Genomic DNA, 42564 nt, shown 5'->3' with positions numbered 1-42564 from the left:
ATCTCGAACACGACCGTTAAGCCCTCCAGCGTCGATGGTACTTGAACCGCAGGGTTCTGGGAGAGTAGAACGTTGCCAAGCACAGATGAGAAACCTTACAAGGAGAAATCCATGTAAGGTTTTTTTGTTTATTTTCGGCGCTATCATAGGCACTCACTAAGCTTAACTGTAAAATGTACAGTAAATTTACCACACTATTCCCATTTTGACCGATTACCTGCATTTCCTACAGTTAAATTAAGCGAAAACACAGGAATCGTCGGCTTTCCTTGAAATTAGCTGCACTTTTTACATCTAAACTACTTAAGCAGACGATTGGGAGCATAATTACCTGCACTTATTGCAGTTAACTATGGGAAAGAGCCCTGCCAAAAAGTGCCGCCTACTCTGCTATATCTAGCAACAGCCGGATAAGCGCTGCCTTTACGCTCAAGCTCCCGTAGTAAACGGTAAGGCAGCAGTCCATCGCACCTACAGCCCCCGGTCCCCGGCCCCCACAAGGAACGGCCCCTGACGTTAAACAGGGGTATTTTTATAAATACTCGAGAAACCTCAGAGATTTTTTACTTTTATCCCAAATTCTTTCTCCTAATTGATCAAATTAAGGATCTAGCCTCCAGCTAGGTCCTTTTTTAATACTTCCTTACAATTTCTTAACCTGGGGATTACATAGCATTGACCCTATGAACTTGGCATCAAGTTAGAATTGATTTATAGAACAAAATAAAAACAAGAAAACACACGTAATTAACAACGATTTCCACATCGCTTTTTCAAGGAGGATAATTCTATGAAAGTAGAACTGCATTGCCATACAAGACTTTCGGATGGTTCTTTCACATTTGATGAAATAGTAGATCTGGCCGTTCAAGAAGGTATCGGTCATTTGGCTATCACGAATCATGATACAACCCGTGAACTTCAGCAAATGGTCCATACCGGGCAGGAGAGAGGCGTAGAAATCATTCCTGGCATAGAAATCTCAGGCTATGATTTTACAAGACAGAGAAGGGTTCATATTCTCGGTTACTTCATTGAGCAAGGAAATACTGCGATTGAGGCGTTATGCAGCCCGCTGCTAGAGAGGCGCCACCAAGGTTGCCTTATTGCGATAGATAGACTGATAGAGGCTGGATATACGATAACTTTGGATGATGTGATGAAGCATGCGGAAGGCGGAACTGGTATCTATAAGCAGCATATTATGCATGCCTTGATAGAGCAGGGTTATACAACAACGATATATGGCGATTTATATAAAAAGCTGTTTTCACGCGGTCAAAGCGGAGAGCAGCCGGGTATTGCCTACATCCCGACAGAATATGTAGATGCGTGCGAGGCCGTTAGGGTTATTTTACAGGCAGGCGGAGTACCCGTGTTGGCACATCCGGGGCAATACAGAAGCTTCGAATTGGTTCCAGATCTGGTGGAAGCAGGTCTCCAAGGCATCGAGGTGTGGCATCCGCTGCACAATCAAGAGGATGAGCGTAGAGCTCATGAGTTCGCTCAGGAGTTCAACCTGGTGATGACCGGCGGCTCTGATTTTCATGGATTTTATGGCGAAAAAGAAGTGCAATTGGGAAGTAAATCCCCTGGCATGCATGTAGTAAATGAACTGCGTGAACGAAAAGAAGCACTGTCGGGCCAATAGTCGTCCAACCAACAAACAATCCGAAGGAGATGATTTGATATGAAGCCCATCCATCAAACCCATGCTAACCTCCCATTATCGTCCGAGCCAAGAATTCATGCAAGCAGTCATATTACGAACAGTTTTGCCGGAGAGTGGACCTCCATCGGACCAACGAATCATATTATCGAATCCCGCATCGGTGACTATACCTACACCATGGACGATGTGACGATCAATTATACCGAGGTAGGTAAATTTACGTCCATTGCCTCGCACGTTTGTATCAATCCCGTGGATCACCCCATGGATCGGGTGACGCAGCATCACATGACTTACCGGGGAGCCTCTTACGAACTCAGTGAGACGAATGACGAGGAGATTTTTAACTGGCGCAGAGGCAATCGTGTCACGATCGGACATGATGTTTGGATCGGACATGGAGCAACGGTTATGAAAGGCGTTCATATCGGTACAGGCGCTGTTGTCGGTTCAGGGGCTATCGTTACCAAGGATGTAGCACCGTATACGGTCGTAGTTGGCGTGCCTGCGAGACCGATCAAGCAAAGATTTCCTCAGGAAATCATTGATGCATTGTTTCACATTGCTTGGTGGGATTGGCCGCGTGAGCTCATAGAGGAAAGATTCCTTGAATTGAACGATGTCACGAGTTTCATCAAGAAATACGCGTAACGGCAGAGGGAGGCGGCAAGCATGTTTGAAGAAATGGATATTATGGACCATCTCATCCAGATGATTCAATCAGGGAAGTATGAGCCTGACGATAAATTGCCATCCGAGAATGAGATCGCAGACTGGTTCAAGGTTCCTCGTATCACAGCTCGTAAAGCTTATGAGCGGCTTCAGGAGCTCGGTTACATTTACTCCAAACAGGGAAAAGGAAGCTTCGTGCAGGACAGAAACCTGCGAATCCCCCTGGTGCTTTCCGCCAACAAAAGCTTCAGCCAGAAAATGATCGAGCTCGGGTATCCATATGAGTCGAAAAATATTTTTTGCGAGCCGATTGAATTCAATCACAAAATATACGAAATGCTTGGCGTAGAGGAAGCTGATCGTGTTTTTAAAATAGGCCGTCTTCGCATCATCGATGGTAGGCCAATCGCGCTGCATATCTCCTATGTTGCTGAATCTGTATTTCCTGAAATAGAAAACACGGGCAAAGATATTACTTCGATGTTTACTTATTACAAAAATCATGGTTACAAAAAATTTCAATCTACGGAGTCAACACTTCGATTAACGCATCCTTCCAAATATGAAAGGGAGCTTCTAGCTTGTTCCAGCTTGATTCCATTGCTGGTTCTAGAATGCGAGTGCAAGGACAGCGAATCAGGCCGAACTTTGGAATACAGCAAAACAATGTATCGTGGAGATTTATTCACCTATGTCATTTAGAAATGTTTTTACACAAACTTAACAGCTGCCAACATGGCAACAAGATATTGTGGGTGATGTGAGGTAGGTTTGCATATTGTGGGTGATTTGAGGTTGATCTGCATATTGTGGATCTTGTGAAGTTGGTTTGCATAAGGAGGAAGGAGGCTTAAACATGAATCGGAAGCAAAGAACGGAAATGCTGATTAACGGTTCACCCCAGCTCGCTGCTGCTTTGGCTAATGAGATTGAAAGCCGTTATCCTGTTGCTTTAATCGAAGAGCCGAACCATGGACTTGTTATGGTGAAGGTGAGGGAGACTGCACAAAAGAGCTTGTTTTACTTAGGCGAGGTGTTGGTAACCGAATGTAAGGTACGGGTCGAAGGCGCAGTTGGGATCGGAATGTTGAAAGGCGACGAACCGAAGAAAGCCTATGAACTGGCTGTCATCGATGCAGCGTATGGAGCCGGCTTGAAGGAGACAGAAGCTTGGACAGCTCTGCTACAGTCGGAAGGTGAACAATTAGCGGCAAGACGAGAAGCGCAGCACAAGAGTGTTTTGAGAACGAAAGTTGATTTTGAAACGATGGATATAGATTGAAAGGAGTTTAACCGATGATGCTGGATATGGTGCACGACATCCAAACCGCGTATAGAAAGCTAATTGACTCGATGTCAAAGCCGGGGACAATTTCTGACCTTTCGGAAGAAGCAGGGAAGCTGGAACAGTTAGAAGGCTACTTACCTGCGACGTATATAGCGGCTCGCATGCTGCTTGATACGGAAGTCACTTTCAAAGTGGTGTCTAAGCGGGAAAAGGAGATGGCACTTGCGCTTAGTCAATCTACTTATGCTAAAGAGGTTGATATTAAGGAAGCAGACTTCATCTTCATCCTAAATGACGCAGAGCCTTCGGATTTACTTGGTGCGTTGGAAACGGCCAAGATCGGAGAGCTCCAGGACCCGCACAACTCAGCGACTATTATTATCGAAACGAAAGGCTTGTCTGGCGGAACAAAGCTGCTTTTGAGCGGCCCCGGTATTCAGACGACTGTTAAAGCTGATATACAGGCAAATAACGAGTGGGTCGCCATTCGAGCTGAACGAAATGCCGAGTTTCCACTTGGGGTGGATCTGATTTTTACGGATTCCTCCCACCGTATGCTGGCATTGCCTAGGACAACTCAGGTCATGAAGGAGGAAGTCTAAACGATGGGTTATGTAGCGGTAAAAGGCGGAACACGCGCAATTGAACAATCTTTGCAACGAATCCAGTATGAACGGTTGCGGCAAGGCAAGGTGCTGGATGTACCTGCGATTGAAGCCGGAATGAGAGGGCTCGTCGATCAGATCATGTCAGAAAGCAGCATGTACAGCGAACAGCTTGCGGCACTGGCGATTAAGCAAGCGGAAGGTAACCCGGAGGAAGCGGTTTTCCTGCTCCGTGCTTATCGTTCCACACTGCCCCGGAAGCATTATTCTAGAACGGTGGACTCCGAGGAGATGCGGGTGGAAAGAAGAATTTCCGCTTCGTTCAAGGATATTCCCGGCGGACAAGTTCTAGGTGCTTCCATGGATTACTCCCATAGGCTTTTGGATTTCGATCTGGTCGATGAGACAGAAGAAACCGTAGCCCAATGGATGGAAGAATATCGTAAAGCGGAAGAAATGACGGCTCAAGAGATGACCGATACAAGCGACGGCCGATTTCCTAAAGTGTTGGATTACTTGAGAAAAGAAGGGCTTATTGCCGAGTGTCCCATCGATCCAACCGAACCGGATGATGTTACCCGGACAAGTCTTACGTTTCCAGCAACACGGAGTGAGAAGCTGCAAATTTTGACAAGAGGACAAACAGGAGCTGTCACTTCACTGGCCTATGCGGTCATCCGTGGTTATGGCATGGTTCATCCTACGGTTGGTGAGCTGCGCGTCGGTGAGCTTCCTGTGTATATCGATAGCCCGCTCACGAAATCCGGTGAAGAGGATGATTCCTATTTTATCGGTGACATCAAGGTAACTGAAGTAGAAATGCTTGTGCCAGTGACGGTCGAGAAGGAGAATGGCCGGAAAGAACTGCAGCTTGAATTCGGATACGGTCTTTGTTACGGACAAAATGAAACGAAAGCCATTGCCATGAGCATTCTGGACAAAAGCCTTGAAAAAGGCGATAAGTCAATTCCAACGCAAAACGAGGAGTTTGTCCTTTTCCATATCGATTCGGTAGAATCAACAGGTTTCATTTCTCATTTGAAAATGCCGCACTATGTTACGTTCCAAGCGAAGCTTAACGATGTTCGTAAGACGAGAAAAACCCCATTGGGCAAAGGCCAGGAGGTGTAAGGCAGATGCGAATCCAATATAACTTTGCATTTTTGGATGAAGGGTCCAAGAGAGAGATCCGTCGAGCTACGCTCAAAGCGATAGCGATTCCGGGTTATCAGGTCCCATTCGCTTCCCGAGAACTGCCAATCGGACGTGGTTGGGGAACTGGGGGCTTACAGCTAACGTTGTCCTTAATCGGGAAAAAAGACGTGCTGAAAGTGATCGACCAAGGTTCGGATGAGTCGGTAAATGCCGTTAGCATTAAGAAGCTGATCGACAAAACAACGGGTATTCCTACGGTAGATGCAACTAAGGATGCTACGTTAATCCAATCCAGGCACCGCATTCCGGAAGTTCCGCTGGATGCAGGGCAAATCCTCGTCTTGCAGGTTCCGATGCCGGAGCCGCTGCGGATGTATGAATCCAGTGAACTGGAGACCAAACGTCTGCATGGGGAAAAAGATTACAGCGGGGCATGGTTGATGTTATTCGAGCAAATCATGAAGTACGGCAGTGTATCCACGGGTGCGGATCATCCGGTTATGGTGCATGACCGCTATGTCATGGCGCCAAGTCCGATTCCGAAGTTTGATAATCCAAAGATGAACTACTCCGAAGCCCTAATTTTGCTAGGTGCAGGTCGCGAGAAAAAAATCTATGCCGTTCCCCCCTATACGCAAGTGGTTTCCTTGGCGTTTGACGATGTTCCTTTTGAACCGGAGTCATTCCCAGGTCAGTGCTGCCGACTATGCGGAGCGCAGGATGTATTCATGGATGAACTTTATGACGCCGAGACAGATGAAACATTTTACCAATGTAATGATACAAGTTATTGCTTAGATCGAATGAATCCATAATTGCTCTAAAGAGGAAGAGGTGACATGAGGATGGGAGAAATTGCAGCCCCTATTTTGAGTGTTAATCATTTAAATAAACAATTCGGCTCAGGCTGTGAAGCGTGCAGCAACCCGGAGCACAGGCAGTTGGAGAGAAATTACTGCCGATCTTGCGGCACCGTCTATTCGTGCCAGGACATTACTTTCGATCTGTATCCCGGCGAGGTTCTTGGTATTGTAGGCGAGAGCGGCAGCGGCAAATCGACATTGATGAGATGTCTCTACTTCGATCAGGAAGTGTCCGGAGGAGAGGCTTACCTTCAGCCTTATAAAGAAGGCGGGAGCAACCTTTTTCAGGAATCATCCCAACAGAAGAAGCACATCCGCAATCATCTAATGGGCAAGGTGTATCAAAATCCCGTTCTAGGCCTGAGGATGAACTTTTCTTCGATCGGTAATATTGCAGAAAAGATGATCGCTGCTGGAAACCGTTCTGTCAGCGCCATGGAATCCCGTGGAAGCGAGCTGCTGGAGCAGGTTCATATTCCGGTATATCGGATGAAAGAAGCACCCAAGAATTTCTCTGGAGGTATGCAGCAGCGCGTTCAAATTGCCAAAGCGCTGTCTAATAATCCACCGATTTTATTGCTGGACGAAGTGACAACCGGGCTTGATTTATCCGTACAAGCCAATGTCTTGGATTTAATTAAGCACCTGCAAAGAGAGCTGAAGATCAGCATGCTATTAGTATCACATGATCTTGGAGTGATCCGAATGCTGGCAGACCGGACGATGGTGATGCTAGACGGCCGTGTCGTTGAGCAAGGCTTGACGGACCAAATCCTTGAAGATCCACAGCATGCGTATACACAACAGTTGGTTCATTCCCTGTTATAACGAATCCCCGAGAGGAGGTCTTTATGTTGTATCTACTAACGAACGGCATCATTATCACGGAAGAAGCGCTTTTGGAGGGTTATGATCTATTGGTCCAAGATGGGCGAATCGCCAGAATTGCCCCCAGAGGTGAGATTGCGGCAGTGGATGGCATGGAAGTCATCGATGCAGCTGGAGGTTACGTGACTCCGGGGATGATCGACATCCACTCTGATTATATTGAGCATATGACGGCACCTAGGCCGACTTCACTTATCGATTTTAAAATTGGTTTGCGCGAAACAGAAAAAGAGCTTATTTCACACGGCATTACGACGATGTATCACTCTTTGTCCATTTTTAAATCAGTTGATTACAAGTACCGTCCAATCCGGGAGCCTGAAAATGTACGGAAGCTCATCGATTTGATCGATAGCACGCACAACAGCAAGCATTTGATTCGCCATCGTTTTCATGCGAGATTCGAGATCGATAATCTGGATCAAATCGATAACTTGAAGAGCTACATTGCAGAAGAGAAGGTCCACTTGGTTTCTTTTATGGATCATACGCCTGGACAAGGACAATATAGAGATCTGGAAGTGTATAAAAAGACAGTTCTTGGCTACGATACATTGTCAGATGAGAGCATCGCTGTGTTGATTGCCAACCACCAGACCAAAGAGAAAATGACGGTAGACGCGATTCGGGAAATCGCCGAAATGGCTAGAGCGCACAACATCGCCATCGCCTCGCATGATGATGATTCGGTAGAGAAGCTGGATTTGGTGAAAAGCTTTGGCACCGCCATTAGCGAATTTCCAATCACGCTAGACATCGCCCGCAAAGCCAAAGAGAAAGGCTTGCATACCGTAGCCGGTGCTCCCAATGTCATTCTGGGGGGCTCGCATAGCGGCAACTTGTCTGCAGCTGAAGCTATTGAAGATGGCTGCATCGATATTTTGTGCAGCGATTATTATCCGGCAGCCATGCTTCACGCTGTATTCCAACTCGCGGGACCGAACCAGCAAAATCTGGTTGAAATGTTCAAGCTAGTTACGCTTCATCCGGCACAAGCCGTTAACATTGACGCGGAACATGGCTCCATCCGGGAAGGAAAGAAGGCAGACCTGCTGATCATTGAGCGATTGGAGCCAGATGATTTTCCAGTTGTGACCACCGTCTTTGTTGACGGAAAATTGATTCAGAAAACGAACTACAGGATCTAACAGGAGGTGATGGCATGGAAAATTTGCTGTCGATAGAACGGTTGTCCAAGTCTTTTACCTTGCATAATTTAAACAAACAAATCTCTGCAATTGAAGATGTTAGCTTGTTTCTGAAAGAAGGCGAATTCGTAGGGATTACCGGGAAGAGCGGAAGTGGAAAATCCACCGTTCTGAAATGCATTTACCGTACCTACCTGCCTCACGATGGACATATTTGGTACAACTCGGAGAGGTTCGGCCGCATTGATCTGGCAGCCGTTCCTGAACGGACCATCATCGAGCTGCGCAAACACGAAATTGGGTATGTATCACAATTTCTTAGCGTCATGCCTCGCACCACAGCTCGAGAACTGGTCCATAATGCTATTGTGGAAATGGGCGATGATGCGCAGTATGCGGAGGCAGAGACGATCAAGATGCTGGAGCATTTCGAGCTCGATCGCAGCTTGTGGGACAGCTATCCTGCTACTTTTTCGGGAGGCGAGAAGCTGCGGTTAAATATCGCAAGAGCGATGGTTAAGCGTCCGAGATTGCTGCTGCTGGATGAGCCGACGGCAAGTCTAGATCACGGTTCAAAACTGAAAGTGAAACAATTGATCGAGCAGTTGATGAAACAAGGAACTACGATGCTTGGCATTTTTCATGACCTGGAATTCATGGATAATCTGTGCGACCGGGAGTATCAAATCAGAGATGGCAAATTTCACACAGCTGAAAAGAAGGACAAATTTACAATCTCTTAAATTAGACAGAATATTCAGAAAACAATTGGGCTGTATGCTAGAAAAAATAGGAATAATAGGAGGATTTTTTCAAATGAAAAAAATATTAACACTCATCATTTCTTTATCTCTAGTAGCAGTGGCAGCAGGTTGCGGTACAAAAGCAGCAGGCGACACGAAAGGTGCAGCAGCTCCAGTTAAGACCAAAGACACCATCACAATTGCTTGGTATCCGAATGAATCCGGTGCCGAGTTGAAAGATGCCCGTGAAGAATTAGGAAAAGCTATCGCCGCTGCAACTGGTAAAAAAGTTGAACACAAAACAACAACGGATTACATTATCGCGATTGAAGCTATTGCTAGCGGTGGTGCGGATCTGGCTTATATGGGACCACAAGGTTATGTTGAAGCAAATGCAAAGAATAACAAGGTACAGCCTTTGGTAGTTTCGAGTGGTGAGTCAGGTACACTGGAAGACGCTGTTTACTATAGTTGGTTAGGCGTACGTAAAGGCGAAGAAGCTGCTTATAAAAACGGTAACGCTTTTGCTATCGATAAAATTGCAGGCAAAAAGTTCTCATTCGTATCCAACTCTTCTACATCCGGATTTAAAGTACCATCGGCCAATATCGTGAACTATTTCAGCAAACAAGACCAGTTTAAAAAGTTAACCGTAGATGATCTGCTTCAAGGTGGCAAGGACAAGTTCTTCAGTGAAGTTCTTTTCGGAGGCACTCACCAAGGAGCGGCTGTCAATTTATTGACAGGTAAAGCTGACGTAGCTGCATTCTGTGATACTTGTGTGGCAAACTATGTTGAAGTAAGCTCAGGCACTGCTAACACGCCAGGAGCGGTATATAAAGTGAAACAAGGTGCAGCTGAACCGTTTAACACACAGGTTGGTAAAGAGTTTAGTCTCATTTCCGTTACGCCTGTATTGAACTCCCCAATTGCGATTAACACAGGTACAATCAGCGCAGAAGATACGAAAAAATTGAAGGATGCTTTAACATCTGATGCCGTAACGAAAAACCCGAAGATCTTCTTGCCTAAAGACTCAAAAGATGCCGGCGTGTTCAAACAAAAGTCAGGCAAAGAGAAATTCTTGCCTGTAGATGATGCCTTTTTCGGTCCAGTCAGAATGCTGTCCAGCAATTAATGTCATCACGAATCAACTAATGGATTAAGGGAGCAACCATGACAACGTTATTGGAATTCAAGCAGGTCTCTAAACAGTACGGTGCGGATACAAGAGCGTTATCAGATGTTAATTTCACTGTAAAAGAAGGGGAGTTCCTGTCGATCATAGGACCTTCCGGAGCAGGCAAATCAACTCTCCTTCGCTGTATTAATCGGATGATCGACGCAAGCAGCGGAGAAATCATATTTGATGGCGCGAACATTATGGACTTTAAGAAGAACGAATTGAAACGGCTGAGAACACAAATGGGTATGGTGTTTCAGCATTACAATTTGGTGAACAGGTTGACGGTAGTCGAGAATGTCCTACATGGACGTCTTGGCTACAAGTCAACATTAGAAGGAGTTCTAGGGCTTTATACCAAAGAGGAGAAAAAGCAGGCTTTTGACATTCTGAGCATTCTTGGGTTAGAAGATCAGGTGTACAAGCGTTGTGACCAGCTAAGCGGTGGACAAAAGCAAAGAGTTGGCATTGCGCGCGCTCTTGTGCAGAATCCGAAGATGCTGCTGTGCGACGAGCCGATTGCTTCCTTGGACCCGAACGCCTCTAAAGTAATTATGGATTATTTACGCACGATCTCTACCAATATGGGCATCACGGTCATCGTTAACCTGCATCAGGTGGATGCAGCGCTTAAATATTCGGACCGGATTCTTGGGGTAAACAAGGGAGCCATCGTCTACGATGGTTCACCAAAAGAGATCAAGCGCGATCAGCTTTCCCTGATTTACGGCTCAGAGCTCGAAGAGCATGCAGAGGAGCTGGAGGGCAAATATGCGGGATAATTTCTTTGCTAAAAAGCGCATGAACACACTGGTCTTCTGCGCTTTCATGTTGTTAGTAACGATAATCGCTATGATTGTTACGGACTATAACGTCATCAAAGGCTTCACTTCTATTCCGAAAGCAGCCGAATGGGCAGCCAGCAATTTCTATCCCAATGAAAAAGCGATGAAACGGCTTCCCGCGATTATCAGCAGCCTATCTGAGACCATTCTTGTGTCTATAGCTTCAACCGCCGTTGCAGCCGTATTTGCCATGATGTTCGCGATTGCGGGTTCACAAACGACGGGGGTTGGCGGAGTTCTCAGCTTTGTAAGTCGATCAATCGCCACGCTATTTCGTAATATTGATGTGGCAGCATGGTCTATGATTTTGTTAATTTCTTTCGGGCAAAATGTACTTACCGGCTATTTCGCCCTCTTTTTCGGTTCATTCGGATTTTTGACAAGAGCGTTTATGGAGTCCATCGACGAAGTAAGCAATAGCTCTGTCGAGGCCTTAAGGTCAACAGGCGCAGGTTATTTTCCGATCGTTTTTCAATCTGTAATCCCTGCCAGTATTCCTCAATTACTCAGCTGGGTTCTATTCATGGTAGAAACCAACATTCGTCAGGCAACATTAATCGGCATCTTGACGGGTACCGGCATTGGTTTTCTTTTCAGCCTGTACTACAAAGGGCTTAATTACAGTTCTGCCTCCTTGGTTGTTATCGTCATCATCCTTGCGATTTTTGTCATCGAATCGGTTTCCACTTATGTTAGGAGGGTGATTTTGTAAAATGGGACTTCAGGAATCGTTGAAAGCTGTCTCTAGCAAAGACACCAACTGGGATCACACCAAGAGTGCGTACCCCAAGAAACCCTTTAACAAGCAATCCTTTGTGATCCGTCTGACACTGGCTGCGTTGGCTTTATTGACGCTGTTTGCATTTGCTACTTTTGACTATAAGGACATTAACCTTGTAGAAGCCGTCTTCTCGACAGCCCTTACGGTTAAAACCATGTTTTTTCAGCCGATGTTTCAACATATCACCTTCTTCGAGGCCATTAAACAGTTGACCATTACACTAGGTCTTGCGTTCTTGACGACGTTGTTCGGCTCAATTATCGCCCTGTTCCTGGGCTTATTGGCAGCCCGCAACCTATCTAATCCTAAACTTTCTATCGTTATTAAAGCCGGAGTTGCTTTTATTCGGGCAGTTCCAACCGTATTATGGGTTTTAATTTTTGCTGTTGCAGCGGGACTTGGAAGCGTCGCGGCCGTCATCGGAATGACTTTCCATTCCATTAGCTATCTCGTCAAAGCGTACTCGGAATCCTTCGAGGAACTGGACAAAGGGGTCATTGAAGCCTTGAAGGCGAGTGGCGCCAACTGGTGGCAAATCGTGTTTCAGGCTGTGCTGCCATCGTCGGTCTCCTACTTGATCTCATGGACGTTCATGCGATTCGAGATCAACTTCGCTGTCGCATTGGCTATGGGGGCAGCAGCTGGAGCAGGGGGCATCGGGTTCGATATGTTCATGGCCAGTTCCTTTTATTATGATGTGAAGGAAATCGGAGCTATTACATATCTCATCCTTGCGTTTGCTATCTTGCTTGAATTGCTTGCATCTAAAATTAAAAAGAAATTAAGGGTTCATGGGTAAACATGGACGTTTAATAAAAAGCGCATTCACTCCATAGGGTGAACGCGCTTTTTATTGTAGGGGTAGCATGGCGTTATATCAGATACTGTTACGATATCTAGTGGCCGGAAATAACAGGAAAATCTACCGTTAATCTGCAATGCGAAGGCTCGGGGAATGGAATAGCGGGAGAAGCTCCTGCTAAATCTTCGATTTGCGGATGGAAACTGCTAAATCTGGTCGGATTAGCTGGAGAAATTCCAGTTACTGGGCTGAAGGTGGAACAATTGCAGAATATAGCAGGAGAAATCGGCGTTAATCATAAGGAATGGATCCACACGAAATCCTGCAAGCTCTCCTCCAAACCTCAAGTTTCCTCGCACAGGGTCCTCACTTGAGTTCGCACACCATCTTATAACTCCCAGCTTCCGCACGGAAACCGATCAGATCACGGTTAATTCGCAGCATGGGTGCATTCATTGAATCGTTGTGTGTCCTTAAATAAGGGACACCGCATGCTTTGGCGGTTTGTATACCGAGCATCTTTAAGGCGAGTGCTATGCGGCGGCCACGGTATTCGGGAAGCACACCAGTATACTCATGATACATAGCCCGTGTTTGTTCGTTCTGTTGGAGCGTGACAACGCCAACGTAACGATCGCCATCCTTGGCGATATGAATCCACTCCGGACGCACACCGGGTTGCGTGAGGGTCCATTTTTTCCATTCATTAAACCATGGAAAGCTGCCGGAGTAGCCGGGAATATCCGGATGAGTGATTTTATACAGCTCATAAAGCTTGTTCTCACCAGCTTCCACAGGCTCTTCCGCTAATGTAATGAAGCGAATCCCCGTTTGCTCGGCTTTGTTTATCGCGTCATACAATGAACCGCCATCGAACGCTGCCAAGTCCAGCACGGATTCGAACGTGTGCCGCTCCTTGATGTAGCCACGGCGCTGCGCAAAAGCAAGCGATCTCTCATCCGTTTCCCTCATGTAGTCGATTAATCGTGTAGCCTTGACCTTAGCAGCCCATTGATGAAGCGCATCGAATAAGGCTCTTCCGATCCCAACCCCGCGATTCTCTGGGTGAACAACAAGCGTATGACTTAAGGCTCCGGGCTCCGTCCATGGTGCTCGCCAGCAAATCGCGTAACCGACCACTCGCCCGTGTTCATCTTCCGCCACCCATTTGGGACGGTCCCATCCCATCAGCTCACCATCGTCATTGTAATGCAGCTTGCCCGGAGGAATGCTATCCTCGTCTGATTGCAGTCGTTCAGCCGTTGTCGGCTCTGACCAGATCAGATTCAACAGCGGTGAGACCGCTGCATAATCATCAGGCTGCCGCATCGTGCGAATTGTAAACGTTGACACGATAATTACCTCCACCTCAAATTAAATTAACGGATACAGTCATTATCCCATCCGCGGAGGAAAACTTCTTGGTAAAGTCTGGATATAAATAAAGATTCGGCCGTGAGCCCTTTTTCCGTCATTCATTTGACAATTCATCTAAAAAGGTGTAGAAATGAGTTAACTGAATGTTCTGAGTAAATTCATTGACGAGATCGAGTAAGCTAATCCCTTGTTCCCCAGAGAGTTGGTCCTGTGCTGAAAGCCAACGTTCAAGACTTAGCCGAAAATCCTCTCCGAGAAGGAAAGCTGAAGCCACTGGAGTAAGCTGACCCGGGATCCTGCCGTTACATGGGGCGCGTATGATGGTACGTAGACGGAGGTACCGAGGGTCTAGTTATGGATCAATCGGAACAAGGGTGGTATAGCGAGATACAATCTCGTCCCTTAGGGGACGGGATTTTTTTGTATTTATTCTAATAAGGGAAAGGATGTCCTGTATGAGAAAAGTGGATGTCAAAGAAAAAGCAAGGACCCGCGAGCTGCGCATCCTGAATCAATGGCAACAAAACGGAACATTCCGCGCTTCTATCGATCATCGGAGTGACAAACCGAACTTTGTCTTCTATGAGGGGCCGCCTACAGCCAATGGAAAGCCGCATATCGGTCACGTGCTCGGACGTGTAATTAAGGATTTTATCGGCCGGTACAAAACAATGTCAGGTTACCGCGTTGTGCGAAAAGCCGGCTGGGATACACATGGTCTTCCCGTCGAGCTTGGCGTGGAGAAGCAGTTGGGTATTTCGGGGAAACAAGAAATTGAAAATTATGGAGTAGCCGAATTCGTTCAACAGTGCAAAGACAGCGTGTTCGAATATGAGAAACAATGGCGGGAACTGACAGAAGCAATCGCATACTGGACAGACATGGATAATCCCTATGTTACATTAACGAATGATTATATCGAGAGTGTTTGGCACATTTTATCCGAAATTCATAAAAAAGAACTCCTCTACAAAGGCCATCGGGTCAGCCCTTATTGTCCTGATTGCCAGACGACGCTTAGCTCGCATGAGGTGGCTCAAGGTTATGAAGATGTCAAAGATTTGAGCGCGACAGCGGAGTTTCGCAGCACGAAAGGGCAGGAAATATTCCTTGCCTGGACGACCACCCCATGGACACTTCCAGCGAACGTTGCGCTTGCGGTCAACAAGGATATTGACTACGTGAAAGCCAAACAGAACGGTAAAATCTATGTCATTGCCAAAAACCTTGCTGAAAAAGTATTAAAAGAGGACTATGAAATCCTGTCTACGCACAAAGGGGAGGAATTCGTAGGAACCTCCTATGAGCCGCCTTTTGGCTATATCTCTGTGAATCGCGGGCATATGGTTGTCGATGCGGATTACGTAAGTGATGCGAGTGGTACCGGTATCGTTCATATCGCGCCTGCACACGGGGAGGATGACTACCGCACATGCCGCCAGCATAACCTGGATTTCGTAAATGTCGTGAATCTTGCTGGACGGTATACCGATGAGGTAGTTGATTTTGCCGGGCGTTTTGTTAAAGATTGCGATGTGGATATTGTCAAAAGCTTGTCAGAACGCGGTCTTTTGTTTGCTAAGGAACGTTATGAGCACAGCTATCCATTTTGCTGGCGTTGTAAATCTCCGCTCCTCTACTATGCGATGGAAAGCTGGTTTATCAAAACCACGGCTGTGAAAGACCAGCTCCTTGCGAACAACAGCCAAGTGAACTGGTACCCTTCCCATATCCGGGAGGGCCGTTTCGGGAAATTCCTTGAGGAGCTTGTCGATTGGAATATCAGCCGAAACCGCTATTGGGGCACTCCGCTGAACCTCTGGCTATGTCAGGATTGCGGGGCAGAGTATGCGCCAGGCAGCAGGAAAGACCTGTATGAGAAATCCATCACACCCATCGATGACAGTCTGGACCTGCATAAACCCTATGTGGATGCTGTAAAACTGCGCTGCTCTTGCGGAGGAACCATGGTAAGGACGCCGGAAGTGATCGATGTGTGGTTCGATAGCGGCTCGATGCCGTTCGCCCAGTATCATCATCCATTCGGTGACGAGAAGCTGTTCGAAGATCAGTATCCGGCCGATATGATCTGCGAAGGCATTGACCAAACACGGGGCTGGTTTTTCAGCTTGATGGCCGTATCTACCTTGTATAACGGAAAATTGCCTTACAAAGCGGTTATTTCAACCGGTCATGTTTTGGATGAAAATGGTCTGAAGATGTCCAAGAGTAAAGGGAATGTTATCGACCCTTGGGAAATCATTGAGGAATTCGGTGCGGATGCCTTCCGCTGGGCTCTGCTTGCTGATAGTGCGCCGTGGAACAGTAAGCGGTTTTCGAAGCAGATTGTGACCGAAGCGAAGTCTAAAGTCGTAGATACGATCAATAATACGCACGCTTTTTACTCGTTGTATGCCATGATTGATCAATATAAGGCCGAAGACTATCCGAAGCAAGCTTCCAAGAACGAATTAGATCGATGGGTGCTTTCTAGATTGAACTCGACCCTTCAGAACGTCTTGAAGGGGCTGGAGGATTATGATTTCCTGAACCCAGCCAAGCATATGGAAGCCTTTGTTGATGAGCTAAGCAATTGGTACATTCGCCGTTCTCGCGACCGTTTCTGGGGCAGTCAAATGACGGAGGACAAAGTCTCTGCGTACCAAATACTGCGCGAAGTCCTGGTCACCTTAGCACAGATGGTAGCACCTTATATCCCGCTCATTGCGGAGGATATTTTCGGCAATCTTGGCGGTGAAGGAAGCGTTCATTTGGCCGATTACCCGAAAGTGAATGAAGCCGCAATCGATGCGACACTTGAAAATGATATGGCCACCGCACGGCAAATCGTTGAGCTCGCGCGCAACATTCGTAACGAGGTCGGAATCAAAACACGCCAGCCACTGTCTGAGATCATTGTTTCGCTGGACCGTGAGTTTAATTTGAGCCGGTTTGAAGACATCATCAAAGATGAAATTAACGTGAAACATATTCGCTTAGAGCAGAGCGAAAGCACCTTCGTCGACTATCAGTTGAAATTGAACTTGAAAGTTGCTGGCAAGAAGTATGGCAAATTCGTTGGTCCTGTACAAAATGCTTTGAAACAGCTTTCTGCGTCTGAAGCTAAACAGGTCGTTGACAGCGGCTATTTGGATGTCACCTTTGAGGGGGAAGCCATTCATCTTACGCTGGATGAGCTGCTTGTGGAAAAGCAGGGGAAAGCAGGATTTGCCTCCGCGGCGGGGTACCAAATCAACGTCGCGTTGAACACAGCCATAACGGAGGAGTTGGAACAGGAAGGTCTTGTTCGCGAGGTGATCCGCGGGATTCAAGATTATCGCAAGAAACTTGATTTGCCGATTGAGAAACGTGTAATCCTGACGCTGCACGTTGATGCTCCCTTGAAAGCGGCGATTGAGCGTTTTGATCATGTTCTGCGCGAGAATGTGCTTGTCTCGGAGATCAGATATGCTGCTCAGGCTGCGAATATGGAGGATGTTTCGTTCGGCGGTTATCAATGCTTGTTGCTCATTGAGTAATTGAGTTTGTGGGGGCCGCTACTTGGGTAGCGCCCCTTTTTTTGTTGGGAGAGGCTGGAATTCTTCCTGTAGCGGAACTATAGGTCGCTATTTTGTCAAAATCAGTGATTTTGATGAGTAAGCGGAACTACAGGCCGCTATTTGGACTGAAATGGCTATATTTGAGCTGAGGAGGATCGAATAGGGGATTGTAGTTCCCTCGCGATGGTCATGATGCTGATTTACTGGGAAATAGAGGAATGTAGTTCCCTCTAGTGAGGGAGGAAATGGTAAAGAGGCCCAAACTTCACAGTTTCGGCCCCTTCATTTATGTAAGATTATTTAGCGAGTAATTTCAAAAATTCACGCATGAAGCCTGGCAAATCAGGCCACGCGTGACCTGAAACTAATTTCCCGTCCACATGAAGCGTGTCTGCGGCATACTTAGCTCCAAGCTGCTCGACATCCAAACGGCATGCGGAGTAGGCTGTCATGGTGCGGCCTTCAAAGTAATGGTTGTCTTTTAAAGCGGAAAATACTTGCGCAGCATGGCAGATAGCACCGAGCGGCTTGTCAGCTTCAAGAAAATGGCGAAGAATGCGCGGAACATGTTCATTTGATCGAATGTACTCCGGAGCTCGGCCCCCAGGAATGATAAGTCCATCATACTGGCTTGGATCTACATCAGCAAAAGCGATGTGCGACGGCAGCAGATGCCCCGGCTTTTCTGTGTAGGTCTCCCAGCCTTCGATAAAATCATGGACGACGGTACGAAGCACTTTTTTCGTCGGTGAAGCAATAACAGCCTCATATCCTTCCTCTAATACACGGAAATAAGGATAATATACCTCTAAAACTTCTGCAGCATCACCGGTAAGAATTAAGATTTTCTTTGACATCGTATCACTCCTTGGGAATTAATGGTAGTTCATTACCAATTATGAAGAAAGCTAGTAACGTTGTAAACGGGTTGAATTTGACACGAATTGTCGAATGCGGTTGGGGATGGTACCAAAGCTATGGCCGCCCGGTCTTAATTGGATGGGGCGGCTCTATGTTGCATAAAAGGTTAACAGGGGACTGATAGAGAATTGGTGAGTAAGGTACATTTGTAGGTTGCAGGCATATCTCGAGGTAGGAGGAGAAATGATGAATCAGCAAACAAATCCAGGACTCAGCAAGGGAAATGAAGAGCTAGTAGAGCAAGTAAGTGCAGAGCGAAATAAGACTCATGAGGAACGAGTGGAGCAAGCAAATGCATTTTTGAAGCAAAAGGTGGAAGGTCTTGAGGATGACAGCTATAGGCTCAGCTATCATATGATGCCTCCTGCAGGCTGGATGAATGATCCGAACGGTCTTATTTTTTATAAAGATGAGTATCATGCGTTTTATCAGCATTATCCATATGAAGCCAAATGGGGACCTATGCACTGGGGACACGCCAAAAGCAAAGACTTGGTGAACTGGGAGCATCTCCCGGTAGCGTTGGCGCCTTCAGAAACTTATGACGCAGGAGAAAATAGCGGCCATGGCTGCTGGTCAGGTAGCGCTGTGGACGATAATGGTGATCTCACGTTAATTTATACAGGGCATGTTGATGGACGCACACCAGTGGAGGTGCAGTGTCTCGCGACTAGCACGGACGGAGTTAACTTCCGCAAAGAGGCTTGCAATCCGATCATCGCAGGGGCTCCGGAGGAAGGCGGACTCGGGTTCCGGGACCCGAAGGTTTGGCAGCATGCAGAGGCATGGTATATGGTGGTCGGATACGGGAAAGACGGCTTGGGCAAAGCGCTGCTGTATACGTCTGAAAATTTACGGGAGTGGCGTTACCTCGGAGTAGCTGCGGAGAGCGACGGAACGATGGGGGATATGTGGGAGTGTCCGGATCTCTTCCCGTTAGGGAGCGGGGATGACCATGTGCTCGTTATTTCCCCGATGAATATGGGAACGACGAAGACGATGTACCTAACCGGCAAGTTGAACTACGAGACAGGTCAATTCGCCTATGGCTATGCGGAGCGGCTGGATTACGGGTTCGACTTCTATGCCCCGCAAACGTTCATAGACGGGCAGGGCCGACGTATTCTCCAGGGCTGGATGAACATTTGGGGCGCCAAGATGCCCGAGCAGGAGCGGGGCTGGATGGGCGCCTTTACCTTGCCACGTGAGCTAAAGCTTAACGTGGACGGTACGCTGCGGATGGAACCCGTGGCGGAGCTTACAGCTTTACGCGGAGCTCATCAACGCGTGAATGGTCTATCTATTAGCGCGGATACAGAGTTGACGCTGCCGGGTGTGCATGGCGATACGCTTGAGTTAATCGCCGTTTTTGATGTGGAGAAAGCCGCCGATGCTGCGGAATTCGGCTTGCTGCTTCGCTGCTCGGAGGATGGCACCGAATATACGAAGGTGACCTATTCGGCAGCTGACCGAAAGCTCAGCGTGGATCGCACGCACTCCGGCGCAGGTGAAGCGGGCGTGAGCGAAGTGCAGTTGGCGCCGATGGAGGATGGCTGCGTGAAGCTGCATATGTTCCTCGACCGCTCATCGGTCGAGCTCTTCGCCAATGACGGGATGAAAACCGTCACCAATCGTATTTACCCAGCGGCGGCTAGCCTGGGTATCAAGCTTTTTGCCGAGAAGGGCGAAGCTCATCTCGAGAGCTTGGACGCTTGGGTATTATAACTAGCGAGTCCCCAAAGGCTTAGCGGAACTACAGGACCCTATTGCCCTGAAAGCGGAGATTTTTTCACTTAGCGGGAACTACAGGGCGCTATTTGTAGATTTACAGCCGAAAATCGAGCTAATTGATCAAATAAGACCTTGTAGATCCCTCGGAATGGGGAATACCCTTATTCTACTTTAATAGCGGACTCCAGTTCCCTTAACGAAAAAACCAGCAAGCCCAAGTCCAAGGGCTGCTGGTTTTTTTCATTTTAGCTACGTATACGCATCGCCTGATAAGCATTCCGGGTAACGCACTGTTGAAGCCAATTCAGGTCCAAACCTTGCTGAGCGGCATAGGGGAGGAAATCGGTCAACAGATGATGATAAGGCCGAAGATTACCGCCTTTCTCCTCGCCAACCGTGTACCAGCCCGTGTCTTGAGAAAGCAGGATTTGCTCGCTGCTTACGCCATGATTCCGTAGCTGCTGCAGCAATTCCACATGCTTGTCATAGGTGCCTGGCAGAATGGAATCGATCGAGATCCACATGCCCTCATCTGCCAATCGTTGATGGACGGCCAATTCCTTGCCAGTTTGGGCATGCACCCAGATGAAGCGCTCTCGATCGAAGCCGGCCTCTCTCATAATTTCGCCCGCATGTAAGGCGGTATCCCCACCGATGGTATGACATTGAATCGGCAATCCGGTTTCAAAGGAGGTGCGAATAGCAGCACGTAAAATTTTTTGCTGCGTTTCATTGATCGACGTTCCGTCGTTTAAGGCGATTTTGATATAGCCAGGGAGGACGCCGCTATCTCCAATGCCGTTTTGCGCCTCGCGAATCCATAGATCGGACAGCTCCCGCTCGGTGGCTTGATAAACGAAAGGCGGTAAATAAGGTGCTTTATAGAAGCCGGTGTTCGTCACGAGATGCAGACCAGACTTGGCAGATAAGTCTTTTAAAACATAGGGGTCACGCCCCAGATATTCCGGCGCACAATCCACAAATGTAGAGCAGCCAGCTTCCTTCAACTGCAGCAGCAGCGGCAAGATGGAAGCCACAACTTCATCTCGGTCGTAATCCTGCGGAGTTAACTTGCCATCTTCAACAAATCCAACGAGCACATGCTCGTGAACGAGTATGGTTCCAGCTTCTTTTTCATGGATAAGTCCAGTAACGGTCTGCAGCATCGACGTCGCCCCTTGATCCTCAATTTTGACTTTATTATAGTCTATAGAGGATCGTTGGCAACACTATTTTATTCTTTTACAATAGAATCATCAGTAAAACTCTCTTTAGAACGGAGAATCCGCATGTCCGCCGAATCGATTTTAAATCAAGAGCTGCAGCCGTACATTCGCTATGCGGACCTGCTGCATTTTCAGCAATGGAAAACGCCACCGAGAATCATCACCGACTACATGCTGCTTTACGTGCAGGAAGGGTCCTTTCGCCTTCAAGTAGAAGGGGCGCTCTATAGGGTGAATCAGGGTCAGTTCATCTTCGTGCAGCCAGGAATCGTGCATCAAATGGAATCCGAATCGCCACTTAGTTTAATGTCACTGCATATGGAGTTGTTTCCCTCCCTAGTCGAAGCGCGTCCGGAAATGATTGTACCCATCGATCACGGCTATAACCCAGAGGCGGTTCCGCTGCAGCCTAGTCTGAAAAATTTTGCGGATATCTCCATCCCCGATATATTAAAGCTTTCGAGACACGAATGGATGCTCGACACATTGCAGCAGACAATTGCGCACTGGAGCCGCAAAAACGCGCTGGACCTTCTTCAAGCACAGGTGCACGCCACAGAGATTGTTCTGGAATTGTTAAAAGAATATACAACCCGCGATACCTCCGAGCATAACCGCTCGACCTTGCTTAGCTGGGTGCCCGCCTATATGCAGTACCGGTTGTCGGAACCGCTCACTGTGGAGGAAATGGCACATAAGGCGCTTATGTCCCGCTCTTATTTCTCCCTGCATTTTCGCTCGCAATTTGGAGTGCCCCCTCATCAATATCTGCTCAAGCTGCGCCTTGATTACGCAACGGACCTGCTTCGTGGCACGGATTTGCCGCTTCAGGATATTGCGGACAGCTGCGGATTTTCGAGTGTTCACCATTTTTCCAAGATGTATAGGCTTCGCTTTGGATACCCGCCAAGTCAAGTTAGACGTCATCAATAAAAAGACGTTTTGATACATTTACTATGCATTTTGACAAAGTCAAACGCTCACAGCTCCCCTATAATGAAGTCATGGATTTTACAACACTTTGTTACAGGGAGGCTGCTATGACCGAAACAGCGTATGTAGGCATACTTCGTCCGTATGACCTCGGCAAATACAGCGTCGAGATGAACTCGAAGCTGCTGCGGAGATACAAATATATGCATGAACGGTTATTCCGCTGTGCGGCCGGGCAACTTCCGGCAAGAAGTCACTGGCACCTAAAAGCTGCGCTGGGCAAGCATCTTTACGAGGATGCCGAGGCGGTCGGCTCTCTTCGAGCGCGCATTTTGGAGCTTAGAACCTCCCCGTTGATGCTGCAAAAAGAACCAAACGTCACGCTGACGCTGCTCTTCGAGGAATTGATTCAGGCGCAGAGCGACATGGAGCTGTTAGTGGGGGTTTATCGCGTGATAAAGCCCGCACTCTTGAAAGCGTATACGCAGCATATCGCAGACACCCAGCAGCTCGTGGATTATCCGACTATTCGCCTGCTGAAGGTGCTGTCCTCGGATTTGCGCGAGCAGATGGAGTGGGGAGAGAGCATGATCCGCGAACTGCAAAGAGAAGGCGAATCTGTGGAGCAAGCCGACGAATTCAAGCGCCGAATCGGCGATTATTTGGATGCGGCGGGCGGCATTACGGGCGAGCAGGGCGCCTCGAATCAGGTACCTGCACGCTGGCGATCGGGCAAGACGTATGAGCTGCCGAAGCAGGCCGTCCGGGATGCCAAACGGATGGGACCTCCGGCCCTCGGCCGCACGGCTATACCGAATCAGCTGGGTGACCCGATTCGACTCAAGCTGCTGGATATGATGAAATCCAGGCAAGAGGAAATGGCCGCCGTGGAGAACGTGGCGAGCGTCATTTATGATCAACGCCATATGCCATGGGAGTTCTATCAGGATTTGGCTCGCCATCTGTGGGATGAAGTGCGGCATGCCCTTTTCGGCCAAGCGGCGATGGAGGCGGAGGGTATCGATTGGATGGCGCTGCGACAGTATGTCGGCGGCTATGATCCGTTAATCGATAAGCTGCCGGCGCAGCGTTACGCGCTTTTGAGCATTGGCTTTGAGGAAAAAGCGATGCGCCGTCCGGGCAAGATCGCTGAATATGAGTTTTGCCGAGATGAGGCGAAACATCCGCTTATGGAGCGGTTCCAGGACTATGACTGGGCCGATGAAGTAACGCATGCCGCGTTCGGACGCAAATGGACGCCGGAATTATTTGGCGAGGACCTGGACTATGTGCGGCAGGTTGCGGATTTTGACATGGAGGAACGCAAGAAACTATTTGAAGCATGGGCCAAAATAGAAGGGAGCGAAGGCGGAAGATGAGTGAGAAACGGACGTATGATTTTCAAAGACAAATTGAGACTTATGATCGCGCTGATATTGTTGTTATCGGAGGGGGACCTGCGGGAACAGCGGCTGCTATTTCTGCGGCAAGAAGGGGCAAGAAAGTCATTTTGCTGGAGAAATCAGGCCAACTTGGCGGTATGGGCACCCTGGGCAATGTGAGTATTTTTATGCCGATTGGGAACGTAACGGGTATTTATCGTGAGATGATTGCAGAGGTGCTGGCCGAATATTTGCCGGAGCATCATGATACGTCTATTGCCCCGCAATATTCGCCTTTTGAACTGCGGCATTATTTAAATGAGAAAATGAAAAAAGAAGGCGTAGAGGTCATCTACCATACCGAATTTGTTGGGACGGTCAAGGATGGAGCTAGCCTAGAAGCTGTGATTGCGTCTACACGTGAAGGGTTGAAGGCTTTTGAAGCTAAGCAATTCATAGATTGCACCGGGGATGCTAGAGTCGCACTGGATGCCGGAGTGCCTCATACGTCGGGAAGAGACGGTGATGGGCTGACCCAGCCGATGACGCTTATGTTTATGATGCAAAACACAGGCAAGCCCGTTACTCCGATTCTGCCGGAAGGCTGCTATTATTATGAAAAGGTGTCCGATCTGCCGCAGGGACGCCATCTGTATTGGGAGCGCAACAAGGATGGTCAGCTCCTGGTGAACATGACTCGGGTCAAAGGCAACGGCGCCAAAATCAAGGACATCAATTACGCCGAAACGGAGGCGCTGCGACAAGTATTTTCCATCGTGCATTATTTACAGCGGAACGGATTTGAGACTTATGCGCTTTCCCATGTGGCCAATCAGGTTGGCGTGAGGGAGACGAACCAGATTCAGGGGCTTTACACGCTGACTGAGCAGGATGTGGTGGAGGGCCGCCGCTTCCAAGATGTGGTCGCCCAGACGAATTACGAGATCGACATCCACAGTCCCGATGGCAAAAAAACCACCGACGAGCGCAAAGTCAGCGGCTACGATATTCCTTATCGCTGCATGGTGCCCGAAGAGGTGGAAAATCTGCTCGTCGCGGGCCGTTCCATATCCGCTACTCATGTAGCGATGTCTTCTATGCGTGTGCAGCCTACTTGCTACGCGCTAGGGCAGGCAGCGGGGATTGCTGCTGCCATTGCTTTGGACGATGCATGCATGATTCGCGATGTATCCATCGATACGCTGCATGAAGGGCTGCGTGAGATGAACGTTGTTTTTCATAAGCTTGCTTCGTATTCGTAGGAAAGCATAAAAACCCTGACGGAGCATATTCCGTCAGGGTTTGTTGTTAGCTACTTTACCAATCCTGCACCATCTCATCACACGATTCAAGATACAGCGAACTTCCACATACAGCCAATTTCCACCATACAGCCAACTTTCAACCTACCTGCCAATAACAAATTTCAAAAACCTAGCGAAATCTTCGCTATGGCTTCACTTGGGGGGAATTGTAGTCCTTTATTTTGAGGAAATCGAGCTATTTCCTCAGCTAGCGGAACTACAGGCCCTTATTCGACCCCCAGGGCATGTTTTTCGGGTGAAACCCGCAAAATAGCGGATCGTAATTCCCCTCACATGTGGGAACTACTCATTCTCAGCGAAATAACGGCCTGTAGTTCCCCAACTGCCATGCTAGTGAACTACCGCTCGCTCCTCATTAACCATCGCTCGCTCCACGACAACCATCGCTCACTCCACGACAACTATCGCTCGCACACGCCGATCATGGCTCTCACAAACTAAACTCCCGCACTTCTAGCGGGCCTAAATGTTCTCCCGATCCAGCAAATAAACCTTCACATTTTTCTTCACGCCGAATTCCTGCGCTTGACTCAAATCGTTCATGAACACATCAATTCGCGAACCGCGAATCGCCGAGCCGACATCCTCGGCTTTGCGAATGCCGATCCCCTCAATGAATACGGTGGAACCTAGCGGAATGACAGCTGGATCGACGGCGATTGTCCGCCCTTCTTTGGCTTTTAACCCGCTGAAGGTGATGCCGTACATGGGATGGGACGCCTTTTTACCAGTCGATTCGAATCCTGCCGTATAGGCTGTCAATGTGGTGTTGATTACTTTTTTAATGATTTTTGGCTGTGTATTTGTGGCACCTGTTCCTGTTACGCCTGATGGGATATTCAGGGTTTGTCCAATTGAGAGCCCGCGCGGATCGCCAATACCGTTGAAGGCCATTAGGTCATTCACATCGACTTCAAAATCACGAGCGATTTTGAACAAGGTATCTCCCTGGTTAACCTGATACTGCGTTGTCGGCGGCACGGTAGTCGTGGTGGTGGTTTCAGGTTCAACGGCAGATGTATTTACTACAAGACTGTAAGATTGCGGTAGATCCGTGAACTCGTCGCTGCTTGGATAGGAATAGGCTTTATCTGCAATCCATAAACTAACTAACAAAGGAATTGTCAGAGTCGTAAACAAAATTCTTAGAAACATCATAGCTCCTCCTCAAAAAGTTAATAGAGTTATAGCTACTAGACTCGTCCAATTTCTATTTTTCTATACGTATTCTATGAAATTTCAATAGATTTAACGTAAAAGGTTCTTTACGGGCTTTTTTGCTGTTTACAGATGGATTGGCAAACGTTCGTCCTTGCGTGAATACACTATAGCAACAACCTAAAGGAATGATGTTCATGCGCCCAGGATACGGAATGTTCCAACAACAGTCGGCGAAAATGCGTCTAACACCGCATCTGCGCAAAGCCATATCGATTCTGCAGCTCTCGACACCCGAATTGCTGGAGGTTGTTCAGCAGGAGATGAATGAGAATCCGGTATTGGAATACGCCGCTGTTAACGAGCAAACGGTCGGTGGCCCTGCGCCTTCTCGTCCTAATCGCAAGGGGCATGGCGACGCTCCTTATGATCCGCTTTACCATGCCGCCTCGAATGAGCTAACCCTTGAAAGGCATCTGAAGGAGCAGTTATTTTTCTTGAAAAAGGTGCCGCAAACCGTGCGCCGAATTGTCATTTTTATGATCGGAAATTTGGATAGCAATGGCTATCTGGGTCCTTCGATATGTGAAATTTCGGATGTTTTGAAAGTGGAGCGTGAGCTGGCGGAGCGAGCTCTTACTATTCTGCAAAGCTTTGAGCCTGCTGGCGTGGGGGCGAGAAATTTGCGGGAATGCCTGCTTTTGCAGGTACTGCCTTTGGCCGAAAGCTTTCCGCTTGTCGCCATACTCATTCGCCATCATCTGAAGGATGTTGCCGATTACCACATTCATAAACTATCGCAGCGCCTGCAAGCTTCTCCGCAAGAAATTCACGCAGCCGTGGACGTCATCAAAGGTTTGAATCCCAGGCCCGGGGCTGCTTTTCATACAGAACCCATTCACTATATTATGCCAGAGGTCCTCATTGAAAAGTCGGGCGAACGGCTTGTGGTATTCACTCATCAGGCAGCGCTGCCCCGGCTATCGATGAATGGCTATTATGAGCGACTTGTAAAGGAGGGAAAAGATGCAAACGAAGCCGCTTGCTTCTTAACCGGCAAATTACAATCGGCGATGTTCTTTTTAAGGTGCTTGGAGCAGCGCCGTAAGACGATTTTTCGCGTGGCTCAGGCCATCGCAGAGGAACAGAGTGAGTTTTTTTGGAAAGGGACGGCCTATCTCAAACCGATGACATTGAAACACATTGCCGAGAAGCTCGGCATGCATGAATCAACAGTAAGCCGCGCTACGGCAGGCAAATATGCCCAAACACCTTGGGGCATCTTCGAGCTTAAGCATTTTTTCCCATCAGGCTTGCCTCAAGACTGTGGAGATGCAGCGTCCTCTGAGCGTATTAAGGCCAAATTAAAGGAGTGGATTCGTGGTGAGAACCCTGCTAAGCCATACTCGGATCAAAAGCTGGTTGCGCTGCTGAAGCAGGAAGGCATCCAGATCTCGCGCCGCACGGTGACGAAATATCGGGAGGAGCTAGGCATTCCTTCTTCCCTGAGAAGGAAACGCATATAGTTATACAAGAGGGTCATGGCCCGATCAAGGTCTTGGCCCATAAATTCATATCCTCATATTTATCGTAGATATCGCAGTTTTTCGTCAACCTGCCGTAATACCCATAGCCCATTTGATAGAAAACGGCATTCATGCCGAAGGAAAGAGCTCTGGATAGCGAGTACGCGCAAGTAATCTGGCGAGCGATCAATTCATCCTCCAAAGCATGCATCAAAAGTCTCATGAGCCCTTTGTTGCGGAAGGCAGGCAGCGTAGCGCAATCGGTCATTTCTGCATTGGCGTACACCGTGTTGATTTCAGCAGAAGCGGCGCTAAGGAGCTCATCCTGCGATTCGACGAGATAATAAATCGTCCCTTCCTGCATGGTTTTTGCAACATAGAGAGGATCATTCATAGGGGTTGGGTAGGTTTGGAAAATCTGGCTGTACAAGTGCGACAGCTGCTCCGCATCCTTGGGCAAGGCTAATCGAAGGGTATAGGGTTCCGGTACATCGGGCCGTGCGGGCTTACGAGAAAGCGCTAGCACTTGGCGCAAAATGCAATCCTCTTCCATCCAATAATCGCTGCTCCGCCGCCCCAGATCGTAATAAAACGCCATACAGTAAGCGTCCATGCCATGAAAATATCCTTTATAAATGCCCTCCAACATGCAGCCTTTTCCTAAAAAGGTTTGCCAATCCTGTTCCCGCGACTTGATAAATACCTTGGTCAGCGCGTGGCTTTTGGCTACATCAGCTATTCGCTCGTAGATGGCATGGACATTGCCTTGATAGTCGTCTACCCGCAATCTTTTGTTCATGAAATCGAGGCAAAAGCTTACCGTATAATCGCTGCCGGCTTCAACTTCCATGCGGGATATTGGCCGATCATTTGGCATTTCGCAGTCCCCCCTTCTTCTTAACATGGTTATATGCTTCGATCCGTTAGATTAGCCTTGCAATAGTTTGTGTTGTTGGTCCAAAGTTGGCATGCATTTTGCTTCGTTATTAGGCAGCAGCAGCTGCGCAACTGATATCTCATGAAGGAGGCCGAGAGCTTATGCAATGCATGTGGTGTGAAACGGAAGATGTCCGTGAAGGGGTAAAAGATTGCTACTGGATCATGCCGGACGGGAGGATGGCTGTACAGATTTTGAGCGTACCCGCGATCGAGTGCGCGAACTGCCGAACGTATGTGCTCGAAAGCACAGCCCAGCAGATCGAAGAGATGCTGTATTGGCATGATGTTTCTGCGCTCGGAAGCTCCTTTCACTATGACGAACTGATGAAAGCTCCTCGGGTCAAGAATATGTTCCTCAAATAATAGTGATGGCTGATCAGCGGGGGGTGCCTTATGGAGCGGGAGCATTTAATCAAGCCGGTTTTGGATCATCCTTATCCCACGGTTCAATATGGAAAAGGGGTGTTCCTCTACGATGAGCAAGGTAAGGCCTATCTGGACGCATCGTCAGGGGCAGTGACAGCCGGCATCGGGCACGGCGTGCAGGACATCATCGATGCCATGATGGAGCAAGCGAGCAAGGTATCTTTCGTATACCGTTCACAGTTCACAAGTGAACCGGCAGAGAAATTGGCGAAGAGGCTGAGCGATTTGGCCCCAGGGGGCGACTATTGGGCTTTCTTCGTGAACAGCGGTTCCGAAGCGACAGAAACGGCGATGAAGATTGCCATTCAGCACTGGCAAGAGAAGGGCCGCTTTGGAAAGAACAAGGTGATATCACGCAGGATGAGCTATCACGGCATCACTATGGGCGCGCTTTCGATGTCCGGCCACGTACTTAGGCGACGGCGGTTTATACCGCTATTAGAGGATTTCCCGGTCGTAGCCCCTTCCTATTGCTACCGGTGCCCGTTCAAGATGAACGCAGCTTCTTGCAAGCTGGCGTGCGCAGACGACTTGGAAACAGCGATTAAACGAATCGGTGCTGAGCATATCGCCGGCTTCATTGCGGAGCCCATAGTTGGGGCTGCCGGAGGGGCGATTGTGCCGCCGGAGGGCTATTTTAAGAAAATCAAGGAGATCTGTGATCGCTATGAAATTTTATTTATCGCCGATGAGGTGATGACTGGGATTGCTCGTACGGGTGAAATGTTTGGCATGCAGCACGAAGGCGTAGAGCCTGATCTGATAGCGCTGGGAAAAGGTTTAAGTGCCGGCTACACACCAATGGCTGCCACGTTGGTCAAGGATCATGTGATGGCGCCAATCTTGGCCGGCTCCAAAAGCATTATGGCTGGCCACACCTACAGCGCCAACCCGCAGTCGGCTGCTATTTCGCTGGCTGTGCTGGACTACGCCCTGAAGCATCAACTCGCTCAGTCAGCTCGAAGTATGGGAGCTTATCTGCTAGCTAAGCTGCACCAAATGGCGGATCGCCTCGAAATTATTGGCGATGTCAGGGGGAGAGGCCTCCTTCTGGCCCTTGAGTTCGTTCGGAATCGGGACGATAAAACGATGTTTCCGCCTGCTGCGGGCATCACTTCCCGAATCATAGACATAGCCTTTCAAAAAGGCTTGCTCGTTTACCCCGCAGCCGGCGCTATAGATGGGGCTGGGGACGCCATTATTGTGGCGCCGCCTCTGGTCATTACGGAAGCGGAAATCGATCAGCTCGTACAGCTTTTGGAGGAAGCGATTCAGGAAGTCATGGAGGAGTTGACTAGAGAGTCGGCAGGAGGTGGCAAGGATGGAGAGATCTGAGCTGAGCAAAGTGAAGAGCTTGGAAGAGGCGCTTCATGCGATTAATGACGGCTGCACGCTCATGTACGGCGGGTTTGGCGGTATCGGCACACCTCCGACGCTGATTGATGGCATTTTAAACAAAGGGGTCAAAGACTTAACGATTATCGGCAACGACACCGGTTTTCCTCATATCGGGATTGGCCGTTTGGTGACCGCTGGACGGGTGCGAAAGGTGATTGCCTCCCATATCGGTTCCAATCCTAACGCTGGTCAAATGATGGAGGATGGCTCCATGGAGGTTGTCTTTTACCCGCAGGGCACGCTGGCGGAGAAAATTCGGGCAGGCGGCGTCGGCCTCGGGGGCATTTTGGTGGACGTTGGCGTCGGAACGATGATGGGAGAAGGCAGGGAGACGATAACGATCGATGAGCGGACGTATTTGGTGGAGCCGGCTTTGACGGCTGATGTGGCGATTGTTCATGCTTTGAAGGCAGATCCCTATGGCAATCTTGTCTATGATAAAAGCGGTAGAAATTACAATCCCCTCGTGGCGATGGCTGGGACATTTACCATTGCCGAGGTCGATGAGATTGTGCCGCTTGGGGCACTGGATCCCGAAAGTATTGTCACACCGGGCATTTTCGTCGATATGGTCATCCTCAGCAAAGGAGTGAATTGGCAATGGGTATGGGAAAAGAAAACCGTGACCGAATAGCGAAGCGGGCCGCTCAGGAATTAAAGAACAGTATGGCCGTCAATTTGGGAATTGGCATCCCAACCCAGGTTGCGGACTATGTGCCGGAGGGTGTTCAGATTGTTTTCCATGCTGAAAATGGCATCTTATTTGCAGGCGGAGCCCCGAACCCGGGGGAGGAAGATGCGTTCCTCTGCAACGCGGGCGGGTATCCAGTCTCGATTGTCGACGGAGCCTCCTATTGTGACAGTTCTATTGCTTTTGCCATGATTCGCAGGGGCTGCATTGATATTACAATCCTTGGGGCACTGGAGGTCAGCGAACGCGGAGATTTGGCGAATTGGATCGTGCCTGGCAAGCGGGTGGCTGGCATCGGCGGGGCGATGGAGCTTGCGCAAAAAGCGAAGAAAGTCATCGTGCTCATGAACCATGTCAATCGGCAGGGGGAATCCAAAGTGAAGAAGGAGTGCGATTTGCCGCTGACCGCCAGGGCTTGCGTGAAGCTGATTATTACGGAAATGGCTGTGATGGAAGTGACCGAAAATGGCTTGCTTTTGAAGGAGATTATGTCTCCTTATACCGTTGATGACGTTGTCCGCCATACCGAAGCGGCTTTGATCATTCCTGAGCAAATTGCCTACATTCCATAGTGGAAAACGAACCATAACCATAAGGAGGGAATTCCTTTGCCGAATCCGAAGGCTGAACTGCCAGAGCGAATTCATGCGTGGATCACGCGTCATCGTGACGCAGGAACCGCACTGCTGCAGCAAATGGTCCGAATTGCAAGCACGCAAGGCAACGAGAAGGAGGTTCAACTGCTTGTTGCCGATCAGCTGCGGGGCATGAGAATGGATGTGGATATGTGGGAGCCGGACGGAGAGGAGCTTGCGGATCATCCGTATTTTTGTTCACCACGGAGCCGTTTTGCGGGCAGTCCCAATGTTGTTGGGGTTATGAAGGGAACAGGAGGGGGGCGCTCGATCCTGCTGAACGGTCATGTGGACGTTGTGCCGGAAGGCCAGCGGAATCAGTGGGCGCACGATCCTTATAGCGGTGAAGTGGTTGACGGCAAGCTGTATGGACGTGGATCAACGGATATGAAAGGCGGCAATACAGCGCTCTTGCTCGCTCTTGGGGTTATTCAGGGTCTAGGGCTGAAGCTGAAGGGCGACGTTATTTTTCAAAGCGTTGTGGAAGAAGAAAGCGGCGGGTCTGGGACGCTGGCAGCCATCCTAAGAGGTTACCGGGCTGACGCAGCTCTGATTCCGGAGCCTACGAATTTCCGCATTTTCCCCAAGCAGCAAGGCTCGATGTGGTTCCGAATTGAAGTCAAAGGACGCTCGGCGCATGGCGGAACAAGGTACGAAGGCGTTAGCGCTATCGAGAAAAGCGTCAAGGTCATTCAGCATATCCTAGAGCTTGAGAAGGAGAGGAATGCCCGAGTCACAGATCCGTTGTACGCCAACAACCCGATTCCGATTCCCATTAATCTGGGTGTCATTCAAGGCGGGAATTGGCCTTCGTCTGTTCCAGATACCGTTAAACTGGAGGGCCGCATGGGGGTTGCCCCTGAGGAGATGCTGCAAGATGCCAAGGAGGAAATGCTGAAGTGGTTGGAGCAGCTGAAGGAGGTTGATCCTTGGTTTGCAGAGCATCCGCCTGAACTGGAGTGGTTCGGGGCGCAATGGGTTCCGGGCAGCGTTGACCCTGAGCACCCTTTGATGCAAGTGCTTATGCAGCAATTCCGTAAGGTAAAACAAGAAGAGCCCGTCATCGAAGCATCGCCTTGGGGTACGGACGGCGGCTTGCTAACGCAGCTGGGCGACACGCCTTGCATTGTTTTTGGCCCGGGGATTACGCAAGTGGCGCATTACCCGAATGAGCATATTGTGCTGGAGGATGTGTTCACGGCTGCTGAGATTATCGCGCTAACCTTGATTGACTGGTGCGGTTTTGACAGAATGGAGGGATAGGCGATGGATGCGCAGGAGAGAAGGACGAAGTACATTGAAATGAAGACCTCTCTGCCGGGGCCGCAAGCTGAGAAGCTGCTGGGGCGGCGTATGGCGAGCATTCCGCGGGGGCCGTTCAATACCGTGCCTACCTTTGCGGCAAAAGGGGAAGGAGCCCTGCTCACCGATGTCGATGGGAATACGTTTATCGATTTTGCTGGGGCAATCGGCTCTTTAAATGTCGGGCCATTGTCCGCCCAAAGTGGTGGAAGCGCTGAAGGCGCAGCTGGACAACTATTTGCACCCGTGCTTTCATGTGATGATGTATGAGCCCTATGTCGCTCTTGCTGAGAAATTAAACGAATTGACGCCGGGCGACCATGCGAAAAAAACGTTTTTCTTGAACAGCGGGGCGGAGGCTGTTGAGAATGCAGTGAAAATCGCACGCAAATATACGGGGCGCAAAGCCATTATTTCTTTTGAGCGCGGCTTTCACGGGAGAACCTACATGGCGATGTCGCTCACGAGCAAAGTGAAGCCTTATAAAAATGGCTTCGGTCCTTTTGCCCCCGACACCTATAAAATGCCTTATCCCTACTACTACCGTGCCCCGGGCGGCATGTCCGTGGATGAGCTTGATGCTTACATCCTGCAGAGGTTTGATGATTTATTCTTGGCTGAGGTTCCGGGCGAGGACGTCGCTGCCGTGATTCTGGAGCCGGTTCAAGGTGAAGGGGGTTTTGTCATCCCTTCCACACGTTTCATTCAGGGAGTCAAAGACATTTGCGAGAAATACGGTATTCTGCTTATCGCTGATGAAGTGCAGACAGGTTTTGGGCGTACGGGTAAAATGTTTGCCATGGAGCACCACGGCGTTGTGCCGGATCTCATGACGATGTCCAAATCCATTGCGGCTGGCCTGCCCATAAGCGCCGTGACCGGCAGGGCAGAAATTATGGATGCCCCCGGCATTGGGGAAATTGGGGGGACGTATGGCGGCAGCCCGCTTGGCTGCGCTGCTGCTCTGCAGGTCATTGAGATGCTGGAGGCTGAGCGACTGGTCGAACGGGCTGCCCGGATTGGCGAAGCGGTCATGGAGCGTTTTGGACGGCTGCAGCAGGAACTCAGCTTCATCGGAGATGTACGCACATTGGGTGCCATGAGTGCTATTGAGGTAGTGAAAGATCCTGTGAGCCGAGCACCGGATAAGGAGCTCACGGCTCGGATTTTGCAGGAGGCGCATCAGCATGGCGTAATCGTTATGAGCGCAGGCATATACGGAAATGTGATTCGCATCTTAAGTCCGCTAGTGATCACGGATGAACAGCTTGCTGAGGGCCTTGATGTGCTGGAGGCAGCGTTCAGGGCTTGCGGCGGTTAGAAAAGGGGAAACCGCATGAAAAAGCATTTATTCATAGAGGGCCGGTGGGTAGAAGCCAGCGAATATCGGCCCTTATTCTCACCTTATAGCGGTGAACAAATTGCCGAGATTGCCTACGCAGGAGCCGCAGAAGTGCAGCAAGCACTGGAGGCCGCTGAACGTGCCAGACCTTTGATGGCGCGTATGCCGGCACATGAACGCGCTGCGATATTAGAGCGGCTTGCGGCTTTGATAAGCGAGAAGGCGGATGAGTGCGCTGGAATTATCGCGCTTGAAGCAGCTAAGCCGCTGAAAACGGCAAGGGTTGAAGTGGAGCGAACCATCGCAACGTACAAGTTTGCTGCTGAAGAGGCGAAGCGGATTCACGGCGAAACGATTCCGATGGATGCAGCGCCTGGCGGGGAGGATCGTGTAGCGTATACGATCCGCCAGCCATTGGGCGTTATTGCGGCGATAACACCGTTTAACTTTCCGATGAATTTGGTTGCGCATAAGGTAGGTCCTGCACTTGCTGCGGGCAACACGATCGTGTTGAAACCGGCAGGACAAACGCCGCTGTCTGCGTTGTTTTTGGCGGAGCTTTTGCAGCAGGCGGGGCTACCCGCAGGGGCGCTGAACGTTGTAACTGGCAGCGGGAGCGCTATTGGCGATCTGCTGGTAACGGATGCGAGAGTGAAGGCAGTGACCTTCACGGGAAGCCCGGAGGTCGGGATTGCCATACGAAGTAAGGCAGGTCTCAAGAAAGTGATTTTAGAATTAGGATCCAATTCTGCGCTCATTGTGGATCAAGGGACGGATGTGGATAGCATGATCGCGCGGGCAGTTACAGGGGCTTTCTCCTATGCTGGCCAGGTATGCATCTCTATTCAGCGGATCTATGTGCATGAGCAGCTGTTTGACGAATTTGTGGGGAAGTTCGTCAAGCAGACGGAGCTGCTTCAATTAGGCGATCCGCTTGATCTCAAGACGGATGTGTCGGCTGTCATCGCTCCGCGCGATGCGCAGCGGGCATTGGAGTGGATTGCGGATGCCGAACAAGCCGGCGCTGTTGTCGCAACCGGCAACAAGAAGGAGGGGAATGTCGTTCATCCGACAGTCCTGCTTCATGTTGCAGCTGCGAGCAGCATCTCCTGCCGGGAGGCGTTTGCTCCCGTTGTGATGATCAATAAGATCGCATCCGTCGAGGAGGGGATAGGGCTGGTTAATGACTCCCGGTACGGCCTGCAAGCGGGGATCTATACGCAAAATATTCGGACAGCGTTCGCTGCTGCCGAAGCGTTGGAGGTGGGGGGCGTTATGATTAATGACATTCCCACCTTCCGCGTAGACCAAATGCCGTATGGCGGCGTTAAGGAGAGCGGCACAGGACGCGAAGGCGTGAAATACGCCGTGGAAGAGCTGACGGAGCTGAAGCTGATTTGTTTTAAAAAGTAGCGTGGGCCTGTCCGTTTCCATAAACAATGAAGGGGAGCCGACCGGCATCCCCTTCATTGTTTATTCTGGAGCAATACAGCAACACTTGCGCGTGCAGGGGAACTACAGGGCGCTAATTGAACGAAATCTGCCAAATTCGGCATCTGAGGGAACTACAGGGCCTTATTTGCCCTGAAATGCCTGGATTTCAGCCGGAAACAGCAGAATAGCGTCCCGTAGTTCCCCTAGACACGACGCAAAGCCGCTTTCTTGCAGAATAGCGGACCATAGTTCTCTTGCGCATCCTCTTTCTGCGCTTCCTCGCACCTTGCCGCCTCGCGTCTGCTCACCGCTCGCTCTACGCTCTCGCCCCCGCACGCCACTGCTCCTCCGTCACTCACGCCACGCCGCCGCCCTCCGCACTAAGCTCCTCCGTCACTCACGCCACGCCGCCGCCCTCCGCACTAAGCTCCTCCGGCACTCACGCCACGCCGCCGCCCTCCGCACTGAGCTCCTCCGTCACTCACGCCACGCCGCCGCCCTCCGCACTAAGCTCCTCAGTCACTCGCACTAGCCTCAGCTCTCCGCACTGAGCTCCTCCGTCACTCACGCCACGCCGCCGCCCTCTGCACTGAGCTCCTCCGGCACTCACGCCACGCCGCCGCCCTCCGCACTAAGCTCCTCCGTCACTCGCACTAGCCTCAGCTCTCCGCACTAGGCTCCTTACCCTCACTTAGCGCCTCCGGCGGGCTGCCTTCCGCACCGCCAGCCTTGCTCTCCTTCTGCTGCGCCTTCATCAGCTTATCCTTCATTTCATCCCGCTTTGGCCGGCGATCCTTCAAAGAGGCATGCTCTGGCGCCGCCGAGTAGGCTTTTCTTCTGCCGATCCGGTGCAAATTTTCTGGCACCAAGTTGAATTTTTCATCTTTCATCAGCGCGATAATACCTGTGCTTTCAGGCTGCTTCTCAACACCGTAGATTTCATTGAAATACTCATCCGCCCGGCCCGGCACATAGTTTTTGGGCTCTGGGTACCCCACGATGACGCCCTCGTAGTTGCGCAAAATAACCTTATCTTGGCTCTGCGAGATCAAATAGTTCGGCTGGAGCGCAATTTTACCTCCGCCTCCGGGAGCATCAACAACGAAGGTTGGCACCGCATAGCCGGAAGTATGTCCGCGCAGCGCTTCGATAATCTCAAGCCCCTTGGATACCGGAGCACGGAAATGGCCGATGCCTTCGGACAAATCACATTGGTAAATGTAATAAGGACGCACGCGCATTTTTACAAGATCATGCATGAGCTTCTTCATAATATAGGTGCTGTCGTTGATGCCGGCCAGGATCACCGACTGATTGCCAAGCGGAACACCCGCATCGGCGAGCATAGCGCATGATTTTTTCGCTTCTTCCGTCATTTCCAAAGGGTGATTGAAATGCGTATTGAGCCAGACGGGATGATACTTTTTGATAATGGAACACAAGTGCTCCGTAATCCGCTGCGGAAAAACAACCGGTGCCCTCGTACCGATCCGGATGATTTCGACGTGGGGAATCGCCCGCAAATTTTTCAATATATACTCCAAAATATTGTCATTGATCAACAGCCCATCCCCGCCAGAAAGCAGAACGTCGCGCACTTCAGGCGTATTCCGGATATACGCAATGGCGTCATCCAATTGTTTTTTGGGAACGCCCATGCCCACTTGACCTGAGAATCGACGGCGCGTGCAGTAACGGCAGTACATGGAGCACTGATTAGTAACCAGGAAAAGCACCCGATCCGGGTAACGATGCGTTAAACCAGGCGTGGGAGAGTCTTCATCCTCGTGTAGAGGGTCCTCCAGATCATATTTTGTTTTCAGCAACTCGGCGGAAACAGGGACAGATTGCATACGAATCGGGCATCTCGAATCATCAGGATTCATCAGGGATGCATAGTAGGGCGTAATATTCAAAGGGATCGTTTGCGTTGAGATGCGAACGCCCTCTTCTTCCTCAGGGGTTAGATTCACGACTTTTTTCAAATCATCCAAGGAACGAATGGTGTGTGTCAGCTGCCAAAGCCAATCATTCCACTGCGCATCCGTGACGTTTTTCCATAGCGCAACTTGTTTCCAGTGACGTCGTTCCATATTGGCACCTCCAGTGATGATGTTTGCTCAGTAATAGAAGATGCAAAAAGCATGCCAACATTTCCTCAAGACACCAGAAAACGCAAAAAAGACTCCTTGCGGAGTCGGACGGACTAAGGCTTTCTCACGATGCCGTAGCGATTAAGCTTATATTGCAGGGCTTGGCGCTTGATGCCGAGTGCTTGAGCGGTGAGAGTAATATTGTACTGGTGGCGGGCAAGCGCGTTCACAATCGCTTCTTTTTCCAGCTGCTTCACCTTATCGGTTAAACCGGTTGAGATCACCGCCTCGTACTGCTTTTCATACCGCAGTGAGTGGTTCCCCGTGATTGAAGCGGGAAGGTGAGCTTCTTCAATGATTTCGCACTCCAGCTCCATCATATTATAGGTCGATTCAATCGCATGGCTCAGCTCGCGGATATTTCCCGGCCAGTGGTAGTCGAGCAATCGCTGCAGGGCTGCTGGCGCTATGCCCGTAATTTTCATGCCAAACAGGTCATTGAATGTATCTATAAAATGATTCGTCAAAATCGGAATATCCTCTTTGCGCTCAGCGAGCGGAGGAAGCGTTAGATTTACCACATTCAGCCTGTAAAAAAGATCGCTGCGCAAGAGCCCTTTTTCCAAGGCTTCCTTAGGATCAATGTTCATAGCCGTAATGATCCGGACATCCACCTGCTGCTCCTTTGTCCCACCAACCCGGCGAACAAGCCCGTCCTGCAGCACGCGCAGCAGTTTGGCCTGCAGCACTAGATCCAAGCTGTTCAATTCATCGAGCAAAAGCGTCCCGCCATTTGCCTGCTCAAATAAGCCCGCACGGTCAATTGCCCCTGTGAATGCGCCCCTTGCCGTTCCGAACATGATGCCTTCCATGAGCTCGTTGGGGACAGCTGCACAATTTTGCGCAATAAAAAGACGGCTTCTGCGAGCTCCGGCATTATGGATGCTCTGGGCCACTAATTCTTTGCCCGTGCCGGTAGGGCCGCATATGAGAACAGGCGAGCTTGTACGCGATGCTTTTTTAGCAAAGGAAATTGTCTGAAGGAAGGCCTCATTACTGCCAATTAAATCGCTGAAATGATAGCGGGCGGCGCTCGTGATCTTCTTATCTTTGGAGGGGGACTCGTAAATTTGATGCCGAAGGTCTAGAATTTGATCATGGAGATGAACGATGCTTGTAATATCTTTGGCCACCTCTAGGGCACCGATAATCTCTCCGTTTTCCAGAAGCGGGTACGTACTGTTAATTGTGGTGATTCTTTTGCCAGTGACGCTGACATACGTTTGGATTTTCTCGCGGAGTTCTATACCCGTTTGCAGAACCTTCATGAAAGTGCTCGTATCGTTGGTTAGAGAGGGGAACAGCTCAAAAAAGTTTTTCCCGACAACCTGCTCACGCTTCAGCCCATCTGTTTCCGCCATCTTATCATTATAGAAAATAGTGATTCCCTCACGGTCAATGAGATGAACACCGACATCAATGATATTCAGCATTTTTTCAAAATATGCAGACCCATGCTCGTTCTGCCCGGACATGATGTACACCCCCCTCGCGCTAAGGATGGTTTCTTGGTTCACTTAACATTTTATGCCGGTGGGAGATGAATATGACGTGGTAACGCAAAAAGGCCGAAGGGACATGACCCTTAACGGCTTTGGCTGATAGGTATGAGTTCAATTAATGAGACATGGCGGTTCCGATTAATTTCAGATACAAAATGTCGCCAGTTTTTGCCCACATTAGAAAATGGTAGCGATTGAGCAGGACGTTCTTTTTCATGTCAGTCTTCATATGCAGCACCTCCTTTTTGTTAGTAGAAGAATTGATAGAGTAATAGATACTAGATTTGACCAAATCATAGAAATATATACATCGGGGATTGATAGCTTGAAAAAAAGCGGTAGAAATGTAAAGATGCGTTATATAGGATGAGGGTAGAAGGGAATGTGATTGTAATGTCAGAAGAACGATTAGCTGTATTAGACGTACATATTGATCAGGCTGGTTATGACGAGGTTCCGGATATTATAAAAAACATTCATTTTGAGGTGCGGCAAGGTGAACTTGTAGGTCTGTTAGGTCCCAATGGAGCTGGCAAAAGCACGACGATGAAGAGCATCCTAGGTTTGTTGAAGGATTTCAAAGGGAAAATCTCTTTTATGGGTGAGCGAAAAAGCTACGCTTATATTCCAGAGCATCCTATTCTGTATGATGAGTTGACGTTGTGGGAGCACATGGAATTCGCTGCTTCCGTTTATGAACTGGATCGAACGGTATTTCTGGAGCGTGCGGATGATCTCTTGCACAGGTTTCGACTGCTGGATGAGAAGCATCAATTGCCAGGCAAATTTTCCAAAGGGATGCAGCAAAAAATCATGCTGATCCTGGGCTTTTTGAATAAACCGGACGTGTATATTGTTGATGAGCCCTTCATTGGATTGGATCCGAAGGCCATCAAAGATTTCATAGGGATGTTGGATGAGGAACGTAAGCGGGGTGCCGGGATTCTAATGAGCACCCATGTTTTAGATACAGCAGAACGCATTTGCACCTCATTTGTGCTTCTGTCAGGCGGCAGATTGGTGGCTAATGGGTCCCTGAAGGACATTCAAGAACAAAGCGGCATGCCGGATGCGCCATTATTCGACTGCTTCCATTCCTTACTTTAGAGAGGGGGACCGTACTTTGAAAAATAGCTTTCAGCTTTTCGCCCGGCGGGTTCGATCGGATTGGTTATTTCAGTATAAAGCGTTACGCATGGCGGTGGATTGGGTTATTGCGATCTATTTTGTCATTCCGCTGATCATTGTGGCTGGTTATCAATATTACTCTTGGTGGGCTACACAGCCTGCTTGGTTCAGCTTTCTCACGTTGTTTCTAGTGGGCACGGTCTTTTATTTGTTCACTTGGTTCGGAACGATACGGTATTTTGTAGAGGAAAGCGATCAGCTGTTCCTTCGGCAGAACCAGAGATGGTTTCAGCATCTCATGCGTCTTGGACATCGATACTCCCTTGTGCTGCAGGGGTTTACAACACTTCTATTGGTGCTCGTTTTTCTTCCTTTGCTTGTTCAGACGTACGGCTTTCGTGCGCCTCAGATTATTGTCTTGTGGTTGCTTACCTATCTGCTGAAAATTAATCTAGGCTTGCTTCGCCAGCTGGTAGCCCTTCGCATGCAGGGGATTTTCCTTTGGATACTGCGGATTGTTGCTTTTGCAGGGCTGTTCTTCGTATTTCAAGAACTGGTCGCAGTGATCAGTCAGAACGCGCTTTATATTTGGGCGATTCTGTTACTACTTCTCGTACTGGCTATGGTTGTAAGTAAACTGCGTTTGCAAGAGAAAGGGGCTTTCTTCGCTGATATCGCCAGAGAGAGAGACTCGCGGATGCGGATTGTATCTTTAATGTTAATTCGTGTTACGGAGCGGAAAAGAAAACCGAAGCGCAAACGCCCTTTATTTTTCAAAAATTCGCAACGCTTGTTTAAGGGAAAAGGCGCCGGTAACGGGATCGCTGATTTGTTGGTAAAATCCTTCTTCAGAAATGGCACGCAGTGGAAGCAAACGATCCAATTTGCGGTTCTGATCAGTGCGGCAATGTTCATAATGCCGGGACCTCTGAAAATTGTGATCTGGATTGTTGCTGCATGCGCGTTGGTATTTTGGAGAAAATCATTCTGTAAAGACGAATTAAGATCACCCTTTCTAACCCTGTTTCCTATCCAGGATACAGCGAAACATCAAGCTCTCCAATTATCGACACCTATACTAGTACTGCCTGCACTGATCCTGATTAGCCTGTGTCTGGGGATTTCCTTCTTCACTTGGTGGGGGCCTATCCTGATGATTGGGGCCGCAATTCCTTTGGCTTATGGGACATCTTCCGTATTTACAAGCTAGTATTAAGGGTGAGTGCTACACTGAAATAGCTATATAAGGGAAGAACAATGTTGTAGCAATACAGCGTTGTTCTTTTTTTCGTGGAAGTGAAAGTCTATTTAGAGGTTGTAATCCTTCTGGAACCATGGTATATTGCTAATCTGTCGTTCAAAGACAGGTTAAATAGCACTCAGAAACATGTCGAAAAAAGAATTTAAAAAAATGCTTGCAAATCAAATTTCGACATGGTATATTACTTTTCGCTGCTTCGGTAACACGGCAGTGAAGGAAAGAAATTGATCTTTGAAAACTGAACAACGAGTGAGTAAGCACGAACGAGAAATCGTTCAAAAAAAGAGATTATTTTAATCTCGCTAGTAAGTCAATGAGCTATTCAGCTTTCAGATATAAGGACGAGCAATCGTCTGACCCTTAACGGGGTCCCCGAAAAGTAATCGGAATTCTCTTCGGAGGTTCACTTCACTTTTTGGGGCTTCATAGGGATCTTTGATTGCAGATCAAAGTCTCACCTATTATGGAGAGTTTGATCCTGGCTCAGGACGAACGCTGGCGGCGTGCCTAATACATGCAAGTCGAGCGGAGCACTTCGGTGCTTAGCGGCGGACGGGTGAGTAACACGT

The 42564-nt window shown here is 49.1% G+C and carries 36 protein-coding genes, 2 rRNA genes, 1 pseudogene and 1 other annotated feature; of the genes and pseudogenes, 31 read left to right on the top strand and 8 right to left on the bottom strand.

Annotated elements, in window-relative coordinates; all coding sequences use genetic code 11:
• The 15 genes from rrf to AC58UW_RS32100 form a co-directional block, all read left to right on the top strand.
• Window positions 1-81, top strand: a 5S ribosomal RNA gene (gene rrf / locus AC58UW_RS32170); the annotation flags it as partial.
• 709 nt (window positions 82-790) lie between these two features.
• Window positions 791-1651, top strand: a complete 861-nt coding sequence (locus tag AC58UW_RS32165) for a PHP domain-containing protein (RefSeq protein ID WP_497424582.1) — start codon at window positions 791-793, stop codon at window positions 1649-1651.
• A gap of 39 nt (window positions 1652-1690) precedes the next feature.
• Window positions 1691-2323 carry a DapH/DapD/GlmU-related protein gene (locus AC58UW_RS32160; protein WP_497424581.1) on the top strand — a complete coding sequence of 211 codons (633 nt, stop codon included), beginning with the start codon at window positions 1691-1693 and terminating at the stop codon, window positions 2321-2323.
• A 21-nt stretch (window positions 2324-2344) separates the two neighbouring features.
• On the top strand, window positions 2345-3046 hold the full coding sequence (locus AC58UW_RS32155; protein WP_497424580.1) for a GntR family transcriptional regulator: 702 nt from the start codon (window positions 2345-2347) through the stop codon (window positions 3044-3046).
• Window positions 3047-3200: 154 nt separating this feature from the next.
• Complete coding sequence (phnG, locus tag AC58UW_RS32150; RefSeq protein ID WP_497424579.1) at window positions 3201-3626, top strand: phosphonate C-P lyase system protein PhnG; 426 nt, start codon at window positions 3201-3203, stop codon at window positions 3624-3626.
• Window positions 3627-3640: 14 nt separating this feature from the next.
• Complete coding sequence (gene phnH / locus AC58UW_RS32145) at window positions 3641-4234, top strand: phosphonate C-P lyase system protein PhnH (RefSeq protein WP_497424578.1); 594 nt, start codon at window positions 3641-3643, stop codon at window positions 4232-4234.
• Window positions 4235-4237: 3 nt separating this feature from the next.
• Window positions 4238-5368 carry a carbon-phosphorus lyase complex subunit PhnI gene (locus AC58UW_RS32140; protein ID WP_497424577.1) on the top strand — a complete coding sequence of 377 codons (1131 nt, stop codon included), beginning with the start codon at window positions 4238-4240 and terminating at the stop codon, window positions 5366-5368.
• 5 nt (window positions 5369-5373) lie between these two features.
• Window positions 5374-6207: an alpha-D-ribose 1-methylphosphonate 5-phosphate C-P-lyase PhnJ gene (locus tag AC58UW_RS32135; protein WP_497424576.1), complete on the top strand. Its 834-nt coding sequence runs from the start codon at window positions 5374-5376 to the stop codon at window positions 6205-6207.
• A gap of 30 nt (window positions 6208-6237) precedes the next feature.
• Window positions 6238-7083, top strand: coding sequence for an ATP-binding cassette domain-containing protein (locus tag AC58UW_RS32130; protein WP_497424575.1), 846 nt, complete (start codon window positions 6238-6240; stop codon window positions 7081-7083).
• Window positions 7084-7109: 26 nt separating this feature from the next.
• Window positions 7110-8291 carry a phosphonate metabolism protein PhnM gene (phnM, locus tag AC58UW_RS32125; RefSeq protein ID WP_497424583.1) on the top strand — a complete coding sequence of 394 codons (1182 nt, stop codon included), beginning with the start codon at window positions 7110-7112 and terminating at the stop codon, window positions 8289-8291.
• Between the two features lie 14 nt (window positions 8292-8305).
• Window positions 8306-9034, top strand: a complete 729-nt coding sequence (locus AC58UW_RS32120) for a phosphonate C-P lyase system protein PhnL (RefSeq protein WP_497424574.1) — start codon at window positions 8306-8308, stop codon at window positions 9032-9034.
• 73 nt (window positions 9035-9107) lie between these two features.
• On the top strand, window positions 9108-10172 hold the full coding sequence (locus AC58UW_RS32115; RefSeq protein ID WP_497424573.1) for a PhnD/SsuA/transferrin family substrate-binding protein: 1065 nt from the start codon (window positions 9108-9110) through the stop codon (window positions 10170-10172).
• A 38-nt stretch (window positions 10173-10210) separates the two neighbouring features.
• Window positions 10211-10999, top strand: coding sequence for a phosphonate ABC transporter ATP-binding protein (gene phnC, locus AC58UW_RS32110; RefSeq protein ID WP_497424572.1), 789 nt, complete (start codon window positions 10211-10213; stop codon window positions 10997-10999).
• Complete coding sequence (locus AC58UW_RS32105) at window positions 10989-11774, top strand: PhnE/PtxC family ABC transporter permease (protein WP_497424571.1); 786 nt, start codon at window positions 10989-10991, stop codon at window positions 11772-11774. The genes phnC and AC58UW_RS32105 overlap by 11 nt, the downstream gene beginning before the upstream one ends.
• A gap of 1 nt (window position 11775) precedes the next feature.
• Complete coding sequence (locus AC58UW_RS32100) at window positions 11776-12642, top strand: PhnE/PtxC family ABC transporter permease (protein WP_497424570.1); 867 nt, start codon at window positions 11776-11778, stop codon at window positions 12640-12642.
• 369 nt (window positions 12643-13011) lie between these two features.
• On the opposite strand, the gene AC58UW_RS32095 is transcribed toward AC58UW_RS32100, so the two are convergent.
• On the bottom strand, window positions 13012-13998 hold the full coding sequence (locus AC58UW_RS32095; protein ID WP_497424569.1) for a GNAT family N-acetyltransferase: 987 nt from the start codon (window positions 13996-13998) through the stop codon (window positions 13012-13014).
• Between the two features lie 176 nt (window positions 13999-14174).
• Window positions 14175-14428 (top strand) — a binding site (T-box leader).
• Window positions 14429-14477: 49 nt separating this feature from the next.
• On the opposite strand from AC58UW_RS32095, the gene ileS reads away from it, so the two are divergent.
• Window positions 14478-17561, top strand: coding sequence for an isoleucine--tRNA ligase (gene ileS, locus AC58UW_RS32090; RefSeq protein ID WP_497424568.1), 3084 nt, complete (start codon window positions 14478-14480; stop codon window positions 17559-17561).
• A gap of 317 nt (window positions 17562-17878) precedes the next feature.
• Here ileS and AC58UW_RS32085 read toward each other — a convergent pair whose 3' ends face one another.
• On the bottom strand, window positions 17879-18439 hold the full coding sequence (locus AC58UW_RS32085) for a DJ-1/PfpI family protein (protein WP_497424567.1): 561 nt from the start codon (window positions 18437-18439) through the stop codon (window positions 17879-17881).
• A 250-nt stretch (window positions 18440-18689) separates the two neighbouring features.
• Here AC58UW_RS32085 and AC58UW_RS32080 point away from each other — a divergent pair, with 250 nt between their 5' ends.
• Complete coding sequence (locus AC58UW_RS32080) at window positions 18690-20228, top strand: glycoside hydrolase family 32 protein (protein WP_497424566.1); 1539 nt, start codon at window positions 18690-18692, stop codon at window positions 20226-20228.
• Between the two features lie 251 nt (window positions 20229-20479).
• Here the strand turns inward: AC58UW_RS32080 and AC58UW_RS32075 are convergent, their stop codons facing one another.
• Entirely contained in the window at window positions 20480-21400 is a 921-nt protein-coding gene (locus AC58UW_RS32075) for a phosphotriesterase family protein (RefSeq protein WP_497424565.1), read from the bottom strand.
• A 123-nt stretch (window positions 21401-21523) separates the two neighbouring features.
• Between AC58UW_RS32075 and AC58UW_RS32070 the strand changes: the two genes are divergently transcribed.
• The 3 genes from AC58UW_RS32070 to AC58UW_RS32060 are packed head-to-tail and all read left to right on the top strand — an operon-like array spanning window position 21524 to window position 25037.
• Window positions 21524-22393, top strand: a complete 870-nt coding sequence (locus AC58UW_RS32070; RefSeq protein WP_497424564.1) for a helix-turn-helix domain-containing protein — start codon at window positions 21524-21526, stop codon at window positions 22391-22393.
• 23 nt (window positions 22394-22416) lie between these two features.
• Complete coding sequence (locus AC58UW_RS32065; RefSeq protein ID WP_497424563.1) at window positions 22417-23772, top strand: hypothetical protein; 1356 nt, start codon at window positions 22417-22419, stop codon at window positions 23770-23772.
• Window positions 23769-25037, top strand: a complete 1269-nt coding sequence (locus AC58UW_RS32060; RefSeq protein ID WP_497424562.1) for an FAD-dependent oxidoreductase — start codon at window positions 23769-23771, stop codon at window positions 25035-25037. Before AC58UW_RS32065 ends, AC58UW_RS32060 begins: the two co-directional genes overlap by 4 nt.
• Before the next feature lie 525 nt (window positions 25038-25562).
• Here AC58UW_RS32060 and AC58UW_RS32055 read toward each other — a convergent pair.
• A complete protein-coding gene (locus tag AC58UW_RS32055; RefSeq protein ID WP_497424561.1) occupies window positions 25563-26255 on the bottom strand; it encodes a 3D domain-containing protein in 693 nt (230 codons plus the stop codon).
• A gap of 218 nt (window positions 26256-26473) precedes the next feature.
• Here AC58UW_RS32055 and rpoN point away from each other — a divergent pair, with 218 nt between their 5' ends.
• A complete protein-coding gene (gene rpoN, locus AC58UW_RS32050; RefSeq protein ID WP_497424560.1) occupies window positions 26474-27784 on the top strand; it encodes an RNA polymerase factor sigma-54 in 1311 nt (436 codons plus the stop codon).
• Between the two features lie 13 nt (window positions 27785-27797).
• On the opposite strand, the gene ablB is transcribed toward rpoN, so the two are convergent.
• Window positions 27798-28661, bottom strand: a complete 864-nt coding sequence (gene ablB / locus AC58UW_RS32045) for a putative beta-lysine N-acetyltransferase (RefSeq protein ID WP_497424559.1) — start codon at window positions 28659-28661, stop codon at window positions 27798-27800.
• Window positions 28662-28822: 161 nt separating this feature from the next.
• On the opposite strand from ablB, the gene AC58UW_RS32040 reads away from it, so the two are divergent.
• The 7 genes and pseudogenes from AC58UW_RS32040 to AC58UW_RS32010 all read left to right on the top strand — a co-directional run bounded on the left by AC58UW_RS32040 (window position 28823) and on the right by AC58UW_RS32010 (window position 35930).
• Entirely contained in the window at window positions 28823-29086 is a 264-nt protein-coding gene (locus tag AC58UW_RS32040) for a YokU family protein (protein ID WP_497424558.1), read from the top strand.
• A gap of 30 nt (window positions 29087-29116) precedes the next feature.
• A complete protein-coding gene (locus AC58UW_RS32035; RefSeq protein WP_497424557.1) occupies window positions 29117-30484 on the top strand; it encodes an aspartate aminotransferase family protein in 1368 nt (455 codons plus the stop codon).
• Complete coding sequence (locus tag AC58UW_RS32030; protein WP_497424556.1) at window positions 30471-31181, top strand: CoA transferase subunit A; 711 nt, start codon at window positions 30471-30473, stop codon at window positions 31179-31181. The genes AC58UW_RS32035 and AC58UW_RS32030 overlap by 14 nt, the downstream gene beginning before the upstream one ends.
• Window positions 31148-31810, top strand: coding sequence for a 3-oxoacid CoA-transferase subunit B (locus AC58UW_RS32025; protein WP_497424555.1), 663 nt, complete (start codon window positions 31148-31150; stop codon window positions 31808-31810). Before AC58UW_RS32030 ends, AC58UW_RS32025 begins: the two co-directional genes overlap by 34 nt.
• A 36-nt stretch (window positions 31811-31846) precedes the next feature.
• Window positions 31847-33136: a peptidase gene (locus tag AC58UW_RS32020; protein WP_497424554.1), complete on the top strand. Its 1290-nt coding sequence runs from the start codon at window positions 31847-31849 to the stop codon at window positions 33134-33136.
• A gap of 3 nt (window positions 33137-33139) precedes the next feature.
• A pseudogene (gene gabT / locus AC58UW_RS32015) lies at window positions 33140-34496 on the top strand (4-aminobutyrate--2-oxoglutarate transaminase).
• A 15-nt stretch (window positions 34497-34511) separates the two neighbouring features.
• Entirely contained in the window at window positions 34512-35930 is a 1419-nt protein-coding gene (locus tag AC58UW_RS32010; RefSeq protein WP_497424553.1) for an aldehyde dehydrogenase family protein, read from the top strand.
• Window positions 35931-36154: 224 nt separating this feature from the next.
• On the opposite strand, the gene AC58UW_RS32005 is transcribed toward AC58UW_RS32010, so the two are convergent.
• From AC58UW_RS32005 to AC58UW_RS31995, 3 genes are all read right to left on the bottom strand, one after another.
• Window positions 36155-36310: a hypothetical protein gene (locus AC58UW_RS32005; RefSeq protein ID WP_497424552.1), complete on the bottom strand. Its 156-nt coding sequence runs from the start codon at window positions 36308-36310 to the stop codon at window positions 36155-36157.
• Window positions 36311-36610: 300 nt separating this feature from the next.
• Window positions 36611-38044, bottom strand: coding sequence for a lysine 2,3-aminomutase (gene kamA, locus AC58UW_RS32000; protein ID WP_497424551.1), 1434 nt, complete (start codon window positions 38042-38044; stop codon window positions 36611-36613).
• Between the two features lie 113 nt (window positions 38045-38157).
• Complete coding sequence (locus AC58UW_RS31995) at window positions 38158-39579, bottom strand: sigma-54 interaction domain-containing protein (RefSeq protein ID WP_497424550.1); 1422 nt, start codon at window positions 39577-39579, stop codon at window positions 38158-38160.
• Window positions 39580-39999: 420 nt separating this feature from the next.
• Between AC58UW_RS31995 and AC58UW_RS31990 the strand changes: the two genes are divergently transcribed.
• From AC58UW_RS31990 to AC58UW_RS31980, 3 genes are all read left to right on the top strand, one after another.
• Window positions 40000-40713, top strand: a complete 714-nt coding sequence (locus tag AC58UW_RS31990; RefSeq protein ID WP_497424549.1) for an ABC transporter ATP-binding protein — start codon at window positions 40000-40002, stop codon at window positions 40711-40713.
• Window positions 40714-40729: 16 nt separating this feature from the next.
• Window positions 40730-41944: an ABC transporter permease gene (locus tag AC58UW_RS31985; RefSeq protein WP_497424548.1), complete on the top strand. Its 1215-nt coding sequence runs from the start codon at window positions 40730-40732 to the stop codon at window positions 41942-41944.
• 511 nt (window positions 41945-42455) lie between these two features.
• A 16S ribosomal RNA gene (locus tag AC58UW_RS31980) occupies window positions 42456-42564 on the top strand; the annotation flags it as partial.

Source organism: Paenibacillus sp. J22R160 (assembly GCF_059692135.1).
The sequence above is the reverse complement of the archived record's forward strand: the minus strand, read 5'-3'. Positions and strand labels throughout refer to the sequence as shown.

What these genes read in the sequence shown, in the direction of transcription:
- AC58UW_RS32165 (WP_497424582.1), top strand. Translation starts at nt 791, where the DNA reads ATGAAAGTAGAACTGCATTGCCATACAAGACTTTCGGATGGTTCTTTC.
- AC58UW_RS32160 (WP_497424581.1), top strand. Translation starts at nt 1,691, where the DNA reads ATGAAGCCCATCCATCAAACCCATGCTAACCTCCCATTATCGTCCGAG.
- AC58UW_RS32155 (WP_497424580.1), top strand. Translation starts at nt 2,345, where the DNA reads ATGTTTGAAGAAATGGATATTATGGACCATCTCATCCAGATGATTCAA.
- phnG (WP_497424579.1), top strand. Translation starts at nt 3,201, where the DNA reads ATGAATCGGAAGCAAAGAACGGAAATGCTGATTAACGGTTCACCCCAG.
- phnH (WP_497424578.1), top strand. Translation starts at nt 3,641, where the DNA reads ATGATGCTGGATATGGTGCACGACATCCAAACCGCGTATAGAAAGCTA.
- AC58UW_RS32140 (WP_497424577.1), top strand. Translation starts at nt 4,238, where the DNA reads ATGGGTTATGTAGCGGTAAAAGGCGGAACACGCGCAATTGAACAATCT.
- AC58UW_RS32135 (WP_497424576.1), top strand. Translation starts at nt 5,374, where the DNA reads ATGCGAATCCAATATAACTTTGCATTTTTGGATGAAGGGTCCAAGAGA.
- AC58UW_RS32130 (WP_497424575.1), top strand. Translation starts at nt 6,238, where the DNA reads ATGGGAGAAATTGCAGCCCCTATTTTGAGTGTTAATCATTTAAATAAA.
- AC58UW_RS32120 (WP_497424574.1), top strand. Translation starts at nt 8,306, where the DNA reads ATGGAAAATTTGCTGTCGATAGAACGGTTGTCCAAGTCTTTTACCTTG.
- AC58UW_RS32115 (WP_497424573.1), top strand. Translation starts at nt 9,108, where the DNA reads ATGAAAAAAATATTAACACTCATCATTTCTTTATCTCTAGTAGCAGTG.
- phnC (WP_497424572.1), top strand. Translation starts at nt 10,211, where the DNA reads ATGACAACGTTATTGGAATTCAAGCAGGTCTCTAAACAGTACGGTGCG.
- AC58UW_RS32105 (WP_497424571.1), top strand. Translation starts at nt 10,989, where the DNA reads ATGCGGGATAATTTCTTTGCTAAAAAGCGCATGAACACACTGGTCTTC.
- AC58UW_RS32100 (WP_497424570.1), top strand. Translation starts at nt 11,776, where the DNA reads ATGGGACTTCAGGAATCGTTGAAAGCTGTCTCTAGCAAAGACACCAAC.
- ileS (WP_497424568.1), top strand. Translation starts at nt 14,478, where the DNA reads ATGAGAAAAGTGGATGTCAAAGAAAAAGCAAGGACCCGCGAGCTGCGC.
- AC58UW_RS32085 (WP_497424567.1), bottom strand. Translation starts at nt 18,439, where the DNA reads ATGTCAAAGAAAATCTTAATTCTTACCGGTGATGCTGCAGAAGTTTTA.
- AC58UW_RS32080 (WP_497424566.1), top strand. Translation starts at nt 18,690, where the DNA reads ATGAATCAGCAAACAAATCCAGGACTCAGCAAGGGAAATGAAGAGCTA.
- AC58UW_RS32075 (WP_497424565.1), bottom strand. Translation starts at nt 21,400, where the DNA reads ATGCTGCAGACCGTTACTGGACTTATCCATGAAAAAGAAGCTGGAACC.
- AC58UW_RS32070 (WP_497424564.1), top strand. Translation starts at nt 21,524, where the DNA reads ATGTCCGCCGAATCGATTTTAAATCAAGAGCTGCAGCCGTACATTCGC.
- AC58UW_RS32065 (WP_497424563.1), top strand. Translation starts at nt 22,417, where the DNA reads ATGCATTTTGACAAAGTCAAACGCTCACAGCTCCCCTATAATGAAGTC.
- AC58UW_RS32060 (WP_497424562.1), top strand. Translation starts at nt 23,769, where the DNA reads ATGAGTGAGAAACGGACGTATGATTTTCAAAGACAAATTGAGACTTAT.
- AC58UW_RS32055 (WP_497424561.1), bottom strand. Translation starts at nt 26,255, where the DNA reads ATGTTTCTAAGAATTTTGTTTACGACTCTGACAATTCCTTTGTTAGTT.
- rpoN (WP_497424560.1), top strand. Translation starts at nt 26,474, where the DNA reads ATGTTCCAACAACAGTCGGCGAAAATGCGTCTAACACCGCATCTGCGC.
- ablB (WP_497424559.1), bottom strand. Translation starts at nt 28,661, where the DNA reads ATGCCAAATGATCGGCCAATATCCCGCATGGAAGTTGAAGCCGGCAGC.
- AC58UW_RS32040 (WP_497424558.1), top strand. Translation starts at nt 28,823, where the DNA reads ATGCAATGCATGTGGTGTGAAACGGAAGATGTCCGTGAAGGGGTAAAA.
- AC58UW_RS32035 (WP_497424557.1), top strand. Translation starts at nt 29,117, where the DNA reads ATGGAGCGGGAGCATTTAATCAAGCCGGTTTTGGATCATCCTTATCCC.
- AC58UW_RS32030 (WP_497424556.1), top strand. Translation starts at nt 30,471, where the DNA reads ATGGAGAGATCTGAGCTGAGCAAAGTGAAGAGCTTGGAAGAGGCGCTT.
- AC58UW_RS32025 (WP_497424555.1), top strand. Translation starts at nt 31,148, where the DNA reads ATGGGTATGGGAAAAGAAAACCGTGACCGAATAGCGAAGCGGGCCGCT.
- AC58UW_RS32010 (WP_497424553.1), top strand. Translation starts at nt 34,512, where the DNA reads ATGAAAAAGCATTTATTCATAGAGGGCCGGTGGGTAGAAGCCAGCGAA.
- kamA (WP_497424551.1), bottom strand. Translation starts at nt 38,044, where the DNA reads ATGGAACGACGTCACTGGAAACAAGTTGCGCTATGGAAAAACGTCACG.
- AC58UW_RS31995 (WP_497424550.1), bottom strand. Translation starts at nt 39,579, where the DNA reads ATGTCCGGGCAGAACGAGCATGGGTCTGCATATTTTGAAAAAATGCTG.
- AC58UW_RS31990 (WP_497424549.1), top strand. Translation starts at nt 40,000, where the DNA reads ATGTCAGAAGAACGATTAGCTGTATTAGACGTACATATTGATCAGGCT.